The sequence below is a fragment of the Pseudomonas sp. CFBP13528 genome (genome assembly GCF_005233615.1).
In the GTDB taxonomy this organism is placed as follows: domain Bacteria; phylum Pseudomonadota; class Gammaproteobacteria; order Pseudomonadales; family Pseudomonadaceae; genus Aquipseudomonas; species Aquipseudomonas fluorescens_AM.
Genome location: NZ_QGAJ01000004.1, coordinates 55,889 through 112,294, shown reverse-complemented (window position 1 = coordinate 112,294; position 56,406 = coordinate 55,889). Strand labels below are relative to the sequence as shown.

The following is a 56,406-nucleotide window of genomic DNA, read 5'->3' as shown; positions in this document are numbered from 1 at the left end:
CTGAGGGTCCTTGCCCAGCAGCTTGTCGTCAAATGCAGTGCCGGGGGCCTTCATCGAGCGCAGTGCAGTGCCTTTTATCTTTTTGGTAAACAACCCTTTGCCGATCAACCAATCGGCGTCCTCGGCCTTTTGTTTTAACGCGTACTGCTTGATCAGCGACCCGAACACATCCGACAGCGATTCGTTCAGCGCACCGGATTGATTGAAGTACATCAACTTGGCTTCATCCTCGGTGACCCCGTGGGCCAATTCATGCCCAATCACGTCGAGGGCCACGGTGAAGCGGTTGAACAGTTGCTGGTCGCCATCACCAAAGACCATCTGGGTCGAGTTCCAGAACGCATTGTTGTAGTCCTGGCCGAAGTGCACGGTGGCATCCAGCGCCATACCGGCATCGTCGATGGAATTGCGATCGAACACCTGGTCGAAAAAGTCGAAGGTCGCCCCCAGACCGTCGTAGGCCTCGTCCACCGCGGCATCACCGCTGGCGGGTTGCCCTTCGCCACGGATCAGCTTGCCGGGCAGGCTGTCGGTGTTGTCGGCGCTGTAGATCGAACGCTGTTTCTCGGCGCCCGCCGCCAGCGCCATGCGGGCCGGGCCTTTGGCGGGCACGGCGACCATGCGCAACGAGCGGAACGTGCTGTCCTTGGCACGCGTGCGCAGCGCAACCTCCCGTTGGGCTTTGTCACCGTGGCGCGCGATCTGGTCGAGCATGTACGGCGGGATCAGGCAGAAAATCGGATTTCGCGGTTGGCGAACACACATAAGCTGGCTCCTTTTTGGCGTGTGGTGAACGGCCGGTCAACGACTTCAGGATAGACGCGGGTCTGCCGCCTGGGCCAAATTGTCATGAAATCATGTTGCAGTCGTGTTTATCCAAGGCCCATCAGGAATACCCCATGCCCGCACGTCACGTCAAAATCGACCTGTCCTATCGCCCAAGGCTTGCCGACCTTCGCCCACTGATCACGCCCAGCCCATCCTTGCTGGAGGCCAGGGCTGCGACGCCGCGGGTTACCGCAGCCAAGGACCTGCAGGACCGGCGCGGCTACGCCGAGGATTTTCTCGGCAGCTTCGGTGTGCCCTGGCCCACCCTTGACTCGACCCTGGCAGGCGATGCCCAGCCCGGGCGCCTGGACTACACGCACTTTTCCATCAGCATGTCGCGCTCCCGACGCCTGGCACTGTATGTCGGCGTCAACATCGACGGCGACAAGCACGTGGATATCGTGCGCAGCAACGACACCTGGGCCTACGACGGCCGCCTGCCGCTCGACGCCCAGGTGGGCGAGGACCTCTATGCCGGCAATGGCCTGGACCGTGGTCATCTGGTGCGGCGCCAGGACCCCAACTGGGGAAACGAGGCGAACACCGCCAACCTCGACACCTTCCACTTCACCAACTGCTCGCCGCAGATGAGCGGCTTCAACCAGAAGACCTGGCTGGAACTGGAAGACTACATCCTCGACAACACCCAGCGCTGGAAAGCCCGCGCCAGCGTATTCAGCGGCCCGGTGTTTGGCGACGACGACCGCCTGTACCGTGGCGTGAAAATCCCCCAGGCGTTCTGGAAAGTCGTGGCCTACCTCAGCGACGACGGCAAACCCTCGGCCAGCGCGTACATGATCGACCAGCGCCGCGAGCTGGACCAACTGGACCTGGTATTCGGCCCGCTCAAAACCTACCGGCGCAGCGTGCTGCAGATCGAACAATTGACCGGTATCCGCTTCGGCAACCTGGCCGACTACGACGGTTTCAGCAACGAAGAGCGCGCCACGGGGACGCGGATCGAAGCGCTGATCCGGGGACCGCAGGATATCCGACTCTGACCACGGCCCACTGTAGGAGCGAGCTTGCTCGCGAAGCACCTTAGAGCACCGCGGCGCATCAGGCCGCTCGCGTTATCGTTGACGACCTTTACGAGCAAGCTCGCTCCTACAGGCCGTGATCGACTACCATAGCGCCGCCGGTTCCCACACGGGACTAACAGGGAATTCGAAACGCCGCCCGCGACGTCAATCGAAACTGCCCCCGCAACTGTAGGTGCTGAGCCTGCTCCCCACTGCCACTGGACGTTGTCCGGGAAGGCCGGAGCGTGGCGACGACGCATCAGTCAGGAGACCTGCCGGCCAAGTGACTCACTAACCGGCGGGGTGTCCGGGAAGGACATCCGCGCCCTGCCAGACCTGCAGCGTTCGAAGGTGTGTTTCCGAGCCGTACCGCCCCTGCTTCACGTACGGTTCACCGGAGATTGCCCCATGCTGCTACGCGTTTCGGCCCTGATCACTGGCCTGGGCTTGTGTGCCCTGGCCCACGCCGCGCCTACTCACTACCCGCTGACGGTCGAGAACTGCGGCAACAGCGTCACCTTCCAGCAAGCCCCCGCGCGCAGCGTGACGATCGGCCAGGCCGCCACCGAGATGCTGTATGCGCTGGGCGTGGGCAATAAAGTGGTCGGTACTTCGCTGTGGTTCAACGATGTGCTGGGGCAGTACAAGGCGCAGAACGACAGCATCGAGCGCCTGGCCAATAACGAGCCGAGCTTCGAGGCGGTCATCGCCAAGCGCCCGCAACTGGTGGTCGCCGAGCTGGAATGGGTGGTCGGCCCTCAAGGCGTGGTGGGTACCCGCGAACAGTTTCACGAACTGAATATTCCCACCTACCTGCTGCCCTCCGACTGCGAAGGCAAGGACAATCTGGTCGGCGCCGACGGCACGCGCCTGGAGCCGTTTCGCATCGAGACGATCTACAAGAGCCTCAGCCAACTGGCCGAGATCTTCGACGTGCAAGCGCGCGGCCAGCAACTGACCGATGAACTCAAGGCGCGCCTGGCCAAGTCGATCGCCACCGCGCAGAGCAAAGGCTTGAAACAGGCCAGCGCGCTGGTGTGGTTCTCCAGCGCCGAAATGGCCAGCGACCCGTACGTGGCCGGCCACAAAGGGGTTCCGCAATTCATGCTGCAAACCCTCGGCCTGCGCAACGTGGTGCAATCGGATGAAGAATGGCCCGCCGTCGGCTGGGAAACCATCGCCAAGGCCAACCCTACCTTCCTGGTGATCGCGCGCATGGACCGCCGCCGCTACCCCGCCGACGACCATGAAAAGAAGCTGGCCTTCCTGCGTAGCGACCCGGTGACGCGCAACATGGACGCGGTGAAACACAACCGCATCATCATCCTCGACGCCCTGGCGCTGCAGGCCAGCCTGCGCACCTTCGACGGCCTGGAACAGCTGGCCGCCGCCATCGACGGCTACAACCTGCCGCAATGATACGGACCCTGCTCGCCCTCACGCTGCTGCTGATCGCCCTGCTTGCCGGTGTGGCCATCGGCGAAACCGCTATCTCGCCGCAGGTGGTGCTCCAGGTGCTCGCCAACAAACTGTGGGCGGCTGGCTATGTGCTCGATCCCATCGATGAAGGCGTGGTATGGAACTACCGCCTGACCCGCGCCCTGGTCGCCGGTGCCTGTGGTGCGGGCCTGGCGACTTGTGGGGTGATCCTGCAATCGTTGCTGCGCAACCCGTTGGCCGACCCGTATTTGCTGGGCATCAGCGCCGGCGCCTCGACCGGTGCGGTGCTGATTGCCTTGCTCGGGGTGGGCGGCGGTTTGATTTCGTTGTCGGCGGGCGCCTTTGTCGGCGCCATGGCCGCGTTTGCACTGGTGATCCTGCTGGCGCGGGCCAGCGGTTCCGCCAGCGGCACCGGCCAGATCATCCTCGCCGGCATCGCCGGTTCGCAGTTGTTCAATGCGCTCACCGCGTTCCTGATTACCAAATCCGCCAGCTCCGAACAGGCCCGCGGCATCATGTTCTGGCTGCTGGGCAACCTCAGCGGCGTGCGCTGGCCATCGGTGTGGCTGGCGGTGCCGGTGGCGGTCGCAGGGCTGGTGGTGTGCCTGTGGCACCGACGTGCATTGGATGCGTTTACCTTCGGCACCGATTCGGCGGCCTCGCTGGGCATCCCGGTGCGTCGCGTGCAGGTTGTGCTGGTGGGCTGCGCGGCAGTGGTCACGGCGGTGATGGTGTCGATTGTCGGTTCCATCGGGTTTGTCGGGCTGGTGATCCCCCATGCCGTGCGCTTGATGCTCGGCACCGGGCACTCGCGACTGCTGCCGGCCAGCGCCCTGGGCGGCGCCTTGTTCCTGATCGCGGCGGATGTGCTGTCGCGTACCTTGATCAAGGGCCAGGTGATTCCGGTGGGCGTGGTCACCGCGCTGGTCGGCGCGCCGGTGTTTGCGCTGATCCTGATCGGCCGGAGGAACGCGCGATGACGGTACTGAGCTGCACCGCCCTGGGCTTCAAGGTGCGTGACGCCGAGTTGCTGCGCGATATTCATCTTGACGTGCAGTTGGGGGAAACCCTCGGCATCGTCGGGCCGAACGGTTCGGGCAAATCCACCCTGCTCAAGTTGCTCGCCGGCCTGCGCGCCCCGGCCAGCGGTGAAGTGCGCCTGGGCGGCAAGCGCCTGGGTGAATTGTCCCGCCGCGCCATCGCGCAGCAATTGGCCGTGGTGGAACAACAGGCCGACACCGACGACGCCATCCGCGTGTTCGACGCCGTGGCCCTGGGCCGCACGCCGTGGCTGTCGGCCCTGAGCCCGTGGTCCCATGAAGACGACAGCATCGTGCGCCAAGCCCTGCACGATGTGGACGCCACCCACCTGAGCCACCGCGTCTGGCGCAGCCTCTCGGGTGGCGAACGCCAGCGCGTGCACATCGCCCGCGCGCTGGCGCAACGGCCCCGGATCCTGTTGCTGGATGAACCGACCAATCACCTGGATATCCAGCATCAACTGACGATCCTCAAAGGTGTGCAGGGTTTGCCGGTCACCACCTTGATCGCCCTGCATGACCTGAACCAGGCACTGACCTGTGATCGCCTGGCCGTACTGGATCGTGGGCGCCTGGTGGCGCTGGGCACGCCGCTGCAGGTGCTGACGCCAGAGCGGTTAAACGAGACATTCGGGGTGCAGGGGCATTACCTGACGGACCCGTTCGACGGCGCGCAAATCCTGCGCCTGCGCTCCAGCTGAACCCTGTGACGGCGGCACAGCTGACAGTGATCCAAAGGTGGGAGGGGGCTTGCCCCCGATGGCGGTGTATCAGTAAAAGTCTCTGTAACTGACCCACCGCTATCGGGGGCAAGCCCCCTCCCACCTTTGATCACCACAGGCCGGTGCATAGGTGTCGCCTGCCCCACCGGGTTGGGCCCGCAGAAGCATTACCTGACGGGCCCGTTCAACAGAGCGCGACGATCCAAAGGTGGGAGGGGGCTTGCCCCCGATGGCGGAGTATCAGTAAAAGTCTCTGTAACTGACCCACCGCTATCGGGGGCAAGCCCCCTCCCACCCTTGATCACCACAGGCCGGCGCATAGGTGTCGCCTGCCCCACGGGGTTGGGGCCGCAGAAGCATTACCTGACGGACCTGCTGACAGCGCGCGACGATCCAAAGGTGGGAGGGGGCTTGCCCCCGATGGCGGAGTATCAGTAAAAGTCTCTGTAACTGACCCACCGCTATCGGGGGCAAGCCCCCTCCCACCCTTGATCACCACAGGCCGGTGCATAGGTGTCGTCTGCCCCAGCGGGTTGGACAGCTCATACCACCTTGATATGGGTAATTCCCACCACCTGCGCTTGTTCCAGGATTTCCTCCGGCGTCGCGTCCGCAGCAGGCAGGATCAAGCCGTTTTCCGCGTCGCCGAAGTGCAATTGCAGCAAATGCACTGCCGCTTCATGCACAGGCAACTCAGGCTGCTTGAGGTCGAATGTGTGAGTGCGCGGCTCATCATTGAACCGGTAGTTCAGGGTATAAGCATGCATGCGGGAATCCTTGTAATGGGAACACCTGATTAACCTGACTCATCGATCAACTTTTTAGTTCCCACTCGATGCAGGTGCTGCGTTATCCAGGTGCGACTGTACGCCAGCACGCTGTCTGCCATCGCCAGCGGAAAATGAATGAAGCCATGGGCCGACTCCGGCAGCAGATGCGCCTCTGCCCCGCTCCAGCGTTCGGCGATCAGCAGCGTGTCGTCCTTGAGCGGGTCCAACTCGCCCACAAACATCAACGCCGGCGGCAGGCCGGATAAGTCGCCATACAAGGGTGACAGTGGCGGTTGTCGACGTGCTTCGTCGGTGATGCCCGGCGTGAGCAAGCGCAGCGCCGCGACCATTCCCGGCCCATCCAGCAACAGCGTCTGCGGCCCGGCCGCGCGCACGCTTGGCGTGCCGGTCAAGTCGTACACCCCGTAGTACAACACCGCGCCCCTGACGCGTTCGAGCAACGCCGGCCATTGCTTCAACGCCAGCAACGTCGTCGCCGCCAAGTGCCCGCCGGCCGACTCGCCGACAAAAAACACCGGCAGGCCGGCAAACTCCATGCAGTCCGCCAACAGCCAGCGCGCAGCGGTCAGGCAGTCCTCCAGCAGGCCCTCGACCGGCGTGTTGACCGCCAGCCGGTAGTCCACCGACACCACCGCCACGTCACAGGCGCGCACCATGCCCAGGTTGAGGTCGTCATTCATCTGCGCATTGCCGATCACCCAACCGCCGCCATGGATATCCAGCACCACGCCTTTGGGCGCACCGTCGGGCCGCATGATGCGCACCGGCACGCCGCCGACCAGCCTGCGCTCCACCACCGGGGCCTTCTTGAAACGCTGGCTGGTTTGCAGCAGCGCCTGGATCACACGCGGGGTGACGCGGTTGCGAATTTTAAAGCGCGGCATCCACGACAGCTTCTGATTGAAGCGACGCATCTGCGCCAGTTCGGCCTCGCTGGCGGGCCAGGATTGGTAAGCCATTAACGGTTATTCCGCAAAATCGAGAAGTTCAACGCCGCGGCCACACACAGCCAGGCGAGGTAAGGGAACAGGATCAAGCCGGTAATCAGGTCCAGGCGCACCGCCAGCACCACCATCGCCGCCACGGTCAGCCACAGCAGCACAATGATCACCATCCCGGCGAGCAGGCGATGCGCGCCGAAGAACACCGGCGTCCACAGCGTGTTCAACGCAATCTGCGCCGCCCACAGGGCCAGCACTATTTCGCTGCCTGGGATCAGACTCAAGCGGTAACCGGCCCAGGCCAGCAGCAGGTAGATGATGGTCCACGCCACCGGGAACAGCCAATTGGGCGGGGTGAAGCTGGGCTTGACCAGGGATTCGTACCAGGCGCCGGGTTTGAAGATCACACCGGTACTGGCGGCGGCGGCGCAGGCGAGCAGGAAGATGAAAAAGGTCATGGTCGGTCCTTGAGGGGCAATGGTGGAAAGCAACGCTGTGTTTTTCAGTGACTCGAACGGGCGCGCATAAATTCCCTATACGCGGCAAAAATGACAGGCAGGCCATCTCTTCTACACGTCATGAAAAATGAGTAAGGTGGCCAAACCACCAAGAATTTGCATAGTTTCGACCACCTCATCAGAGCGCCCCTTCTTGGCTTCCAACCACCGCAGCACGCCCTGGTCAGTGTTTCTGATCTTCCTGCGCCTGGGCCTCACCTCCTTTGGCGGGCCGATTGCGCACCTGGGCTATTTTCGCGAAGAGTTCGTCACCCGCAGGCGTTGGCTCAGCGAGCGCAGCTATGCCGAACTGGTCGGCTTGTGCCAGTTCCTGCCCGGTCCGGCCAGCAGCCAGGTCGGCATCGCCTTGGGCCTGTCACGCGCGGGGTACGCTGGCGCCGCTGCGGCCTGGGCCGGGTTCACCTTGCCGTCGGCCATCGCCCTGATCCTGTTTGCCTCGGGCTTGTCTCGTTACGGCGCCGCCCTTCCCGATGGCGTGCTGCATGGTCTTAAAGTCGTCGCCGTGGCGGTGGTGGCCCAGGCCGTGTGGGGCATGGCGCGCAACCTGTGTCGCGGCTGGGCGCGGATCACACTGATGCTGGGCGCCGCCTGCCTGGTACTGCTGGAACCTTCCGCCTGGGGCCAGGTCGGGGTGATCGCCACAGCGGGCGTGGCTGGCCTGCTGTTGTTCAAGCCCCAGACCCACGCCGAGCCCGACGCGCTGCCCATCACCATCAGCCGCCGCGCCGCAGTGGTATGGCTGGCGTTGTTCCTGCTGTTGCTGGTGGGCTTGCCGATCCTCGCCGATTGCGTAAGCAACCCCACGCTTACCCTGGTGGACGCCTTCTACCGCACCGGCTCACTGGTCTTCGGCGGCGGTCACGTGGTGTTGCCGTTGCTGCAAGCCCAGGTGGTGCCGACGCAATGGGTCAGCAACGATCTGTTTCTCGCCGGCTACGGCGCCACCCAAGCCGTGCCCGGCCCGCTGTTCACCTTCGCAGCTTTTCTCGGCGCCTCGATGAGCCACGCCCCGAGCGGCTGGCTGGGCGGCCTGATCGCCCTGCTGGCGATCTTCGCGCCGTCGTTTCTGCTGATCTTTGGCGCACTGCCTTTCTGGGCCGGCCTGCGTAGAAGCCCGCGCACGCAAGCCGCACTGGCCGGTGTGAATGCGGCGGTGGTCGGCCTGTTACTGGCAGCGCTGTATCAACCGGTGTGGACCAGCGCGATTTTCAGCCTCTACGACCTGGCCTTCGCCTTGCTCGCCCTGGCGGCGTTGATGGTCTGGAAGCTGCCACCGTGGCTGGTAGTCGCAGCAAGTGCCGCCATCGGATACCTGCTCAGCCTGGCCGGCGGCTGAGATCAAAGGTGGGAGCTGTCGAGCCCCGGCGAGGCTGCGATGGGATCACCTCGGTCGACCGTCAAACCGCAGCCCGCGCATCGCACAGGTCTCAGTCCGGCTCCACAATCCTGAGCCAGGGCCAGCGCGCCTGATAACTCCTGGCCTTTTCAGCAAACAATTGCGGCTCCGGATGCAGCGGGTTGATCCGCAGTAGCCCCTGCTCCACATCCGCCAACCCATAAGGCGCATACACCTCACCCGTGGCAACGTCCAAAGCGATGCACGTGCCCGCCACCAGATACCGGTCCACCCCCTGCCTGGCCGAGTGCAATTGCGGGTATGGCCGGCCGAACCGCTGCCCATACCAGAGGTGAACGCGCGCCTGGTTCTTGACCTCCACGTTGACGCCCAAGTCCTGGAACAACGCCTCGGCCCTTCGAATCACCGCATCCTCCGCTTCGTAGGACAGGTTCTCATCGAAGTAAAACACGTCATAGTCCTTCACCCCCGCATCCGCCGGCCGCTGCGCCTGATGATTCCACACCGCCTGGAACAGACAGCCCGCCGTGAGCATGCACTGCGGCACGTCCAACGCCGGCAAGCGCGCGGTGATTTCGACGTTGATGGGGTTGGCCATGGCCAGGTCGAGGAAGGTGTTGACGGTCAATGTCATGGAAAGTCCTGGGTAATCAGTTCCGTGGGCTCGACTCTACAACAGCGCATTGAACGGTGACACCGCTCGCAACGCGACTCCCCGTATGATGCACGCCTGCACCCACGCACAACCGGAGCCCCGATGCCGCTGACCAAACGCGACTGCGCCCGCCTGGAACGGCAACTGATCGCCACCCTCACCGACGCCTGCGAAACCGCCAAAGCCGAAATCCCCGGCTTCGCCTGGCTGACCCACACCGTCGACGACAGCGCCTTTCCCCAAAGCCTGCGCGTGACCTGGGTATTCGATACGCGCGCCAACAAGGCACTCACCCTCAGCGGCGGTGCAGACCAACGCATGCGCGAACTGACCGCCACGGCGCTGCACGAAGCTGGCATCCCACCCTTGCCGATGGAGCGCTGCGTGCACTTTGATTGCGAAGAAGACTGCCGCCTGCAACACGCGGGCGACTGGCGTGCGCGGCTGGCGCGTCGCTAACCTGACCTGATGCCGAAGCCCGCAGGAAAAATCCCAACCCCCTGCAACGCCTTGCTCCCTTGCCTACGCATGGGTCAGAATTCGCCGGCTTGTGTGCTGGGGTGGCCGTTATTAAGGTGGCTCGGTCGCTGAATGTCTCGGCGATCGGGTTTAGTAGCCTGAAGGTTTATCCAAACAAAAGTGCATGAGCTGCATCAATCAGACATTCCTGTCTGTACTTGATGGCGGCTGTGCGCAGGGCACCTTCGGGTGCGCCGGCTTTCGTTTGGATTCCCCGGTCTACTAACCTGCGCACAGCTGCCACCCTTCTGTTTAGTAGCTAAAGGGCGGTAGCCACACTCAGGAATTCAAACATGCTATTCACCGTCGCCTCCAACGCCACCCACGAAACCCTCATCACCAACAGCTACGAAACCTTCACCAGCGTCAGCACCCTGCTGCTCGACCTGTCCGAAGACCTCAACGGCAAACACCGCGACATCGCCCTGGCGATCCATCAACTGAGCGAACTGGGCGTACTGCTCACCGCCCGGCTGCTCGACCGCGAAGTGCCGTGTTCTGGGTGATTTTCAAGCACCCAACTCGAAAGACACTTTACTCGCCGAGTCGCTGTACACACGTACGACGACGCGGCGATTTGCTTTTGGTGGCTGGGTCGCATGACACAAAATGCGGCAGCTTTCGGCCAGAAGCGGCCAGTCATCAAAGCCCCAAAAATGTCCCGAGGCGAGTATCTAGTCACGCCAATCGGGCCGTCATTGTGAGCAAGGCTAGAGGTTTCAGGCACTTGCTAGTTGGAGGTAATCTCAAATAAATTTTTGCACAAATAGGCATCCTCTCTTTGAATGAAATCTTCGGGGCTCTCATTGCAAGAATAAGCTTCGAAAACGTGATTGATAATCTTCTTCGCTTGGTCCGTAGTAAGGACAGGAATGTCTATCAGGTCAAGAAGAGCATCGGCTATCTCGTTTAAACTAATGCAGTACTCTTCAGCGGCAACCCTAAGCAGTGCTCGCATATCGCCATGTTTACTATCTGAATTTACATCATTTTTGAGAAATTCAAGTGGCTGTTCCAAGATTTCAAAAGGGTAAATCTTTTGATACCTGTCGCAGTACTCTATAAGGATCCGCCTAACCTTCACGCCATCAGGTTTTGGAGAGCTAGCCCCTAACAGCGCATTAATTTTCGTATTAGCTATCCAGCTTTTCATCGCGAAATTTACCCTGCTTAGCGCTTATTTAAGGGACGTCGACTGGCGGCTCTAGGCCGACAGACGTCTATCATGACAGGCAGAAACCGCTAGTTAGGAGCCATTTGGTGTGGCGTGTAAGAATTTACCGCCTTTAGCTTCAACTGCCGAGCGAACTGCCGCGGCATCTGATGTCGAGCCGATAAATGCAAGTTGCAACTTAGGGAGCATGCTTGATGTGTGACTTAAGGCTGCAATAGCTGAGTTGGCTGCAAAAGAACTATTGGCTCCTGAGATGGCGACACGAACATCAGCTTTGCTTGCAGGGGCGATTATTTGGTGGATGCTTGAAACAATTGGAGAGTCTAAACCTGCACTTCCGATAAGCGCGGATGCCATAGCTCCGGAAATGCCGTTATTCGCTGCGGGAACCCAAACTAAATTGAATTTTTGTTGCTCAAATAAAATTGCCGCAGATTGTGCGGCTTGCTGTGGCGATTGGCTCCCAGTTGTAGCGCATCCTACTAATGCAAATAACAAAATTGTGAATGCCGCGAAAAGTTTCATAATTGCTCCTGGATATTTATTAGGCGACGGCTCTGTCGAGAATCACTGAGTGTATGTTGTATAACTTTCCATCGCCATACATAACCTCTTGATCATCATAAAAGGTGATTTTGTAAGCGCGACAGTGATGGGTACATCATTGCTGATGCATTAGCAGACTGCCCACCGTCTGCTTTGGGCCCAGCCCAGACGTCGCGCCAAGCCTTAGCTGTCGCCTTACTCCTGAGTTATGCGACGACTCATTCAGGCCTGATGGCAAAGGTATTTCGATGTAGCGTTAGTGCGGATTCGCTGGGCCGTTGCTTTCCGTCGTGAGAGGCAGGAATCGGCCAAAAGCAGACATTCGCCCGCATATTTTACGATGCCCTACCGTTCTAATTGGCGTTGCCTCAGAATATCGGTCCACTAGCGGCTGGATGGAACCACCATGCGCATCGTCACAGACTCCCGGCCAAACGAAATCCTCAGGCTTGAGGATCTCCTGGAGGGCTACAACTATACTGTCTGGATAAATACCTACGGGCCTTTTGAGTTGGACCGGACACTTGAAGAGCAACTGGCCCACTCCGTAAGCAAAAACGCCATCGTGAGTAACCAGACTAGCGTGTCTCCAAGCAAAGCACGTCGCGAAGCATTAGAACTACTTTTGCACCCGGGTGATGACGCCTACGGCCCGATAGACCTGGCTGCAAAACGCTCAGAAATCCTAGAGCTGGCCAAGTCCCTGTTTACTTCTGTGAATCTCGACCAAGCCAAAGCCATCACTTCATTCTTGCTTGTTAAGGGCCATCCGGCTAATCCGGTGTACTCGGGTTTTTCCTTCGATATCCAAGCCCATGGAAAGAGATGGATTCTGATGGGCAGCAGCAGTGACTGAGGTGGAGGCCTGGCTTTCAAAGTCCGCTTTGGGTCGATAGCAGCGCTTCATTACAGGCTACTACCGCCCAAAGCGGCCGGTCGGAGAAGGCAGCAGCCCGCCAAAGCCAGACGTTTAGTCTCACGTCTCAATCATTCATAATGCTGCTCCGGAAAGTGCGAAAGTTAATGAATTCATGTTTGATCAATACTTGAAACGATGGGAACTGACCATCGACGGTGATGCTTTCGCCTCGCTGAATGGACATCTACTGCCCGTTCGCCACCACGGCCTACCAGCCATGCTCAAAATTTCGCAAGCGCTGGAAGAGCGGGCAGGCAATCTGCTCATGGCTTGGTGGGACGGTGAAGGAGCAGCTCCAGTGCTGGCACATGACGGTGAGGCCTTACTCATGGAGCGTGCGAACGGCTCGGTCTCCCTGGCGCACATGGTGAGCTGCGGCCAGGACGACGAGGCTACTCGTATTATCTGTGCGGTGGTCCGCCGCCTCCACATACCAAGTACAAAACCGCTGCCTGCTTTGGTCCCCCTGGTTAACCGGTTCGAAGCCTTATGGAGCGCAGCGGCAACGCACAGAGGAGTCTTTGAACAGTGTGCAGAAACCGCCCGCCAACTTTTAGGTGCACCTCGCGAAGTTACGGTACTGCATGGCGACATCCATCACGGAAATGTCTTGGACTTTGGCGCCAAGGGATGGCTCGCTATCGATCCTAAGGGACTGTACGGTGAGCGCGGCTTCGATTACGCGAATATTTTCTGCAATCCGGATAGCAAAAGCGCTTTGGCTCCAGGGTGTTTCGAGCGCCGTATAGGAGTCGTGGCACACGCCTCCGAAATTGATCGCCACAGGTTGTTGCAGTGGGTGCTCGCATGGGCGGGGTTGTCAGCAGCCTAAATGCTCGAGGACGACATTGAGCCGGATGCCCCCCTTGAGGTGGCGAAGCTTGCAGCGTTGGCGCTCGGTTTGTGAGTTTTACGGTAGGGCGAGGCCAGAATACTTTTCTGTCAACCTTGGGTTGCGATAGCTAATGGTCTCGATAGACTACTTTTGGCCGTTTTCTGCCCATCGCTAGAGGCAGAAAACGACCCATAGCGGCCGTTCAGCACTTACTGAAATCAAGGGGCTATTGCCTGTCGCTGTTATGCAATCTGCTGGTAAACGAATTTGCCGACCGTCGTCAGACTGGCCTAGGTGCACGCCCGTTCACGTCGCGAGCGCACTGCCAGCAAGCGCCGTGGTTCACAAAGTCGTAAACCCCGTACTCCATTTTAATTTACCATTCACAGGCGTTCCGTTCTGGCGCCGCTCAGCCCACGCCTGCACTCCGAATTTCCAATGGAAGGATCCCGCTTCATGTCCAATACTTTGTTCCGCACACTCGCCTTGTCCAGCCTGTTAGTGCTCGCCAGCTGTACCACTGCAACGCCAAGCGTATCGATCCCTGTCACGTCCAAGGCCATCGAAGCCTTCGTAGACATCTGTCTGAAGACCGCCCCCTCATTCGCCGGCTCTGCTGAAGCGGCCAAGCGGTTCGGCATCAACGACCTCCAGGACATGGGCTTCACGCGCATCGGCTTCACCGCAGACAAAAACCTCGCCGTGCAACTTTCCGAAAAGGAATGCGTCGTTACCACTCCGAAGCAACCCGACGACAGTCTGACCCGCCAACTGCTGAGCGCCGCGCAGACTTACTCGCAAACGCCGGTTGCAGATCGTGTGCCATCGAAGGTGCGTATCCAGGACAACAACTTTATTCTTCAGCATGATCGCAACGGCGGTGAAGCATATGTGCTACTGCGGAACAAGTAATTAGCACTTTTACCCCGCGTACGAAAAGGCCCGAAAAGTGGGCTTTTCTTGTGTCGGCCATTTAACATGAGTGCCGATCTATCTACCTGCCGCACGAGGCCGCAATCGACCTAAAACTGGCATCAGACGATGGATGCTCTTGGCCTTCTCGCAAAATTGAGGCAAGCAACAGATGACGGAATCGCTTTGCGTTGTATTCATTCCGACGCTTTCGGTGGCTTTGCAACGCGCCGAAACGAACAAAGGAAAACAGGGGGCTGACCACTATTATTAATCGTGGTCTGACCCCGTTTTTTCTGGGTGATTTTCCAGCGTTTAATTCAAAAGATTGAATACTCGCTGGGCCGTTGTAGGCTACAGACAACGACTCGGCGATTTGCTTTTTTTGATCGGTTTGATGGATTTTCCAGGCCCACCCCACCCTCTAGGTTTTCGCCGCTTGGGGAGCCTGATATGGCTTTCCCCTTTAATATTAAAATCAATAAAGGTGTATGTATGGAAGCTAATAATCAGCCAGCTGATGACTCAGAAAATAATCAGCAATCGCTGGATGGTGCATATGGACCGTGGGGGATATTGATTGCAATTGTAGTTCTGCTTTTTTTAGCCATTCAGGATGTGCTATTTTTCCAGATTTATTCATTATCTAAAAATGGCAGTGCAATTTTCTTTTCAGCAGTTATGATGAACTGTTTAGGCGGCGTTCTTTTACTATTCCCCTATCTGTCAAATAAAATTGGTTTCAGCGAGGAAAGCTGGCTTGTTAGTTTCTTGGCTTTGCCAGCTGCTGATGCAAAAATTAATTTTCCGGCCATTTCAAATTTCTTGGGAGAACAGGCACTTGGCGGGTTTCTAGGAACCGTTTTGTTTTTATCCACAAAACAAATAGCAAGCAGTCTTGGACCAGTGGCTGCTGGCTTTTTTTGCTTCGCGATAGCTCTACCGTCAATACTTATTGCCACTATCTCATATTTCAGGTTTGTATTGCTGTTCGCTAGATTTAGCTGGAAGTCCTATGGGATTGCTTCCTTTATATCGTTCGCCATTATGTCCGGCTTTTATTGGGCTGGAGTTAAATCAGTATCGTAAGGGAAATCAGGGTCAGACCACATTAAACCATCTTCGCCGAATCGTTGTACATCACGTACAACGGCTCGGCGATTTGCTTTTAATGATGGGATCGAATGACACAAGTGCGGCAGCTTTCGGCCGAATGCGGTCAATCGACAGACCAGAACAACTCCAGCCTTGAAGAGAAAAACAGAAAACAGGGGTCAGACCACTATTATTAATCGTGGTCTGACCCCGTTTTCACGCGTCGAGACTGGGGAATGGGCGTTTTATTATGATTTTTACTGAGACTAGGGGAAGCGCAAGCACCTGTCTGCGAGCCCGCATGAAGGAGAGCCAATGTCTACAAATGCGGCTGCGTTCTTCCAAAAACAGACTTAAACAATTTGTCTGTAAACCATGAGCGCCTTAGCATCCATGCAAATAACGGATCGTTGAAAGGCCCCTCATGCACCTTCATGGACTGAAAGCTCTATTACCGTGGTCACTGCTCGTCATGATGTGTTGCGCCGACGCCGCCACAGTGGCTGCGAGCGACAAAGCGGTAAGCCTCTTCGAAGCGCAACAATACCAGGCGACGATTGAGGAAGCGGACCGCGTGCTTCAAACCGACCCGGCCAACCCCGAGGTCTTGAATATCAAGGCGCTGGCAGTCTCCGCGCTGGGCGATGACCGCACCGCGATCCGCCTGGTTACCCAGGCACTGGAGGCGGCTCAACAGAATGGCCAGGTATCCATCGCACAACAGGCGACCTATTGGAACAACCTCGGTTATTTGCACGAACGACAACGCAATCTGGACATTGCCCTTGGCTACTATGAAAAAGCCTTGAAAATGCGCCTCGCGGTCCTGGGCGCAGATGACCTGCTGATTGCCGATACCTATAACAACATCGGTACCGCGCAGAGCAAACTGGGCCGATATGAAGAGGCCTTCGAAAACCTGCGCAAAAATCTCGCGCTGAGAAAGCGGATAGTGGGAGACCACGACGCTTCGGTCGCCGTGTCACTGAACAACCTGGGCAATGCCTATAACCTCCAGGGCAACCACCAGGCCGCGTTGCCGTTTTTTCAGCAGGCACTGGACATCGACATGGCCCTGCACGGCCCCCGGCATCCGACGGTCGCCATCCGCTGGAACAACCTCGGCGACGCCTATCGCGGCCTGGGTCAGTACGACAAAGCTCTGGACTTCCTGACCAAGGCGCTGAACAGTGACCGCGCGACGTTCGGGGAGAACCACCCCAAAGTAATTTTGCGCTACTTCAACCTTGCACGGGTCTACGAGGCTGAAGGCGCCACCGCCAAGGCGCGCGAGGCCTATACAAAAGCGCTCCAGATACTCAGGCAGGTCGACCCCGAAGACGTTGCGCAAATCCGCTACTTCGAGGAAAAACTGCGAACGCTGGAAGGCTAGTGAAAATCGAGTCGACCCGATTTGATTAATGCCGGTCTGACCCTGATTTTCAGAAATGTGATCGCTTATCTCCGAGCAGGCACGAAGGAAAACCAATGTCCGCCGAAATCGAAAAATACCTGCAGATCAACGCCGAGATCGAACGATCCTACAAACAAGCGCTGCGCAACAAACGCCAGCAAACTCGAGCAGGCAAGGATGCTCGGCTCGACACAGCCTACTTCAGGTTCGCCCTGGTCGGGCCGTCGGTTCTGGCCATACCGCTGACCATTATTGGCAAATGGGCTCAAGCCTACTGGCTGTACAACGTGAGTGCGGGACTGATCGCAGTATCTTACCTGGCGATGTTTTTCTACCCTCTGCTGGGGGTGTTGCTCTACCGCCACTCGCTGAAAAAAGCGATCACTGCGCCCTTCGCCAATTTGCTGGAATTGAACGTCAAAACCCTGATGCAGGTAGAGGCTCGCTATTTACCGGACCTGGCAGCCCTCTCGCGCGAGACGTTGAAGCTGGGTGCGCTGGAACTTAAAAGCGAGCGCGACAGCCTGGAAAAACGCACGCATATGGTGACGGGCGCGCTGGAGAAGGTCGGCATTCTCCCGGGCTTATTGGCGCTCATCGTCGCCCTTTCAAGTCTGGACGATATGCTGGTCAGGGTCGGCATTGCCGAGCGTACGGAGTGGTTATTGGCGATAGCGGCGACCAATACCTTTTTCTTCGTAATGTGCTGCTACGTGCAATTCATGATTGTGCGCTACGAGCGCATGATCGCCCTCACCGAGCTGGCCGTGGACTGCAAGGACCGGCAGACAACGTGAGCGTTGCCTTGAGTGGGGGCCCTGATGGCGGAAAAAACCGGCATCAGGACCGGCGTACCTTCAGCCCTTCAACTCGCCGGCACGATTGCTCGCCGCATCATCGTAGGCCACGTACAACGCCTCGGCGATCTGGCTTTTGATGGCCTTGGTGGATTCCAGGCCCAGCACGAACCCTTCGGCCTTGCCGCCTGCGCGGTTGAGTTCTTCGTGGGTGGCAGCGCCAGTGATGGCGTCAAGGAGTTTGGCCGCGTGCGGGCCTACGCCTTTGGGCAGGGAGATTTGGTCGATGGACATGGCGGTACCTTTAAGAATGAGGTCGGTAGCGCGTGTAACCACTGCCGGGGCGAGCATGGTAAACCGGCTGGCGAAGAAAGGGGCCGCTTTCGGCCCTTCAAATGCGCCAGCGCAGCGTCACGGCTGGCAATCGCTTCGCAGCTGCTCAAGCATTATCCCTGCCGCGGGACTTCCATTTGGAGCATCAACTTCTTTTTCAAGCAGGTACATGTTGATGCCTTCCCTGACCAACTTATCGACAACCCCGGAGTATTGCATGGCATTAGCCATAGGGCTGTTCAGATAAAGCGCATGGTATTTGAACTGATCTCGTATAGTTTCACACCACCCACGCTGTGCCCTTAAGTCGTCAACCTCAAGAACCTCCTCCGCCGAAAAAATCAGATAAGCGACATAGTTTTCGTACTGCTCAAGGTCTGCGCCGGCCTTGAAGCTATTGAATTGAGGGTCATTGAACGGATAAGAGGCGGCCGAAAACTTCGGATGGGATAACGCCGTACTTAAGTACTCCCTGTATATGGACTTGGCAGCAGCGACCCTTGATTCATTCAGTTGATTATAGGCAACGCCTGCGGCCGCCACCGCAACCAGAAAAGTTAACAGCGATGAAATGTCTGATACATCGGTGTATTTACCCAAGCGCAGTTTACGCACCACAAAAACACCGAAAACCACAGCCGCTATGCAAATTGCAATTACCATGACACGCCTTAAATGAGGTTTGGAAAGTGTAAAAACCTGGTACCGCAATCGTGACGATCTCAGTCCTGAAGACTCCCCCCACGCCGCGCAAACATCGCCCTCTCCGTCTCCTCCGTCGCCCGCTCGCCCTTGTACGCCAACTGAGTGATAAGAAACCGATCCTTGGCGCCCTTAATGTCCGAAGGGTCATGGGTTCTGAGCAACGGCGCCAGGTCGATGGATGTGGCGAAGTTTTCGTTGGTCACGCTGTAGTAGCCCATGATACTGCCGGACCAGGGCGAGCTGGCGTCCGTCATGTCGATGGTGGCGTTGCGGTAGGCCACGGCGGCCGTTTTCAGCTCGGCGGCGCCGTTGAGCAGATCGGTGAGGCGCTGGATATTCGCTTCGCTTAGCTGACCGGCCTTGTCGAGTACTTTCAGGCGGCCATCGGCTTCGACGGTAAAGCCATAATCGGTTGCGGCCAGGTCGGGCGCGGTGCTGGCCAAGGCTGATTCGAACGTGGTGAAGGCGCTTTTCAGCACCGCTTGTGCACCATTGAAACGCTCGGCATAGCGAGGAAACTCAGGTGATTCGGAGCGGCCGACCCAGGTGTCGATGACCTGCACGGGTCCGCGCAGGGCCAGGGCGGCTTCGCTGGGATGGTAGACGGCCGCCGGGCCGGCGTTTGCCAAGGCCTGGCTCGCAGCCCCGGACGGCGCCTGGGGCGTGAGTGTCTGCTCGGAAGGCGCAAGGCGCGTGTTGGCTGGGGCTATAGGGGCAGCGCTGACGGAGAGTGACATTTCAATCGGTCCATGATTGGCGGGTTCATGGAGGTTATCGACGCAGAGGGCTCGATCTTTAGCCCGCTCGGGCGCGCAAGCCTTACTCCTGCACGCTGCGCATCAGCGTGCCGAACAGGTCCCCGCGCGGCATCTTGTCCAGGGGGATGTCGGCCTCCTCGAACCACGTCTGCCCGGCTTCCGGATGGGGACCGCTGAGCACCACCACGCCCTTTTTGTAGGTGTAACGTGCGGCCGCCACATCGCCGTTGTGGTAAGTCGCCAGGGTGGTATACGCGGAGGTCGCGGTGGCTTTGGGGAAGTACGGGCCATCCTGGTAGAACACCGTATCCGGCTTGCCGTCCCAGGTGACGCGCACGGCGGCGTCTTCGATGCCGCTCACTTCAAAGCCTGGCCGGCCTGCTTCGCTGTCGAGGTCCTGGGTAATCAAGCCGAGGTTGTTGTCATCGGCCAGGTAGGCGCCCATGCACAACCCCAGGTAGCGCCCGCCCCCGGCGACGTAATCGCGGATGGCATCGGCGCGTGCGTCGCCCAGGCTGTCCAGCGCAGCCGGGATGTCCTGGCCGCCTCCCGGTTGAACGTAGAGGTCGTAGCGCGCGAGGGTTTGCGGGGTGATGTCGACCGGTTCACCGGCGCCGACAAAATCGATCTGGTAATGCGGGTCCAGGCGCAGCAGCGCCGCTTTGACGTTTTGCGAACAATCGGCACAGCCTGCCGGGCCCCGGTAGATTGCCACATGGGTGATCGGTGTGGCGGCGTGCGCCTGGGCGGCAGCGAGAACGAGAAGCGTGGCAGCGATAGCGTGCAGGTTCATGCGGGTGCGCTCTGTAGCAGATGGGATTCGCGTACCACAGCCTAAATCGAATAGCCCGCGAAAACCGTTAACAGTTGTAAGCAACCGTCGCTTGAATGCCTCTCACTCAGCCGCCTGCGACAATGGCCGCGCCACCTGTTCCAGGGCCTTGCGTTCAGCCGCCACGCCCCAAATTGCCTGCACCACCGCGGCGATGAGCATCAGCGCCGCACCAATCAGGTAGCCAATCAACAGACTGCCGCGCTGTTGCGTCTGGATCAGCTCGCCAAACAGCGTCGGCCCGATGATCCCGCCCAGCCCCGTGCCGAATGCGTAGAACACCGCAATCGCCAGCGCGCGTATCTCCAGGGGAAAGGTCTCTGCCACGGTCAGGTACGCCGAACTCGCCGCTGCCGAGGCGAAGAAGAAAATCACCATCCACGCGATGGCTTGCTGGGTCACGTCGAACCAGCCTTGCTGGAAGGCATAGCCACTGAGCGCCAGCAACACCCCGGAGGTGGCGTAGGTAAAGCTGATCATCACGCGTCGACCGATCACGTCGAACAGCCGCCCGAGCAGCAGCGGCCCGCAGAAGTTGCCAAGGGCGAGGGGCAGCACGTACCAGCCGACGCGCTCGGCGGGTACCTGGTAGAAGTCGGTGAGCACCAGCGCGTAGGTGAAAAAGATCGCGTTGTAGAAGAATGCCTGGGCGGTGAGCAGGGTCATGCCGACCAGGGCGCGACGACGATAGCTGACGAACAGGGTGTGGAAGATTTCCGCCAAGGGCGTGTGGTCGCGGGCGTGCAGACGCAGCGGCGGGCTGGTGGCGGGGGCAAGCGCATGGCCCTGTTCGCGCAGGCGCGCCTCGATGCCGTCGACGATGCGTTGTGCTTCGGCGTGGCGGCCGTGGATCAGCAACCAGCGCGGGCTTTCCGGCAGCCACAGGCGCATCACCAGAATAACCAGGCCCAACGCGGCACCGATGCCGAAGCACAGGCGCCAGCCGAGGTCGCCGCCGACGATCTGCGGGTCAAGGAGCACAATGGCACCGCCGGCACCGAGGGCGGCGCCCAGCCAGAAGGTGCCATTGATGGTCAGGTCGACCCAGCCGCGATAACGCGCCGGGGTGAATTCCTGGATGGTCGAGTTGATGGCCGTGTATTCCCCGCCGATGCCCATGCCGGTGAGGAAACGAAACAGCAGAAAGCTTTCCAGGTTGAAGGAAAACGCCGTGGCCGCGGTGGCGCCCACATAGAGCCACAGCGTGATAAAGAACAGTCTGCGTCGCCCCAGACGGTCGGTCAGCCAACCGAACAGCAGCGCGCCCAGCACCGCGCCGGCGATGTAGACGCCCCCGGCAAGGCCGATGTCGACGTTGCTGAAATTCAGGCCGGTGCTGCTTTTCAGCGCGCCGGACACCGAACCGGCCAGGGTCACTTCCAGGCCGTCGAGCAGCCAGGTAATGCCCAGGGCGAACACCAGCAAGCTGTGGAAGCGGCCCCAGGGCAGCCGATCCAGGCGTGCGGGCAGGTCGGTTTCGAACAGCGCGCCAGGGGTATTTGAGTGGGGTGGGGTCATTGTCACATCCGTTATGTGAACTGCCTTGTCAGTTATGAGTGAGTCTTTTGAGAGGGAGTTCAACGTGGTTGCGCTGAACGAAGGGGCGGATGGCGCAGTCGCACTATCAAGCCCCGGCAAGGAACCCACTGATGCCTCTGAACCCTGCTGCTTTCACGATGCTGTTGAGCCTGGCCGCCGGTACGGCGCTCGCTTCCCAGGAACCCCTGCGCCTGGAACAGCTGAAACGCTGCGGTGACCTGCTGGAGAACGCACAGCAGGACTGGTGCCTGCGCGTGCGTGGCCTGGGCGCCGCCCCTGCGCAATTGAAACTGGGCGGCCAGGTTTTGCCGCAAGACGCCGTGCAGCGCGACGGCGACCAACTGCGCCTGCGCCTCGATAGCCGCCGCTACCAGAGCGGCCCACTGTGGCTTGAAGACGGCCCGCGCACCAGCAACGCCGCCTGGCTGAGCCTGCGCAACAGCCAGGTGGTGGCCGCCGGGCCCAGCGAAGTGGCGAAGAACATGGACGGCCTGACCACCTATGTCGATCTGGTCAGCGTGCTGATCGAAGAAGACCAGGAGGGACGCCAGGAAGCCGAGCGCCTGGCGCGCAAATACGGCGCGACGGTGGTCGGCAGTATCGCGCCGCTGAACATTTTTCAGCTGCGTCTGCCGGCCACCGACCTGATACAGCGCGACGCCCTGGTGCTGCGCCTGGGCAGCGAGACCAGCGTCGATGCGGTGGTCATCGAAGAGTCGGCCGCCGAAGAGGCCGAGCAAGCCGCCCCTCGTCGTGAAGCGCCGAAGAAGCCGTCGCCCGACTCCGACGAATGGGCCGCCAACCGCTTTCTCGATGCCGTGGCGTATTACCAGCGGCGCATTCCGGGCCAGCATACGCCCATCGTCGCGCAACCGGTGCGCATTGGGGTGATCGAGCGCGGCGTGGATTTCGACACAGCCGATTTCGCAGACTACCTGGGCGCCTGCGCGCCCCGGCGCACCTGCGTCTACGCCGGCGATACGGGTACAGCGGACAGCCATGGCACCACCGTCGCCGGCATCCTTGCGGCAGGCTGGAACAACGGTGGCAACACCGGCTTTTTGCGTGGCCTGGACAAGGCCGGTGGGGGCTTCGATGTGATTGTCGAGCGCAACTCCGATGCCGGAATTACCGCAAACATCGCCGCGTCGGTCAACCTCGTGGAGGACGGCGTACGCGTGCTCAACTGGAGCTGGGGCATTCATCGCGTCGGCACCAAGGACGTCAACGGCCATGACGTCGACTCGCTGGTGCGCTCGGGGATAGCCATGAGCGGCTACGAAGAACTGCTCGAAGAGTTTTTCCTGTGGCTGCGCAAGGAACACCCCGACGTGATCGTGGTGAACTCCGCCGGTAACGGTTCGGCCTTCTCGGGCAGCGACGAGTACCGCCTGCCCTCCTCGTTCATCACCGAGCAATTGCTGGTGGTGGGTGGGCATCAGCGTAACGAGCGCGATGGCGTCGCCGTCGATGATCCGGCCTACGCCGTCACGCGCAGCTCCTCGAACGTGGACATGCGCGTCGACATCACCGCCGCCGCCTGTGCCCACGCGTCCACGCCGGGCGCCGACCAGGAAGGCGCCGTGCATTGCGGCACCTCCTACGCCACGCCGATGGTCGCGGGCCTGCTGGCGGCGATGCTGTCGATCAACCCGCAACTGCAGCCCGAACAACTGCGCACGCTGTTACGCCGCAGCGCCCTGGCGATCGGCGATAATCACGACTTCGAACGCAGCGACGCCCAGGACCTCACGGCACCGATCCTGCCGTCGGAGCGCAATTACCAGCTCAATGACAAGGATGTCGGACGCTCGGCGCGGCTGGATATGCAAAAGGCGCTGGACCTGGCGGTGCAGAGTCGTACGCGGGTGCGGTAATGGCGGGCCGAGGGCGGCGGCAACGTCATAGTTTCGCCGCCTGGACCAAGGCTAGCGCAGCCGGCACCGCACACGTCAACGCCGCTGAATCTTCACACTGGCGAAGGTGGATTCTTCCCGAGCCTGCTCCAGTATGTTCTTCGGCTTCGCCGGCGCCCCCGGCCTGGCCACCGGGCGCGGCGTAATCGGCAGGCGCAGGCGCATGTCCGAGCGTTCGTCACTGGGTGCCACGCCGAAGAAGTCCCGATAGCACTTGGAGAAGTGCGGCGTGGACACGAAGCCGCAGATCGCCGCAAGCTCGACCATCGATAGAGGCGTCTGCATGAGCAACTGGCGAGCCCGCGTCAGGCGAAGCTTGAGGTAGTAGCGCGACGGCGTGCAGTACAGGTAGCGCTGGAACATGCGCTCCAGCTGGCGCCGCGACACCTGAACGTAGGCGGCGAGTTCATCGAGGTCGATGGGTTCTTCCAGGTTGGCTTCCATCAAGGCCACTACTTCCTGCAGCTTGGGCTGTTGCGTGCCCAGCAGATGCTTGAGCGGCACGCGCTGGGTGTCGCGCTCATTGCGGATGCGCTCATACACGAACATCTGGGAAATCGCCGCCGACAGTTCATGCCCGTGATCGCGGCCGATCAGGTGCAGCATCATGTCCAACGGGGCGGTGCCGCCCGAACTGGTGAAGCGGTTGCCATCGAGGGAGAAGACGCTGGCGCTGACCGTGACACGGGGAAAAGCTTCCTGCATGGAGGCCATCAGTTCCCAATGCACACTGCACTGGAAGCCATCGAGCAGGCCCGCCTTGGCCAGCGCCCAACTGCCGGTGCACACCGCGCCAAGGCGGTTGCAGTACAGACGCGCCTGGCTGCGCAACCAGGTGATGTGGGCGGGTGTGGCGGCCTGTTGGATGCCCACGCCGCCACAGACGATCACGGCATCCAGTTCGCGCTGTTCATGCGCCACCGCATCCGGTGTGACCGACACCCCGTCGCTCGCCCATACCGGCTCACCGTTGAGGCTAAGGGTGCGCCAGCGATAGAGCTCTTCACCGGCCAGTTGATTGGCCATGCGCAAGGGCTCGACCGCACAGGACAGCGATATCAGGGTGAATTGGTCCAGCAGCAAAAAGCCGAGGGTCTTGCAGGCAGGCGCGTCAGCTTCCATCACCGATACTCAGCACTGGTATTCAAGAGGGCTCAACCACAACGGTCTTGGTCGACTGCCCGTGCTGGCGCGCCGTGACCACGCCAATCAAGGAGATCAGCAAGGCCAGGCCAATCGTCGAGGACACTTCCGTGCGGTGCTCCGGCGTCACCATCATCACGGCCAACGCCGCGCAGATGAACACGATCACCAGGTAAGTCAGCCAGGGAAACAGCCACATACGGAACGCCAGCTCGACGTTCTGCCTGAGCAGCAAGCGCCGCATTCTCAGTTGCGAGATGGCGATGACCAGGTACACCAGCAACGCGATGGCGCCTGAACTGGCGAGCAGAAACTGGAACAGGCCGGCGGGCATGAAGTAGCTCAGCAGCGTCACCCCCGCGCCGATGATGGTGCTGGCAATCACCGCCGCCCTGGGCACGCCCGCCACGGAGGTGCGTTTAAGGGCGCGGGGCGCGTCGCCGCGTTTACCCAGGGAGAACAGCATGCGCGAGGAAATGTAGATCGAGGAGTTCATGCAACTGGCAACGGCGATCAACACCACCACGTCGACCATGAATTTGGCGTTGGGGATGTTCATCAGCTCCAGCGCGCGCTGATAGGAACCCACGGACGCCAGCAGCGGATCGTTCCAGGGCACCACGGAAATGACGACCGAGATCGACAACAGGTAGAACACGCCGATGCGCCAGATTACCGAACGCGTGGCCCTGGCGATGTTCTGCGCAGGATTGCTCGATTCGGCCGCGGCGATGGTCACCGCTTCCGTACCGATAAAACTGAACATGATGGTAATGAACGCCCCGACCACCGCCGACAACCCGTTAGGCGCAAAACCGCCGTGCTCCTCCATCAACCGGCTCAAGCCACTGGCTTGGTGATCAGGCACCCAGCCCATCAGCACGCTGAAACCCAGGCCGATAAACCCGATAATGGCGATGACCTTGGCCATCGCGAACCAGAACTCGAACTCACCATACTTGGCCACGCTGAACAGGTTGGTGATCACCAGCAGGATGATCGACAACAAGGCGAACAGCCACGCATCGACCTGAGGAAGCCACTGATTGAGCACGTGACCTGCAGCCAGCGCCTCGATCGGAATCACCAACACCCAGAACCACCAATACAACCAGCCGATGGTGAAGCCCGCCCAACGGCCAATGGCCTGGTCGGCGTAGGTTGAAAAGGAACCGGTGTCGGGACGTGCCACCGCCATTTCCCCAAGCATGCGCATCACCAGCACCACCAGCAGGCCGGAGAACAGATACGCCAGCAACACCGCCGGCCCCGCCGCTGCGATGGCATGGCCGGAACCGACAAATAACCCCGCGCCGATGATGCCTGCGATGGACAACATGGTGACGTGGCGCGGTTTGAAACCCTGCGCCAGCTGACCGTTGGAATCGTTGGAATTGAGGCTATTCATTGTTTTTGTTGTTCTCAGGCGACCAATGCCCCTCACCTTAAGGGCGCTGCGCCGGGCCAAAGTAGCCTGAGCACGCCATCATCGTGTCTGATCTCGACATTTGCCGATCGGCTGCGGCGACTGGCGAACCGGCGTCTGCACCCGCGACCGCTCCTCAGGCTGCGGTACCGGCCTTGAATAGTTCGCTCATGAGTTCGGTGGCCGCACCGTGCCCGAAGACATGCGCGGAGTCGCGCTGGGAGGGGTCCAGCGTGCCTTCGCCTCTGATGCTCTGCCCGGTATAAACCAACGTTCCCTCAAGCACTTCGACCGCGCTGTGATAGCCCAAGCCGACCAAAAACGCGCCGGCCCCAGCCGCACGCGCATAACGCTGGTCCTGCTCGGCCGGTGTCAAATCCGACATAGGCGTGAGCCTGCTACTATCCTGACCAGGCAGCGCGCCCACGTATTGATCGCTCGCGCTCACTCCGCGCAGCATGTCCCAGGCCTGTAGAATCTCGACCGGAGACGCTGACATATGCCCGACAAGCGGCTCGGTGGTTTCCTTGATGCGGGCCGTGCCGATATCGAAAACCGCCCAGCGATTATCAGGAATACGCTCGGATGCCGGCACATTGAGCGCCTTATCCGCCTCCAGCCCGCTGTTATGCACGCCCGCTCGAAAAGGTATGTCGGCAGGCGAATTGAACGAACGAACTTTTCGTTCAGCGCGCTTATCCGGGCCTACCGCCGCAGACCCGCCCTGCTCCCGCATGCGCTGGACGGCGGCGGCATCGGGCACTTCCAGCCCCTGTGCCTGAAGCTGACGGTTGAGCGCCGTCATCAGCCCCTGGTCTGCGTTGCCGGGGGTGGTGTAAAACCCGCCGATATCGCCCATCAGTGCGATGGCCGCCGCTCTATCAGTGGCGCTTGCCGCCCCGCTACCGGCGCGCGCCAATGCAGCCAGCAAGTCGTCCGTTGTTTTCCCCGCCAACAGCCGGCCTTCCCCCAGTAAATGAGCACCCAGCATGCCCTGATGCTGCGGGCTCAGGTTCGACACCACACGGTGCAAGACGCTGGCGGCACCGGCCAGCTCTTGGGTCAGGACGTCGCCGGGCTTGTAGAGCACGTTTCTCGCCGCGACGGTCTGTGCCTACGCCAACGCATGGGTGGTTGTCTGAGCGGCCTGGCCCGCCGGGTTGCCATGGGTGATGTGTTGATGCACGGCGTCCTTGGCCTTGAGCGCATCATTGAAGACCGCAGCGTCCTTGGCGGCATTTTCCAGGGCGCCGTGATTCAGGAAAAGCCTGTCGCCGATGTGCTCGAAGCCGGGCTTTTCGGAAAAGGTCTGGCGCAGTTTGTCCTGCACGGTCGGATGGGTCAGCGCGTATGAGATTTCATCCATCGAATGCCCGCCATCCACGTAGATGAACAGCAAGGCTTGAATGGCCAAATAGGTTTCAAGGTCGTCCGGGCGGGTATTGGCATGCACATCCTTGCAAGCACGCACCGCCCCCTGTTCGATCACAATCGAACCCGACGGACCGTTGACGTAGGTCCCTGTGCCTTTTTCAAAAAACGTCTTCAGATAAGAACCCGGTTTGGATGCATCCGGGTGCTCGGGATCCTGCATCTCAAGCCTGTCGGGGCAACGGGTGCTGGCGCTGGCCAGCAACTGGCTCTGGTAATCGTTTTCATACTGGATATTGAAAGGGTCATTCAGGCGCAGGTCTGCGGGTGTCGCATCAATATTTCGCAAGATACCGACGTTGTGACTGTCTGCCTGCCTGAACAAATTACCTTCTCGAGCGTTGAGTTCAATACGGCCTTTTCCGGGTGCCTTGATGGGATCAAACACGCCGTCCCAATGGTCCACCGGGAGTTTTGCCTCGACGTCCGGTTCATTCTTCAGTGCGTAACTCAAATACCGGTGTTTGTAGATATCAAACAAGGCCGTCCTGGCCTCGGGCGAGATATTCAAGGTTTCCAAGGTTTTCTCGGCACGCGTGTAGAAGCCCTGGAGTTGATCCAAACCGACGATGCTTGTGTCGAAACTCTGGTTTTTCCAAGCCGCCTCGTATTTCTCGAACAACTGCGCAGACACGTAGTTGTTCTTGATGTAATCGACCTGGTTGTTTGAGATATCGACAAACGTTTTATAGGTAGCCGGCGAGCGGAAATAATCTTGCAGGGCATGCTTGGCATAGTAGCTTTCGAACGCGCGCCGTACCGGGTCGTTGACCATTTTCAGCCTCATCGAACCTTCGGCACCTTGCGTCGAGCCGTTGGTGACCAGCTTGGTCAGCTCAGCTCTACGCTGCTCTGGATCGGGGATGCCACGCAATCGGGTAAGGGTCTTCTGGGTTTCGGTTTCAGCTGGCCCCGCGATCCTGAACCTGTTCAAACCCAGGCTCAGCGCACCGTCCTTGATTGACGCCTTGCCCGGCGCGATACGGTCCTGTGAGTGTTTTTCCACGATATCACTGTCAATCACGGCGTTATAAATAGCGCCGTTTCTGATTTGCGCGACCTGCGTGCCGCCGTAAAGAAAACTGACCGGGCGCTCCTGCCCGTCGGCTTTGAGCGTCACGGTGGGCAGGGCGTTGGAAGTGACTTCAATAGGTTTGTTTTTTATATAGTCGAAGTTCTTCACAAACTCGACATTCTTCAACACCTGGTTAACAGCGTTAGCCTGTAACTCGGCCGCCGCGCTGGGGACGCTATCATTCGTGATCAGCATAGTGGTTGCCTGTAGTCTTGAGTAAGGTGGCGAGTGTCGTCGCGACGGTTTATTCAACAATGCTGTGCAGTGATGTCATCAGATTGAAAAACCCGTCCAATGCGACTTGCAATGTTTTGGCTGAGCCCATGCACGCATCGTCCAGCAGGGCCTTGACTTCGTAACCGCGCAGACCTTTGCCCAACACGGGCTGGCCGGTCACCACCGATGGCAACGCGTGCTGCAGTAAAAGCAGCAGTTTTTCCGCATGGATATTCAGCGTGGCGCTGTTCAGATTTTTCAACTCACTCCACATCCATACGCCATGATGGTCGGCAGTGAGCATGATCGGGCTGATCATTTTAAAGTTGAGCGCGATTGACGAGTGGCGATCAAAGTAGCCGATTTGTTCTGGGCGTACGCCAAGGTCCAATAAGGTTTCGCGTAGTGTTTTCGCAATATCAGAACTCACAGCCCATGCCCTCAAGCGTAAGCAGCCTTGCTTCTGGAGTTATAACTGGCGTCCCTGAGTTATCCCTTGGCGCCGCGCTCGGAGAATGTGAGAGAGGCGAAACATGAGTGGCGGCCGTCCACCAACAGTTCCATCGGGCAATGGGAGCGCGATTCGCGTATCAACCCGCCTGCGCCATCATTTGCCACAAGGAAGCCCCCACGCCAGTGATGCTCTCGCCTGCAATGAGCCCGGCCGCCGCAGTAATTGCAAAACGCTCGGTAAGGTTTGGCCAACGACAGCTGACCAACCAGGTCAGCACCGCTCCCAAAGCCATCATCAGCGAAATGGACGCCGGTAATACAAACGCCAACCCCAGGGCGGCAGCGCTTGGCAGGTAGCGGCTGCGATGCGCAGGCAAGGTGCTGTCAAGCACACCCAGCAATACGCCGATCAAACCCGCGATGCCGATGGCCCAGCGAATGCTCGGCGATAACGAGTCCAGCCCGTGGGTCAGGGTTTGCGCCACGGCTTTCCAGGTGGCGACGGCCGGGGCCGGCCATTGCTCGGTGAGGAGCATGGTCTGTGGGTCGGGAATCAGCGCCAGGTAGGCGAATACGCCGACGATACTGCCGACAAAAATCCCCAGGATCTGCGCGATCACCTGCTTGTGAGGGGTGGCGCCAATTGCCTTGCCGACCTTGAAGTCATTCATCAAGTCGGTGCACTGCCCGGCCGAACCGCCGGCGGTGTTGGCGCTCATCAAGTTGATCGGCACCTGTCCCGGCGCGACGATGCCAAAACTCAGCTGGGACAATTGCCCAATCGCGCCAATCGGCGGGATGCCGGTGGCCCCCACCACGCGCGCGGCCACGGCGGCCAGGCAGATGGCCAGGGGGATGGTGAGCAGTGCCATCCACGGGTTGATGCCGAACAGCAACGCCTGCAGGCTCACGACCAGGATGATCGCCAGCGCAGACCCGGCAGCCGGGCCCGGCTTCGGCAGGGTCCAGGGTGTGCCGCCGTCCGCGCGGGTGGTTCGGTGCAATGCCCACAAGCGAATGGCCAGGGACGCCAGGGTAGAACAGACCATCAGGCTCACGCCCGGCCACAGCAGCCACTCCACCAGTGCGGCGAATTGCGGGCCGCTGCTGCCCGGCGCAACGTCCACCAGCCCGTGCGCCAACAGCCAGGGCCCCAGCCCGCCCCAGGCCAGCAAGGCGCCGAGCAGCAAGGTCAGGCCTACGCGGATGCCGATGATGCCGCCAAAACCGAGCAACAACAGCGACGGGTCAGTGGTAAACGTCAGGCGTTCGAGCTGGGCCGTCGGCGACCAGCGCGGGAACGCCCACAGGAAGGTATCCACCCATTTGACCAACCCCGACAGCAACGCGGCGCCGAGCAGCACTTTCAAGCGCGTCGCCGCTTCGCGACCGTGGTTGTAGATATGCAGCAGGGTCTCCAGGGTGGCCATGCCTTCGGGAAACTTCAGTGCCTTGTCGTTGAGCAACGAGGGCCGCAGGTACCATGCGATCCAGATACCCAGGAAGCTCACGGAAAACACCCAGGCGATCATCGCGATCGCCTCCAGTTGGTTGCCCGTGAGCAAGGTGTAGGCCGGGATGGGCGCGACCAGCCCGCCGGAAATGATCGACGCGGCGGCCGAGGCGACGGTCTGGTTGATGTTGCTTTCGTGCAGCGTCCACGGCAATGGTGCAGCAGAACGCTTGGCCAGGCCCTGCCAGATCGCGTAGCCGATCAGCAACGCGATGATCGACATGTTGAACGACCAGCCGATCTTGAGGCCGGCGTACACATTGGACGGTGTGAGCAGGATACCGAGCAGGATGCCGGTGATGACCGCGCGCAGGCTGAGTTCACGTTCTACGGGGGTGGTTGCCGCGATGGGATGCATGCAGATTCCTTTCGACGAAAAACAGTGCCACCTCATAAGTGAGCGCTGAAAGACACGAAGGTTCATCGATTCGGCTTGCCCCGATTAGCCATAGGTATCTACACAACGCTGTAGCGCCCAACGCTAACCACGATGCGAAGCGAGCCGCTCTTGATCTTGATCTTGATCTGCTTTTGATCTTGATCTGCTTTTGATCTCAGGCGCCCCGTTAAACCACGCTGGCCGAACGCAGGCTTGAATCCGTGGGCAACCCGGCAGGACGCCGGGTTAGCCGCACTGGGCCATGGATGGCCCATTGCGGCGGCCCACGGATTCAAGCCGGAGTGAGGGCACACCGAGCCTAGGCGAGGTGCCGAGTGGTGGGGCAAGAGCCTTTTTGGTTACTTTTGGGGCTCTTTTCCAAAAGTGACCCGCTGTAAAAGCGGAACCGCCAGCCGCCGTTACCGCAGAAACGGATATGTACTCGGTCTGATCCAGCATCCTGGTCGGCCCGGAGGCCGCCATCGGGGGCAAGCCCCCTCCCACATTGAACCGAGGCGTGTCAGTGAGTAGCTGTCGGCTGGGAGGCCGCCACTGGGAGCAAGCCCCCTCCCACATTGGTCACACGCTGCGCTCACCCCCCAGTGGTAGATGCCGGTCCGGCATTTCACAGCTACAATGCGCGCCTCGACCGTGACAAGCCTGACTAAAAAAACTATGTCCTTGCCCAAGCATCACCTGGAATTGCTCAGCCCTGCCCGCGATGTGGCCATCGCGCGCGAGGCTATCCTGCATGGCGCCGACGCCATTTATATCGGCGGGCCAAGCTTCGGCGCCCGTCACAATGCCTGTAACGAGGTGAGCGATATCGCTCAACTGGTGGAATTCGCCCGTCGTTACCACGCCCGCGTGTTCACCACCATCAACACCATCTTGCATGACAACGAGCTGGAGCCGGCCCGCAAGCTGATCCACCAGCTCTATGACGCTGGTGTGGATGCGCTGATCGTGCAAGACCTGGGCGTGATGGAGCTGGATATTCCACCCATCGAACTGCACGCCAGTACCCAGACCGATATCCGCACCCTGGGCCGGGCAAAGTTTCTCGACCAGGCCGGTTTCTCCCAACTGGTGCTGGCCCGCGAGCTGAACCTGCAAGAGATCCGCGCCATTGCCGATGAGACCGATGCAGCTATCGAATTCTTCATTCATGGCGCCTTGTGCGTGGCGTTCTCCGGGCAGTGCAATATCTCCCACGCGCAGAACGGCCGCAGCGCCAACCGTGGCGACTGCTCCCAGGCGTGCCGCCTGCCGTATACCTTGAAAGATGATCAGGGCCGCGTGGTCGCCTTTGAAAAACACCTGCTGTCGATGAAGGACAACAACCAGAGCGCCAACCTGCGCGCGCTGGTCGAAGCCGGCGTGCGTTCGTTCAAGATCGAAGGCCGCTACAAGGACATGGGCTACGTGAAGAACATCACGGCCTACTACCGCCAGCGCCTTGACGAGATCCTCGAAGACCGCCCGGACCTGGCTCGCGCCTCCAGCGGGCGTACCGCGCATTTCTTCCTGCCCGACCCGGAAAAAACCTTCCACCGTGGCAGTACCGACTACTTTGTCAGCGACCGCAAGATCGACATCGGTGCCTTCGATACCCCGACCTTCACCGGCCTGCCGGTGGGCGTGGTGGAAAAGGCCGGCAAGCGCGACTTGCAGGTCATCACCCATGAGCCGCTGTCCAACGGCGACGGTCTCAATGTGTTGGTCAAGCGTGAAGTGGTAGGTTTCCGCGCCAACATCGCCGAACCCAAGGGCGAATTCGAGGAAGACGGCGAGAAGCGCTACCGCTACCGCGTCGAACCCAACGAAATGCCGGCCGGCCTGCATCAGTTGCGCCCCAATCACCCGTTGAACCGCAACCTGGACCACAACTGGCAACAGGCGCTGCTCAAGACCTCGGCCGAGCGCCGTATAGGCCTGTCATGGGTGGCGCGCCTGCGTGAAGCGCAGTTGGACGTCACCGCCACCAGCGAAGAAGGCATCAGCGCCAGCGTCACCCTGCCCGGCCCGTTCGGCGTGGCCAACAAGCCGGAACAGGCCCTGGACACGCTGCGCGACCTGCTGGGCCAGCTCGGCACCACCGAGTACCACGCCACCCGGATCGAGCTGGATGCGCCGCAGGCATTCTTCATCCCCAACTCGCAGCTCAAGGCGTTGCGCCGTGAAGTGATCGAGGCACTGACCGCCGCTCGCGTGGCCTTGCACCCGCGTGGCGGGCGCAAGGCCGAGACCTCGCCGCCGCCGGTGTACCCGGACGCGCACTTGTCGTTCCTGGCCAACGTCTACAACCAGAAGGCCCGCGACTTCTACCACCGTCACGGGGTGAAGCTGATCGATGCAGCCTTCGAAGCCCACGAAGAAACCGGCGAAGTACCGGTGATGATCACCAAGCACTGCCTGCGGTTCTCGTTCAACCTGTGCCCCAAACAGGCCAAGGGCGTCACGGGCGTGAAGACCAAAGTGGCGCCGATGCAGTTGATCCATGGCGACGAGGTACTGACGCTGAAGTTCGACTGCAAACCGTGCGAGATGCACGTGGTCGGCAAGATCAAGGGGCATATCCTCGGATTGCCGCAGCCGGGCAGCGCCGTCGAGCATTTCAACCCGGAAAACATCATCTTTCAGGGCACGCACTGACCCTCTGCAGAAGCGAGCTTGCTCGCGAAAAACGTAAGGACGCCGCGTGTCGACCCGATGCGCTGCGTTATCGTTAACGTTCTTCGCGAGCAAGAACTAGGCGTTCCCCTCGCTCCTGACGAGGTTACGCGGCCACCACCAGCCCCGCTGCAACCCCGCCGCCGCCAACAGAATCGCCGCCACACCCAGCCATTGGAGCCATCCCAGGCGATGGCCGAACGCGATCCAGTCGACGAAAATCGCCGCAATCGGGTAGATGAACGACAACGCGCCGGTCATGGCGGTCGGTAGCTTCTGTATCGCCCCGTACAACAACACATACATCAAACCCGTGTGCACCAGGCCCAGGGTCGCGAGCGCCGCCCAGGCATCGGTCGATGCGGGCAAACGATCCCAGGGCACCAGCGGCGCGAGCAACACGGCACCGGTGCTCACCTGGATCAACGCCATCAAATGCGGCGGCACCGCCTTGAGCCGCTTGATGATCAGCGCGGCAACCGCATACAGAAAAGCCGCGCCCAGGGCCAGTGCGATGCCTGCCAGATAGTCGCCGCCGCCCGGCTGCTCACCATGGGCAGTGACAATGGCCAGCATGCCCAGGAACGCCACGCTCAGCCACGTCATTTTGCGCAGGGTGATCGGCTCACCGAGAAACACCGCCGCCAGCATCACCAAGATGAACGGTTGCACGTTATACACCGCCGTACTGATGGCGATGGAAGCGCGCGAGTAGGATTCGAACAGCAGCAGCCAGTTGCCGACAATGGCCACGCCACTGAGTACCGCCAGCCCGAACCTGGCCCAACTGAGCAGGTCCAGCCGCAGGTAACCGAGCAAGGCGCACACCAGCAACAGCGCCAGCGCGCCGATCACGCAGCGCCAGAACACCACCTCGATCACCGACACGCCGGACACCAGCACAAACCAGCCAATGGTGCCGGAGATCAGCATGGCGGCGATCATTTCCCACATTCCGCGACGGATAGCGGTATCCATAATTGATGCTCCTCAAGTGAGGCTCGATTATGGCAATCTGGCACGCAGCCGCTCCAGCGACTAAAAAAGGCCGCAGCCACGAATGACCTTTATTAATTAGGCAGATTCCATGATCGACACCATCGACCAGCAACTCATCGCCGCCTTGATGGATGACTCGCGCCTGTCCCTCAAGGCCCTGGCCGGCATCACCGGGCTGTCTTCGCCGAGTGTCGGCGAACGCTTGCGCCGCCTGGAGGAACGCGGTGTGCTGACCCACTACACCGTCGATATCGACCCCAGGCACTTCGGCTACCTGCTGCAAGCCATCGTGCGTATCCGTCCCCTGCCCGGCAAGTTGCAGGAAGTGGAACGACAGATCCAGGCGATTCCCGAATTCACCGAGTGCGACAAGGTCACCGGTGAAGACTGCTTCATCGCCCGCCTGCATGTGCGCACCATGGATCATCTGGACACGCTGCTCGACCGGCTCAACGCCTACGCCGAGACCAACACAGCAATTGTCAAGAAAACTCCGGTGAAGCGGCGTTTGCCGCCGTTGACCGAATGACTGACAGTACACCGCACAAACCTGTGGGAGGGGGCTTGCCCCCGATAGCGCAGGGTCAGTCAGCATCTCGGAGACTGACACACTGCTATCGAGGGCGAGCCCCCTCCCACATAGTTGCGCTACAGCCGTCGATTTAAGCCTCGATGGCGTGCGCGGCAACTGAATGCAATCACATTGAACCTGCGCCCTGCAGCCGCCCTCAAAACCTGCACAAACCACGGCCCCGGTACTCGTTCGATGACATTTATTCTATGGCTGGCCGTATTGGGCGCAGTGCTGCTCACCCTCGCCCTCACGTCTTCCTACCTGCGCTGGATGCCGGTGACCACCTCGGCGGTGTGCCTGCTGTTGGGCATCGCCATCGGCCCGTTGGGCGTGGACCTGTTGCACCTGGACGTCAAGGGTTCCGCTCGCTGGATGGAGCACCTGACGGAAGTCGCGGTGCTGTTTTCGCTGTTCGTCAGCGGTCTGAAACTGCGCCTGCCGCTCAGGCATCGCACCTGGCGTATCGCGTTTGGCATGGCCGGGCCGGTGATGCTGCTGACCATCCTCGGCACCTGCCTGGCGCTGCATTACCTGTTCCAGTTGTCGTGGGGGGCGTCGCTGTTGGTGGGCGCGATGCTGGCGCCCACCGACCCGGTACTGGCCGGCCTGGTTCAGGTCAACAATGCCCAGGACTACGACCCGCTGCGGTTCGGCCTGTCCGGGGAAGCCGGTCTGAACGACGGCACCGCCTTTCCCTTTGTGATCTTCGGCCTGCTGTTCATGCAGCATGGCGGTTTCGATGGCGACTGGCTCGGCGGCTGGGTGCTGAAAAACCTGGTATGGGCGGTGCCGGCCGGGCTGTTGACGGGTTACTGGATGGGGCGTGGCATCGGTCGTGTGACCTTGCGCATGCGCCTGATCAATGCCGACAGCACCTTGTCACCCAATGACTACCTCACGCTGGCGCTGATCGCCCTGGCCTATGTGAGCGCCGAAGCCATCGGCGGCTATGGCTTCCTGTCGGTGTTCGCGGCGGGCCTGGGGCTGCGCCAGGCCGAGTTCAAATCCACCGGTTACGCCCAGACACCCGCCGAGCATCTGGCGCAGCCGGTGGTGGGCCACCTGGAGATCGAGCCTGAACAAGCCCTGCACGGTGATGTCAGCCAGTTGCAGGACACGCAGATCGCGGCCGGCGTAATGATGGGCGATATGCTCGCCTTCGGCAGCCTGGTGGAGCGCTCCATGGAGGTGTTCCTGGTGACGGTGCTGGGCATCGTGCTGGTCAGCCATTGGGACTGGCGCGCGCTGGGGCTGGCCGCGTTACTGTTTTGCGTGATTCGCCCGCTTAGCGTGTTCGCCATGCCTTGGGGCAGGCTGATGGACCGTCGCCAACGCAGTTTGGTCAGTTGGTTCGGCATTCGCGGAATCGGCAGCATCTACTACCTGTTCTATGCCCTCAACCACGGGCTGATCGGCACCAGCAGTGCTGTGGCGGTGAACCTCACCCTGTCAGTGATTGCGTTGAGCGTGATGGTGCATGGCTTGAGCACCCAACCCATGCTGGTGTGGTACGAACGGCGCGCCGCGCAAAAAAATTGAATCCTGGGCTGCGCCAGGGGATTAAATTGCTATCCCCCGGGCCCGTCGCCGGATCAGTCCTGCTTTTCTGTGTTGCCGAGGTCCGCCGCTTCATCCAGATCGTTGAGCGGCACCTCGGCATCGTCCATCAATGAGCCCGGGTCTTCATTGCCCGGATCGTTGAGTTCTTCGTCCACTTCTTTTGACATGACTCTCTCCTCTAACCGCCTTGGGTATCGATATCGGCGTCGGTTTCAGGCTTGTGCTCAGGTTCAGACTTGAAGTCTGGACTGTAGTCGTTTTCTTCGGCATCCGGGTCGCTTGCCGGCGCCGGGTCCTTGGGCGCATCGGCAGCAGTGCCGGGGCCCGGCTTGCCAGCGTCGATCGCCGGGTCGTTGCGGTTAGTGGTCTGGGGATCGTTATCTGTGGTCATGGCGCACCTCATTGCAGGCTTGTGGGGAATCTGTACCCCGTACAGCTAAGGCGCTGGGTTAACGGGGGAAGTTCCGTCCAATTGCTCATCGCAGTGGGTTGTCGACCTGGATGTAAAAAGCATAGATGCCCAACACCAGCCAGAACACCATGAACAACCACGGCGCCCGCATGGAAAACAGCAGTGACTTGCGATAGCCCTTGTGGGTTGACTCCATTTCGGAAAACAACGGCGATTCATCGTAGGCCATGCCCATCACCGGCTCACTGCGCAGCAGCTCGCTCTGCTTGTAGTGCCAGTGATCGATGATCTCGTAGGCCGCGCGGATGCCGGGCCAGGCGTTGAGTGAGCTGAGAATACCCAGGGCGGCGAGAATCACCGGCACCACCAGGGTGAACAACTTGCCCCACTCCGGGTTCAGGTTGCCCATTCCGGAGACGAAGGCAATCACCAGGAATGACTGGGCGGTGAGGTAGGCGTCGGTGCGGTTGGCCAGGATACTGGTTTCGTACTGGATCTCGCGACGATAGAAGTCGAGACGGTCCTTGGGCGAACCGAAGATCTTGGCGTTGTGCTCGCTGTGGTCGGTCAACGCCGCTTCCGGGGTGTTGGGCGAAATGATTCTGGGCACGATGGCGCTCCATACGGTTTCAAGGCTCATTAGAAGAGGCGGGCCAGGGTGAAGTTCAAGTTCGTCGCGCACCAAATCAGAGCACCCTGCGCCCCCCGTAGGAGCGAGCTTGCTCGCGAAGATCGTCAACGATGACGCGCCAATCTGGTTAAACCCATTGCTCTTGAGTTCTTCGCGAGCAAGCTCGCTCCTACAGAGGATTTACCGGTATTGACGGCCGTTACGGCACACGCCTTGCTTAATCCATTCATCCGCCGGTAAACAGGAGCATTCGTTACCCCCCGACCCAGAGCCGACCCCATAAGAAAGTAAGGACCAGGCCTGTTGGCACCCTTAGCCACAGGCTCATAAGAAAAGCGTTTTTTAGCGGCAGTGCCACCCAAGCAAGCTGCCAACCAAGCAAGGCTGGGCACTGACAAGGTACTGGAATGGCTCGATCTTTCTTCGATGAAATGAATGACGCAGACGGCGCCTGCCGTGCGCATTATCAGGATTTCTCCCGCTGGCTGGCCAATACGCCGCCGGAACTGCTGGCCCAGCGTCGCCGTGAAGCGGATTTGTTGTTCCACCGCGCCGGGATCACCTTCACCCTGTACGGCGACGAGCAGGACACCGAGCGCCTGATTCCCTTCGACATCATCCCGCGCAGCATTCCCGCCAGCGAATGGAGCGTGATCGAGCGCGGCTGTATCCAGCGGGTCACCGCGTTGAACATGTTTCTCGCCGATATCTACCACGACCAGCGCATCATCAAGGCCGGGATCATCCCGGCAGACCAGGTGCTGGGCAATGAGGGCTATCAAAAGGCAATGGTTGGCCTGGACCTGCACCGCGACATTTACTCGCACATCTCCGGCGTCGACCTGGTGCGTGACGGCGACGGCACCTACTACGTACTCGAAGACAACCTGCGCACCCCCAGCGGCGTCAGCTACATGCTCGAAGACCGCAAGATGATGATGCGCCTGTTCCCGGAAGTGTTCGCCAGGCAGCGCATCGCGCCGGTGGACCACTACCCCAACCTGCTGCTCAAGACCCTGAAAAGCGCCAGCCGCCTGGACAACCCCAACGTGGTGGTCCTCACCCCCGGGCGCTTCAACAGTGCCTTCTTCGAGCATGCCTTCCTGGCCCGGGAAATGGGCGTAGAGCTGGTGGAAGGCGCCGACCTGTTCGTGCACGAGCTCAAGGTATTCATGCGCACCACCGACGGCCCCAAGGCGGTGGACGTCATCTACCGGCGCATCGATGACGCCTTCCTCGACCCGCAGGCGTTCAACCCCGACTCGATGCTCGGCGTGCCCGGCCTGGTTGCCGCCTATTGCGCAGGCAACGTGGTACTGGCCAACGCCATCGGCACCGGCGTGGCCGACGACAAGTCGATCTACCCCTATGTACCGGCAATGATCCGCTTTTACCTGGATGAAGAACCCATTCTGCAAAACGTACCGACCTTCCAGTGCCGCAAGCCGGATGAACTGTCCCACGTGCTGGCCAACCTTGCACACCTGGTGGTCAAGGAAACCCAGGGCTCGGGCGGCTACGGCATGCTGGTGGGCCCGGCTTCCAGCGCTGCCGAGATCGAGGACTTCCGCCAGCGCATCAAGGCGCGTCCCCATGCCTATATCGCCCAGCCGACCCTGAGCCTGTCCACCTGCCCGACCTTCGTCGAAAACGGCATCGCGCCGCGGCATATCGACCTGCGCCCGTTCGTGCTTTCGGGCAAGGAAACCCGCCTGGTGCCCGGCGGCCTGACCCGTGTAGCGCTCAAGGAAGGCTCACTGATCGTCAACTCGTCGCAAGGCGGCGGAACCAAGGACACCTGGGTGGTGGAGGGCTGAGTATGTTGAGTAGAACCGCCGCAGATCTGTATTGGATGTCCCGCTATCTTGAGCGCGCCGAGAACCTGGCGCGCATGCTGGAAGTCAGTTATTCGCTGTCGTTGATGCCCCAGGCCGGGCGCAGCGATGGGCTCGATGAACTGGCGATGTCGTTGCTCTGCAGCGGCACCCTGGACAGCTACCTTGAGCGCCATCAGCAACTGGACGCCGAACGCATGCTGCACTTCTTCGCCCTGGATGAAGAAAACCCGGCCAGTATCTACAACTGCCTGCGCGCTGCCAGGGGCAATGCCCATGCAGTGCGCGGACGCATCACCGCCGACATGTGGGAAAACCTCAACGCCACCTGGCTGGAAATGCGCAGCATCGCCGCCGGCGGCCTGGCGCGGCATGGCATCAGCCATTTCTGTGACTGGGTCAAGCAACGCTCGCACCTGTTTCGCGGCGCAACCTCCGGCACCATCATGCGCAATGACGCCTATCGATTCATTCGCCTGGGCACCTTTGTCGAACGTGCGGACAACACCCTGCGCCTGCTGGATGCGCGTTATGAGATGTTTGGTGAAGAGTCCGAAGAAGTCAGCGACTTGTCGGCACGCGGCTATTACCAGTGGAGTGCCCTGCTGCGGGCGCTGTCTTCGTTCGAAGCCTACACCGAGCTGTACCCGAATGCCCTGAACGCGCGTTCGGTGTCCGAGCTGCTGCTGTTGCGCAGCGACGTGCCGCGCTCGCTGCATGCGTGCATCGAGGAACTGAGCCACATCCTCGCCGACCTGCCCGGCAGTTACGGCCGCACGGCGCAGCGCCTGGCGGCCGAGTTCGAGGCACGCCTGCGGTACACCGGCATCGATGAGATTCTGGAAGATGGGCTGCACACTCGGCTGACCGACTTCATCGACACCGTGCGCGAACTGGCGCGGGCGATACAAAGCTCCTACCTGGAAGTGGTCTAAGCCCCAACACAGTGCCAATGTGGGAGGGGGCAAGCCCCCTCCCACATTTGAATGGCTGTGTATCCCTCAGGTCGTTGGTGCCCACCAACGCGGCAATAATTGCCTCACCCGCGCCTCACCAAAGCGATCATCGATCAACATCACCACGCCCCGGTCGTGTTGACTGCGGATCACCCTCCCCGCCGCCTGCACCACTTTCTGGATACCGGGATACAGATAGGTGTAGTCATAGCCCGCGCCGAAGATTGCGCCCATGCGCGCTTTCATCTGTTCATTCACCGGATTGAGCTGCGGCAGGCCCAGGGTGGCGATAAACGCGCCGATCAGGCGCGCGCCGGGCAAGTCGATGCCTTCGCCAAAGGCGCCGCCCAGTACCGCAAAACCCACGCCCTGGCTGTGCGGGGTGAACTGGTCCAGAAAGGCCTGGCGTTCAGCCTCGGCCATACCCCGCGACTGCAGCCACAGAGCAATCTGCGGGTGCCGCTCGGCCAGCAGCTGTGCGACTTGTTGCAGGTAATCGAAGCTGGAGAAAAATGCCAGGTAGTTGCCCGGCTGCGTGGCGAATTGCCGGGCGATCAATTCCACAATGGGTTCCAGCGACGCCTGGCGGTGCACGAACCGCGTGGAGATGCGCTCGACAATGCTCACTTTCAATTGCTCGGCCTTGAACGGCGATTCGACGTCGACCCAGGCGGTGTCCGTCGGCAGCCCGAGCAAGTCGGCGTAGTAGTGGCGTGGGCTGAGGGTCGCGGAGAACAGCACGCTGCTGCGCGCAGCCGTCAACCTGGGCCGGATGAACTCGGCCGGCACCACGTTGCGCAGGCACAGGGTCGAGCTGCTGCGCTTGGCGCTGAAGGCGCGCTTGCTGATATCGAAGATGAAGTGTTCATTGAACAGCTCGGCCACCTTGTTAAATTGCAGCGCCTCAAAGTAAAAAGCCTGCAAGTCGCCGCTGAGGGCTTCGGGGTGGTCGTTGAAATAGTCGCCCATGGCGCTGGCACACAGGCTCAGGGCCTGGAGCAGCTTGTCGGGTTTGGCCGCGTACGCCTGATACGGCGCAAGCTGGTCCTTGTGCAGCGCATTCCACTCACGGTTCAAGCGCTGCAAAGGCTTTTTCAGCGGCTCGGGGGCGCTGTCGCGCAGCGTCTTGAGGCTGTACTGGTCGAGGCTGGCGCTGTACATCGAACGTGCGCGCTCGACCAGGTTATGCGCCTCGTCGACGAGCACGGCGACGCGCCACTGATTGAGCTGCGCAAGCCCGAAGAGCATGGCGCCGAAGTCGAAATAGTAGTTGTAGTCGGCAACCACCACGTCGGTCCAGCGCGCCATTTCCTGGCTCAGGTAATAGGGGCAGACGTCGTGGGCCAGCGCGACCTCCCGCAGGTGACGCTGATCGAGCAGACGAACCCTGGCTGCCGCCTGGCGGGCGGCGGGCAAGCGATCGTAAAAGCCCTTGGCCAGCGGACACGAGTCGCCGTGGCAGGCTTTGTCCAGGTGCTCGCAGGCCTTGTCCCGGGCCACCAGTTCCAGCACCCGCAGGGACAGTTCGGGGCTGCTGTCGTACAGCACTTGGGCGGCATCCAGCGCCAGCTTGCGGCCCGGGGTCTTGGCGGTCAGGAAAAACACCTTGTCCAACTGCTGCGGTGCCAGGGCCTTGAGCATCGGAAACAGGGTGCCGACGGTCTTGCCGATGCCGGTCGGCGCCTGGGCCATCAGGCAACGGCCGGTACTCACCGCCTTGTAGACCGATTCGGCCAGCGAACGCTGGCCGCTGCGAAACTCGGCATGGGGAAACGCCAGGCCTTGCGCGTCGCGGTTGCGCGCTTCACGGTGTTGCATCTGCTGGTGGGCCCAGTCCAGGAACAGCGCACATTGCTGGTTGAAGAAGCGCTCAAGGTCGAGCGCGGCAAAGCGCTGTTTGAGCAGGGTCTCGCCCTCGCCGACGATATCGAAATACACCAGCGCCAGCTCGATCTCATCGAGCCCCAGCTTCTGGCACATCAACCAGCCATAGACCTTGACCTGGGCCCAATGCAATTGCCGATGGTTGGCGGGCTGGGCCTTAAGGTCGCCGCGATAGGTTTTTACCTCCTCGAGGCGGTTGCTGTCCGGGTCATAGCCGTCCGCCCTGCCCCGCACCTTGAGTTGCTCGTACTCACCCTCGAGCGCGACTTCGTTCTGGTAATGCGCGCTGCGCCGCGACGCCACCGTGCGATGGCCGACGATGCCTTCCTGGGCACTGGGCGAGGGAGTAAAGCGCAAGTCCAGGTCACCGACCTTGGCCGTGAACTCGCACAACGCCCGCACCGCGACGCTATAGCTCAAGCGGGCTCTGCCCAGCGCACATAGCAGACCGTGACCGGCATCTGGTACTCGCCGCAGAACTCCAGCCAGCGCAGTTGATTGTCCTGCAGGCGGTCGCCAGGGCCCTTGACCTCGATCATGCGGTAGGTTTTCTGCGCCGGCCAGAACTGGATCAAGTCAGGCATCCCGGTGCGGTTGGCGCGGATATCCAGCAGCAGCCGCTCGAACCAGTAACGCAGGTGTTCGGCTGGCAGGCAGGTCAGGGCTTGCTCCAGCAGCTCTTCGCTGAGCAGGTTCCAGAATACAAAGGGCGATTGAATGCCCCACTTGTCCACGTAGCGTTGGCGAATGGTGATCTTGTAGCGCTCGTCCCGCAGTTGCTCAAAGCAGGTGCTGAACAACTCGGTTCGGCGCTGATGAAAGTCCTCACTGTGCAGGTCGGCAGGCCCGCGCTGGAACGGGTGGAAAAACGCGCCGGGCAGCGGCGCGAAGATCACGTCCCAGCACAGCAGGCCGAACAGCGAATTGATCAGGCCGTTTTCCACGTAATGCACCGGCGCGCCCGGCTCGCTCAGGTGGGCCTGCACGCAATATTCCACCGACATCAGCGGTTGCGGCGGTGTCAGTGCCAGGTCCAGGCGCGTGACGGCTCGCGGCTTGGCCTTGGGCACCTTGGGCTCACCCAGCTTGCGCCGCAGACGCGGCACTACGCGCAGCAGGTGTTGCTGCTCGGCGGCGCTTTGCGGCGCCTGTTGCGCCGCCACGGCCAATGCCAGGGCTTGTGCATAGGCCTCCTGGCGCTCCAGCACGCGGATCAACCGCGCACGCGCGCCGGGATAGGCGCAGCCACGATAGATCTGCTCGGCCACGCTCAACTCAGCGCTGCGCTCGCAGTATTGGCCGATCTGGAAGAGCAATTTGGCGCGGCGTTTTTCCAGCCAGGGGTTGTCGGTGTGCAGCGTGGCGATGTGCGCCAACACCGTTTCCAGCGCCTGGCCCGCATCAAAAGCCTGTTGACACTGGTGCAGGAACAAAAAGCCCTCCACGTCGGCGCGGCTGCGCAACCCTCGGGACTCGGCGCAGAACGCAACCTTCTCATAGGTGTAGATACCCAGGTCCGCCAGCACGAACTCCGACCAGTCCTGGTACAGGTTGCCGAAAAACATCAGGCGCAGGCGGTCGCACAATTGCATCACCGTCAGGCTGTAGAGCACATCCTGCAGGTCGGGGCACCAAACGGCGAAGCTGCGGCTTTCATTGAACTGCGCAGCCAATGGCTCCAGCCAGTCGGTTTTGCGGCCCTTGGGTTGCTCGATCCAGGGCTTGAAGGCCGCGAGCAGCTCGCTTTTTTGCAGCAAACCGAACAGTTCTTCAAAGCCCAACAGGCAGTGGTCCTCGACCCAACCGAGCGCCAGCAATGGCTGCATGGCCGCATGCGGGCAGCCGATTTCCAGGTAATTGAGCTTGCCTCCACGAAAATGCACGCCCTTGCGCATGACCATGCGCACCAATAACGCTTGCGACGCCTGCGGCAACCTGTCGAATTGCTGAATGAACTGCAATTCGTCCGGGTCGAGCAGATCGGCATAGCGCTGCTCCAACCACATCAGCACTTGGCGGAAGTTGTGCAGGTAATACAAGGGGTCTTCGAGGGGGTTGGCCATGGCACAAAGCGATCAACTACTGGTTATGCATACAGAGTGACGCTGCAAACGCTTTGTTGCAATCAGTAATAGATAAATGGCGCCTGCAACTTTTTGAAAAAAAGCGATCAGATGAGGGAGCTGATCGCGTAACATTTATGCCCCGTAGCCAGACGCTGCGGGACTTTTCAGGGTTAAAGGTAAGGGTAATGAACATGAAGAATTTGGGTCTGCCGCTGGTTGCACTCACTTTTCTGGTATTGGCCGGTTGCTCCACGCAAACGGTGGTCACGTTGCAAAACGGCACACAGTATCTGACCAAGGACACACCCAACGCCAAGACCGCCGACGGTTTCTATGAATTCACCGACATCGCCGGCAAGCGTATTCGTATCAAGGCCGATGACGTGGCAACGGTGCGCAAGGAACAATAAACCTGGCGTCAACGCCGATCACATGTGGGAGGGGGCTTGCCCCCGATAGCGCCAGGTCAGCTACATATAAGCAGGCTGATACACCGCAATCGGGGGCAAGCCCCCTCCCACAGTTTTGACGGTGTTCCCACTCAGCCGATCATTATCCCCTCCCCTGACACACTGCTCACCCCCACCAGTGTCACCGAGTCGGCGCCGAAGCTGATCACGGTGTCCCCGCCTACCAGCTTGGCATGATCGCGATAATCCGTGCTGCCCTGCACGTCCGTGAAGACCAGCTTGTCCGTTGCCTGGTAGCCCAGCACACGATCATTGCCAAAGTGCCCTCTGAACAGGAAGGTGTTATGCCCGCTGCTGTCGCGGATCGTGTCATTGCCTTTGCCGCCCTCGATAAAGTCCGCGCCCTTGCCGCCCTGGATCAGGTCGTCGCCGTGACTGCCGATGATGAACGTATTGCCCTTGTGCGCTTCGGCATTACGGTTGAGGTCTTGCACCCAGGTGGTGGCCCGCGCGGGGTCGGACAGGTTGGCGACGATCACCGTGGAGTCGCGGGTAATCTGTTCATAGAAGCCGGAGTCGAGAATGCGCGTCATGCCATCGCCGTAGCCGGTGGGCAAGTGCGACACCCAGGTCGGCAGGTTGAGGATGGAAAACGGCAGCACGTTCCACAGCGATGACGCGTAGTGGTCGTTGAAGCTGACGATATTGTCGGTGGTGGACTCATGGGGTTTGTCGTGCACGCCCAGCGACGACGGGTTGAACGATGCGCCATCCAGCGCGCGGAACACCGGGTCATTCTCGTAGCCCACGTTCAGCACCTTGTCACCGCCACTCTGGGTTGGCGAGGCGTAGGCCACGTAGTTGGCGTCCTTGTAGAAACCCGCCCATTTACTGTCGCTCAAGTCGGCCATGCTGTTGACCGCCAGCCCACCGAGGCTGTGACCGCTGACCAGCACATCCTGGCCGCTCAGGCCGTGGGCACCGGCAAACTCGGCGACGTTTTTGAGCAAGCCGCCGAAGGCTTCGCCGGCGTAGTTTTTCGCGTAGTCCTTGGGACCGAACGCGGCGAGCAGGTCGCTGATCACATCACCGATGGCGTCACTGATCAGGTTCTCCCGCGGCCCCGAGGTGCCGCGAAAACCGATGCCGATTTCCTGCAGCGTGCCGGCATCATCGTATTTGCCCAGCACTTCGACCTGGGCCGAGGCGTAGCCGGGTTTTTCGCCAAAGAATGTGCCCCGCGCGTCCACCTTGCCGGTGTAACCCAGGGCGCCCGCGCTGATCGGCGTCCAACCGGCCGCATGCACAGCGTCGAGGGCGGCTTTTTCCGAGTCGGGGTTCCAGGGGATCCCGCCAATCACCCCCTGGGCATCGGTGCCGCCGATCAAGGCGCTCACCAGCGTGGCCGGCAAGCCCAGGCCCAGGCCGTTGTTCTGATAACCCACGGCAAAACCGTGATCCAGGTTGTGGTACGCATACAGCGTGATCGCCAGCGCATCGGCGAACAGCGCTTTGGAGCCCTCGGTCCCGAGGTTTTTGTAGTCAAAGATACCCATGGCACTGCCTCTCTGTTGTTGGATTTGTCGAGAAAGCCAAAACACCTTTTTATCCATCACCCGCTGTAGGAGCGAGCTTGCTCGCGAAGCTCGTCAACGATGACGCGCTCTACCTGAACAAACGTGCCGCACTTGAGTTATTCGCAAGCAAGCTCGCTCCTACCGTGGTTTTTAACGCGTCAGAACGCCCAGTCCAGGCTCAAACCGACGCCATGCACCTTCTCCTTGCTGGCCAGCAAACCGTTGTAGTCGAAGTTCACTCGCGCATCCTTGCTCAGGGCCAGGCTCACCCGTGCCCCGACCAGGGCGGCATCGCGCACCATCGGCGCGCTTTCCACCGCGAACGAAGGGCCACCGGAGGCAAACGCCAGGTGCTGCTCGGAGTCGGTGCTGCTCAGGTTGTGCTGCCAGCCCAGGGTGCCGGAGACTTCCAGTTGCTGGTGATCATTGACGTTGAAGGTTTTCAAGGCGCGCACCCCCAAGGTGCTCAGCACCAGGTCGCGGCTGTCGTCGCCACTTTTCAGCGCGGCGGCATCGCCCTTCTCTTTGAAGCTGTCCGTGTCCAGGTGCACGTAGGCCAGGTTGGCGAATGGCTCAAGCGCCAGGGGTTGCAGGTTGATGCGGTACGCCGCCTCGGTGAACACCTGGGTGCTGTGGGCATCGACCTTGGCTTTTTGCTTGCCGCTGACGTCGCCGTATTGCAGGTCGCGCTTCACATCGGCGCGGTGCCAGCTGTAGGTGGCTCCGCCGCTCAGGCGCCAGGCGCCGATTTCATGCCCGGCATAGGCGCCGAAGTGGTAGCTGTCGACCGAGGCACGGCTATGGGTGTCGCTGCCCATATTCAGCGACGTATCGCTGTAGCCCGCCACCAGGCCGATGCGCGTTGCGTCGTCGAGGGCACCGTCCACGCCGGCCAGCATGCCGCCGATGGACGTGGTGTAGCCGGCCGTGTCGCTGCGGCTGTCGGTCTTGCCCCAGGCCCCGAGCGCCTTGACCCACACGTTGCCACGGCTGTCGATAGCCTGGCTGGTCGCGCCCATTTCACCGTTGCGCAGCCGCTCGCCAACCGCTTCGCGCACGTAGCGGCTGTCATTGACCAGCGCAGTCTCCAGGGCTGGATAGACTTCGCCGCTCAGTTGCTGGAACGCGCCCTGTGCCGAGGCCGCGGTCGGGGCCAGCAGCAAGCTTTCATACACCCCATTGCCTGCGCCCAATTGCTCGGCGGCGGCGGCGACGGCGCGCTGGTTCGGCGTAGCGGCCACACTGGCGAAGCTGTTGGTGCGTGCCACATCCAGTTGCACACCGCCCGCTGCGTAGTTCAACGTGCCGCCGATGAACAGGTAGTCCGGCAGTACCGCACCGAAGCGGCCGGTGACACCGCCTGCGGCTTGCAGGATGTTGTACTGGCGGCCGATCAGGCTTTGCGCCTGGGACACGCTCAACAAGGTCGGGCTGTTTTCCAGGGCCAGGGTCACGGTGCCGCCATTGAGCGTGGCAGTGCCGCCGGCGACAATCCGGTCGCTGCTGGTGGGCGACAGTTCCACCGCGTAAGTCGAGCCCGCATCAAAGGTGACATTGCCCGCCACGTTCAGCGTGCCGATGGAGTTGCCCGGCGCCACGGTGCCGCCGCTTTTTGCGCTCAGCGAGCCGATACGCCCCGAGCCACCGACCACGCCGCTCTGGCTGACAGTGACGTCGGACGTAACCGAGCCATTGATCGCCAGCAAGCCCTGGTTGACCAGGGTCGGGCCGCTGTAGGTGTTGGCGCCGGTCAGCACCAGCGTGCCAATGCCCTGCTTGGTCAGGCCGCCATGCCCGGCGATGTCATTGCTCCACACGTCCAGCCCGCAATGGATGTCGTTGCACACACGCTGGGTCGGTTTGCCGGCATCCACCACCGCGCCAATGCCCGGCAGGTCCGCGACGAACTGGCCACTGCCGTAGGCGCCGTCGATGCGAAACTCGGCCGGAATATCCTCGGCGGTAACGAACATCCCCGGACCGTTGATCGCCTTGCCCAGGTTGATCATGCCCCAGCCATACAGCGAATCGATGCCCGGCGCGCCGAGGTCGGTGGCGGTGGTCTTGAGCAGCGTGGAGATCTGGTCGCCACTCATGTACGGGAAACGCTCCATCAGCACCGCCGCACTGCCGGCCACATGAGGCGCGGCCATCGAGGTGCCGTTGAAGTTGGCGTAGTCGTTGGTGAGGTTGTCCAGGTTGGTGCCGTTGATGATCGAACTGAAAATCTTCGTACCCGGCGCCGCCACGCAGAAACTCGCCGCATAGCCACAGCGCGACGAGAAGGTGCTGATCACGTAAGGGTTGGCGCTCGCGGTGTCCGGGTTCTGTTGCAGGGCCGCCACCGACAGCCAGTTCGGCGCAATTTCCGGCACGAAATACGCCAGGCCCGAGATGGCATCGGGGTTATTGCGGTTGTAGTCGTTACCGGCGGCGAAAATGGTCAGCACACCGCTGCGGGCCGCGTCGATCGCGCCTTGATAAGCGCCCCCGGCGATCGTGCCGAGGATCGGCCGGATGTTGTTGAACTGCGCCTGGGCTTCATTGACCGTGAAGTTGGGGAACGCCGGATCGCGCCCGCCCTTGGCATACTGATCACCGATGCCGATGCCCCAGCTGTTGTTGATGATGCGCGCGCCGCTGGCAACCAGCGCATCCCAACCGGCTTTGTACACCGCGCCATCGTTGCCCAGGATGATCCCGTCTTCCGGGCCTGGGTCACCGTTTTCAGCGCTGATGATTTGCGCGTTGAACGCCACGCCATGCATCGGCCCGCCGTCGCGGTTACCCGCCGCAATGCCGCCGACATGGGTGCCGTGGTTGCCCAGCTTGCCGTTGGAGCCCAGGGACGGCGTGCCGTCATAGCGAAACGCATCACCGGCCTTCACCGGGATATACGGGTCGGTGTACTGGCGAATGCCCTCGGTGACGATTGTCACCACTTTGTCGGGGCTGGCGAATTCCGGATGCGGGGCGTACACCGGCTGGTCGAAGATGCCCAGCTTGACGCCCTTGCCGGTGTAGCCGGCGGCATACGCGGTGTCGGCGTGCACGGCGCCCAGGCCCCAGTCGGCCTTGAATTCGTTGCTGCGCCAACTGGCGGCATCGCCCGGCTTGCCGGTTTCCACATAGGGTGCGGCCTGGGCTGTCCCCAGGCTGGCCAGGCAGCACAGCAGCGCGCCGTATGGCACGCGGCTCAACGCCTTGAGCGGATAGCCCGGGCCTGTGTGGAGGGCGATGGTGAACCCTGACTTGCATTTTTTCACGGTGACCTTCCTTAGTTTTCTTATTGCATTTGGAAAAATCTCGACCAGGCGCCACTGTCCTCCTGTGGGAGGGGGCTTGCCCCCGATAGCGGAGTGTCAGTCGCCGGAAGTGCTGGCTGACCCACCCTCATCGGGGGCAAGCCCCCTCCCACATTTGGACTGTGGTGTGCCTTTAGAACTGCCAGTTCAGGCTCAGCCCCACGCCCTGGGTTTTCTCGCGCCCGCCCAATTGGCCGTTGTAATCCAGGTTGACCCGTGTCGCCGGGCTCAGCGCCAGGCTCGCCTGCAGCCCTACCAACGCGGCGTCGCGCAGCAACGGTGCGCTGCGCACGGCAAATGACGGCCCGCCGGCGACAAACGCCAGGTGTTCCTCGGACTCCACCGCCGTCAGGCTGTGTTGCCAGCCCAGCGAGCCGGACAGTTCCAGTTGCTGGTGGTCATTGAGGGCCAGGGTTTTCAGGGCACGCACGCCCAGCGTGCCGAGCACCGCATCACGTCGGTCACTGCCGCGCTCCAGGGCCGCCGCCGCGCCTTTTTCGTGGAACGAGTCACTGTCCAGGTGCACGTAGGCCAGGTTGGCGAAGGGCTCCAATGCCAGCGGTTGCAGGTGAATGCGGTACGCGGCTTCGGTGAACAGCTGCGCCGTGCGCGCCTCCAGCTTGGTCTTTTGCTTGCCGCTGACCTCGCCGTATTGCAGGTCGCGCTTCACATCGCCGCGATGCCAGCTGTAGGCACCGCCGACACTCAGGCGCCAGTCGCCCAGCGCCCGCCCGGCATAGGCGCCGAAGTGATAGCTGTCGATGGACGCCGAGGAATGCGTGCCGCCGCCCATGCTCAATGAGCTGTCGCTGTAGCCGGCGACCACACCGACGCGGGTCTGTTCGTCCAGTGCGCCATCGACCCCCGCCAGCAAGCCGCCGAGGGAGGTGGTGGAACCTGCCGTTTCACCGCGCGTGTCGGACTTGCCCCAGGCACCCAGTGCCTTGAACCACAGGTTGCTTTCACCGGCCATCGGCACATGGCGCAAGCGCTCGCCCACCGCATCGCGCAGTTGGCGGCTGTCGTTGATCAACATCGCGCCCACGGCCGGGTAGATTTCACCGGACAGTTGCTGCAAGCCCTGTTGCGCCGTGGTCACCGAGTCCGACTGCAGCAGGCTTTCGTACACCGGGTTACCCGCACCCAACTGCTCGGCGGCCGTGGCGACGGCGCGCTGGTTGCGGGTGGCGGCGACGCTGGCGAAGCTGGCGTCATTGCGCCCGACATTCAGTTGCACCCCAGTGGCGGCGTAATCCAGGGTGCCGCCGAGGAACAGATAGTTCGGCAGCACCTGGCCGAACTGGCCCTGGACACCGCCTGCCGCCTCGAGAATCGAATACTGCCGGCCGATCAGGCTTTGGGCCTGACCCTGGCTCAATAATGTCGGGCTGTTTTCCAGGGCCAGGGTGACCGTACCGCCCCCCAGCACGGCCTTGCCGCCGGCGACGATGCGGTCGCTGCTGGTGGGGGTGAGTTCCACCGCATAGGTGGAGCCGGCGCCCAGGTTCACATCCCCGGCTACCTGCAAAGTGCCCACCGAGTTGCCCGGCGCCACACGCCCGCCGTTGTTGACCGACAGCGCGCCGATCCGTCCGGAGCCGCCGAGGGTGCCGCTGTCGTTGACCGTCACGGCCGAGGTCAACGAGCCGTTCACCGCCAGCAGGCCGCCGTTGACGATGGTTGCGCCGCGATAGGTGCTGTCGCCGCTGAGCACCAGGCTGCCCGCGCCGGATTTGATCAGGCTGCCTTCGTACACGCGGTTCGCCGCCGCCTGATCGCGCGCACTGCCCACGGCGTAGTCGGTCTGGTCCTGCTGGCTGGCGCTGGTGCTCACGCCGTTCTGCCAGCCTTTGTCGAGCAGGGTTTGCTGCCAGGCGCTGTGCTCGGCGCGGTCTTCGGCCTGACGCTGGAGCAGCGCCTGGTCAGACAGGCCATTGCTCCACACATCGCCCTGCCCGGCTGCGAGGTTCACGTCCATCGCGCCCAGCAACTGCCCCGGCCCATGCATTGCCCGGCCCAGGTCAGGCACGCCCCAGCCGACGATGGCGTTGGGGGCCTGGGTGATTGAGCCGTCAAGTTGCGTGGCGGTGGTCAACAGTACCTGCAGCGCCTGCTCGTTGGTCATGTAGGGATAGCGCTCCATCACCAGCGCCAACGCGCCGGTGGCATGGGGCGCCGACATCGAGGTGCCGGACTTCACGCCATAACCGCCGTCCGGGATGGTGCTGTTGATCAGCGCACCCGGGGTGGAGATACACCAGTACTTGGCGATGCCGCACTGGTTGTACTTCTGGTTGTTGGCCCTATCCAGCCCCGACACCGCCAGCCAGTGACCTTCCAGTTCCGGCTGGAAATACGGCAGCGCCGAGCGCACGCTGGCATTCGCATAGCCGCTGTTGCCGGCGCTGAACACGTTGATCACGCCAGCCTTGGCCACATCCGCCGCCGCGTCCAGCCAGGTGCCGCGGTTGTAGTGCTGGGCGTAGGCCGCGTGCAGATCGCCCAGGGTCTGGTAGCTGACGTCCTTGGGCTGGCTGCCCCAGCTGTTGTTGATGGCGCGCACGCCGGAATCGACCAGGGCGTTGTACACCGTTTTGAAGTACTGAGGGTCCGGAGTCGGGCCGAACAGAAAGCTGTCGTTGGCGTTGGTGTTGCCGACATAGACCTGGGCGTTGTACGCCACGCCATGCATGCCCACGCCGTCGCGCGCCGCGCCCATGGTGCCGGTGACATGGGTGCCGTGGGAGTCGTTGTTCGGGTTGAGTGCGCCGGTGGTGCTGAAGGGCCTGCCATCGACGTAAGTGCCGCTGGCGGTGACCGGATGGAAGCGATCTTTGGACGCTTCGGGGTGATTGGCATCGAACCCCGAGTCCAGCGCACCGATTTTCACGCCCTTGCCGCTGATTCCGGCGGCATAGGCTTCATCGGCCTTCATGCGCCCCAGGCCCCAATCGCTCTGGTACTCGGCGGAACGCCAACTGGCCGGGTTACCCGGCTGGCCGGTTTCGGCGTATTGCGCCTGCGCCGCAACGGACAACAGCAGCAATGAGCCTGCGGTGAAGGGTTTGAACCGTGGTGAATCCGTGATCATCCGTACACTCCTGTTTTATTGTTATGTGTTGCCCCTACCGCGTTCTCTCCGGACCGAAGGCCTCGTCCACCTTGGCCAGGTCGGTGTCGCGCAAGTTGCCCGCGTAGTAATGCAATTTGGTCCAGGCCATCAGGTAGTCGTACCGCGCCTGGGCCAGGTCGCGGCGGGTGCTGTAGAGCTGCTGCTCGGCATTCAACGCATCGAGGTTGACCCGCTCGCCGCCGAGGATGCTTTGTTTGGTCGACACCACCAGTGCCTCGGCCGAGGTCAGGGCCTTCTGATAGGCGCGCAACTTGCTCACCCCGGACAGGCAGGCACTGAACTGGCGGCGCAGTTCGATCAGGGTTTCGCGGGTCTTGCCTTCCAGTTCGTACTCGGCCTGCTCCATGGCGCGGCTGGCCTGGCGCGTGGAGGCCGAGATAGCGCCACCGGCATACAGCGGCAGGCTGACTTCGACGCCGATGGTGTTGGTGTCGTAGCGCTGGTTGTAGGTGTTGCCGCTGTCCGATTCCTGCTTGCGTGAACTCGCGTAGGCGGTAATTTTCGGCAAATGCCCGGCGCGGTTGCGCTCCACTTCATAGCGCGCCACTTCCAGGGATTGGCGCTGCGAGGCCAGCACCGGGTTGTTGGTCAGCGCCAGTTCGTGCCAGGTGGCGTAGTTGGCCGGGCTCAGGCTGAACGCGGCGAAGCTGTGGTTCAGCGGCGCCAGGTCGTCGATATTCACGCTTTGCACGCCAATCAACGCGCCCAGCTCGCGCAGGGAGGCATCCTGCTCATCCAGGGCCTGGATCTCTTCGGCGGTGGCCAGCTCATAGCGCGATTCAGCTTCCAGGATGTCCGTGCGCGTGCCCTCGCCTGCCTTGAACAAGTGTTCGTTCTGCTGGAACTGCTGCTCGAACGCTTTCTTCTTGGCGCGGGCGATGTCGATCTGGTCCTGGGCGAACAGCGCCTGGGTGTAATAGCTCAACACCCGCACCAGCAGGGCCTGGCTCTTGTCACGAAAGCTCTCGTCGGCAAACAGCGCCTGGGCCACGCCCTTGCGGTAGTTGGCGTAGGCTTCGTAGTCGAACAGCGGTTGTTGCAGGCTGAAGGTGGAGCCGTAGCTGTTGTAGTTGCGGTCGTCGCGATAGCTGCCGCCACGGCCGTCGGGCAGGTGCGCTTCGGAATTGTTGCGGCCCTTGTTGTAGTTGTACGACAGCCTTGGCAACAAGCCGGCGCGGCCGATGGTGCGGTTTTCCAGGCCGGCGTCGCGCTCCTTGATCGCGCCAAGGAACACCGGGTCATTGCGCAGGGCCTGCTCATACACATCGAACGGGCCCATGGCGGCGTGCGCACTGGCACAGCTCAACAGCAAGGCGATGAACACAGGCTTCATGTTCATTCCTCGGTCAACGCAGAGCCGGCGCGATCGAGCAGCGGCTTGAACAGGTAATTGAGCAACGAGCGTTCGCCGGTGCGCACGAACATCTCGGCGGGCATGCCCGGCTTGATCACCAGGCCGTGGAGTTTTTCCAGCGCCGCTTCGCTGACGGTGGTGCGCAGCACGTAATACGGCGCACCGGTCTTTTCATCGAGCATCTGGTCGGCGGAAATCAGGCTCACCTCCCCCGGCACGCGCGGGGTGCGGCTCTGGTTGAAGGCGGTGAAGAGGATGTCCACCGGCAAGTGCGTACCGACCTTGTCCACCAGGTGCACCGGCAAATGCCCTTCCACTTCCAGGCGCGTGCCTTGGGGCACAATCTCCAGCAGGGTTTCCCCCGCGCGCACCACGGCACCGATGGTGTGTACGCCAAGGTTGACCGCGATGCCATCGGCCGGCGCGTTGATTTCGCTGTGTTGCAGGTCGAACCCGGCGGAGGTGAGTTGCTGCTCCAGGGTCAGGCTGCGCAGTTGCGCGTCGGCCAATTGGCTGCGCACTTCCTTCTGGTATTCCTCGCTGTGCTGCTGCAATTTGAGGCGCGACTCGACAATGCCCTGCTCGACGCGGCCACTCTCGCCGGCGTTTTGCGCCAGGTCCTGCTGCACCTGGGACAACTGGCGCTGGTAGTCCATCAGGCGGTTACGCGGGATGTAGCCGTTGTCGGCCAGCGGTTGCAGGTTGCTCAACTGGTCGCGCAGGGATTGCGCCTGGGCGGTCAAGTCGCTGCGGGCACGGCGCATGCCGCCCAACTGCGACATGGCGCCGTCGATGCTCGCCCGAATGCCGGCCTGCTCGCGGGCAAAGGCCTCGCGGCGACTGCTGAACAGTTGGCGTTGGCCCTCCAATACCAGCGCCAGTGCCGGGTCGGGATCAGTGCTCAGCTCGGCGGGAAACGTCACGCCGGGCAGGTTGTCACGCTCACTCTGCCAGCGTGCGGCGCTGGCCCAGGCCATACGGTACTGGGCTTGCAGCGATTGCACGTCGGCCTGGTGCTGGGTCTGGTCGAGGCGAAACAGCGGCTGACCTTGTTTCACGGCCTCGCCGTCGCGCACCAGAATTCGGCTGACCACGCCGGGACTGAGGGTTTGCACGGCCTTGCGCTTGCCCGACACCACCACCGTGCCCTGTACCGGAATGCCTTGATCAAGCGGCGCGAGGCTGGCCCAGAGGAAAAACCCGCCGGCGCCGACCACGGTCAGCAGCCAACCCATGCGCACGAAGGTGCGCGCGTCGTGTTGTTCGTAAATCATGCAAGTATCCTTACTGCTTGACGCAAAACGTGTAGGAGCGAGCTTGCTCGCGAAAAACCCACAGGCACTGTGTGTAGCCAATCGGAGCGCGTCATCGTTGACGACTTTCGCGAGCAAGCTCGCTCCTACCGCCGGGTCTTTCCTTCGGTGCTTCGTGCTGGCCGGACAACGCGCGCAGCACTTCCTGGCTCGGTCCGAACGCTTGCAACTGGCCTTCGCTGAGCACCAGCAACTTGTCGGCCTGGGCCAAGGCGGAGGAACGGTGAGTCACCAGCACCACGCTGCTGCCCTGGGCCTTCATCTGCACGATGGCGCTGGCCAGTGCCGCTTCGCCGACGGTGTCGAGGTTGGAGTTGGGCTCATCCAGCACGATCAGGCGCGGCCCGCCGTACAAGGCGCGAGCCAGGGCTACGCGTTGCTTCTGCCCGCCGGACAGGCCGCCGCCGTTGTCGCCCAGTACGGTGTCGTAGCCTTGGGGCAGGCGCAGGATCAATTCATGCACCCCGGCTTGTTGCGCCG

The 56,406-nt window shown here is 61.3% G+C and carries 49 protein-coding genes, 2 pseudogenes and 1 riboswitch (2 of these 52 only partly in view); of the genes and pseudogenes, 20 read left to right on the top strand and 31 right to left on the bottom strand.

Annotation, left to right across the window (positions count from 1 at the left end; genetic code table 11):
- A protein-coding gene (locus PspCFBP13528_RS10045) for a M4 family metallopeptidase (protein ID WP_065952897.1) crosses the window boundary here: on the bottom strand, positions 1-765 show its 5' portion. Its footprint begins 297 nt before the window's first position; only the first 765 of its 1,062 coding nucleotides appear in the window; it begins with the start codon at positions 763-765; its stop codon lies beyond the left edge, outside the window.
- Positions 766-899: 134 nt separating this feature from the next.
- Between PspCFBP13528_RS10045 and PspCFBP13528_RS10040 the strand changes: the two genes are divergently transcribed.
- Positions 900-1,829, top strand: coding sequence for a DNA/RNA non-specific endonuclease (locus tag PspCFBP13528_RS10040; RefSeq protein ID WP_065952896.1), 930 nt, complete (start codon positions 900-902; stop codon positions 1,827-1,829).
- Between the two features lie 8 nt (positions 1,830-1,837).
- Here the strand turns inward: PspCFBP13528_RS10040 and PspCFBP13528_RS27780 are convergent.
- A pseudogene (locus PspCFBP13528_RS27780) lies at positions 1,838-1,927 on the bottom strand (outer membrane lipoprotein carrier protein LolA); the annotation flags it as partial.
- A 23-nt stretch (positions 1,928-1,950) separates the two neighbouring features.
- A riboswitch (cobalamin riboswitch) is annotated at positions 1,951-2,145 on the top strand.
- A 113-nt stretch (positions 2,146-2,258) separates the two neighbouring features.
- On the opposite strand from PspCFBP13528_RS27780, the gene PspCFBP13528_RS10030 reads away from it, so the two are divergent.
- From PspCFBP13528_RS10030 to PspCFBP13528_RS10020, 3 genes are read left to right on the top strand one after another with little or no spacing between them, the layout of a single operon-like run.
- Positions 2,259-3,269 (top strand): ABC transporter substrate-binding protein, encoded by a 1,011-nt coding sequence (locus PspCFBP13528_RS10030; protein WP_137200122.1) that lies wholly within the window; start codon positions 2,259-2,261, stop codon positions 3,267-3,269.
- Entirely contained in the window at positions 3,266-4,270 is a 1,005-nt protein-coding gene (locus PspCFBP13528_RS10025) for an iron ABC transporter permease (protein ID WP_065952894.1), read from the top strand. The genes PspCFBP13528_RS10030 and PspCFBP13528_RS10025 overlap by 4 nt, the downstream gene beginning before the upstream one ends.
- On the top strand, positions 4,267-5,031 hold the full coding sequence (locus tag PspCFBP13528_RS10020) for an ABC transporter ATP-binding protein (protein WP_137200121.1): 765 nt from the start codon (positions 4,267-4,269) through the stop codon (positions 5,029-5,031). The genes PspCFBP13528_RS10025 and PspCFBP13528_RS10020 overlap by 4 nt, the downstream gene beginning before the upstream one ends.
- 563 nt (positions 5,032-5,594) lie before the next feature.
- Here PspCFBP13528_RS10020 and PspCFBP13528_RS10015 read toward each other — a convergent pair.
- Genes PspCFBP13528_RS10015 through PspCFBP13528_RS10005 form a run of 3 tightly spaced genes read right to left on the bottom strand, consistent with a single transcriptional unit; the run spans position 5,595 to position 7,242 of the window.
- Positions 5,595-5,819, bottom strand: a complete 225-nt coding sequence (locus tag PspCFBP13528_RS10015; RefSeq protein ID WP_065952892.1) for a hypothetical protein — start codon at positions 5,817-5,819, stop codon at positions 5,595-5,597.
- Positions 5,820-5,848: 29 nt separating this feature from the next.
- A complete protein-coding gene (locus tag PspCFBP13528_RS10010) occupies positions 5,849-6,802 on the bottom strand; it encodes an alpha/beta hydrolase (protein WP_137200120.1) in 954 nt (317 codons plus the stop codon).
- Positions 6,802-7,242: a TspO/MBR family protein gene (locus PspCFBP13528_RS10005; RefSeq protein ID WP_137200119.1), complete on the bottom strand. Its 441-nt coding sequence runs from the start codon at positions 7,240-7,242 to the stop codon at positions 6,802-6,804. Before PspCFBP13528_RS10005 ends, PspCFBP13528_RS10010 begins: the two co-directional genes overlap by 1 nt.
- Before the next feature lie 193 nt (positions 7,243-7,435).
- On the opposite strand from PspCFBP13528_RS10005, the gene chrA reads away from it, so the two are divergent.
- The gene (chrA, locus tag PspCFBP13528_RS10000; RefSeq protein WP_241669077.1) at positions 7,436-8,638 is read left to right on the top strand and encodes a chromate efflux transporter; all 1,203 of its coding nucleotides are present in this window, start codon (positions 7,436-7,438) and stop codon (positions 8,636-8,638) included.
- A gap of 91 nt (positions 8,639-8,729) precedes the next feature.
- Here the strand turns inward: chrA and PspCFBP13528_RS09995 are convergent, their stop codons facing one another.
- Complete coding sequence (locus tag PspCFBP13528_RS09995) at positions 8,730-9,293, bottom strand: nucleotidyltransferase family protein (RefSeq protein ID WP_137200117.1); 564 nt, start codon at positions 9,291-9,293, stop codon at positions 8,730-8,732.
- Between the two features lie 123 nt (positions 9,294-9,416).
- Between PspCFBP13528_RS09995 and PspCFBP13528_RS09990 the strand changes: the two genes are divergently transcribed.
- Together PspCFBP13528_RS09990 and PspCFBP13528_RS09985 are read left to right on the top strand one after the other, a co-directional pair.
- Positions 9,417-9,773: a hypothetical protein gene (locus PspCFBP13528_RS09990; RefSeq protein ID WP_137200116.1), complete on the top strand. Its 357-nt coding sequence runs from the start codon at positions 9,417-9,419 to the stop codon at positions 9,771-9,773.
- Between the two features lie 353 nt (positions 9,774-10,126).
- A complete protein-coding gene (locus PspCFBP13528_RS09985; protein WP_101220293.1) occupies positions 10,127-10,339 on the top strand; it encodes a DUF6124 family protein in 213 nt (70 codons plus the stop codon).
- Between the two features lie 224 nt (positions 10,340-10,563).
- Here the strand turns inward: PspCFBP13528_RS09985 and PspCFBP13528_RS09980 are convergent, their stop codons facing one another.
- Both PspCFBP13528_RS09980 and PspCFBP13528_RS09975 read right to left on the bottom strand, forming a co-directional pair.
- Positions 10,564-10,986 carry a hypothetical protein gene (locus tag PspCFBP13528_RS09980; protein ID WP_137200115.1) on the bottom strand — a complete coding sequence of 141 codons (423 nt, stop codon included), beginning with the start codon at positions 10,984-10,986 and terminating at the stop codon, positions 10,564-10,566.
- A gap of 93 nt (positions 10,987-11,079) precedes the next feature.
- Positions 11,080-11,532 (bottom strand): hypothetical protein, encoded by a 453-nt coding sequence (locus PspCFBP13528_RS09975; RefSeq protein WP_137200114.1) that lies wholly within the window; start codon positions 11,530-11,532, stop codon positions 11,080-11,082.
- Positions 11,533-11,959: 427 nt separating this feature from the next.
- On the opposite strand from PspCFBP13528_RS09975, the gene PspCFBP13528_RS09970 reads away from it, so the two are divergent.
- The 6 genes and pseudogenes from PspCFBP13528_RS09970 (at position 11,960) to PspCFBP13528_RS09945 (ending at position 17,525) form a co-directional block, all read left to right on the top strand.
- Positions 11,960-12,409 (top strand): hypothetical protein, encoded by a 450-nt coding sequence (locus tag PspCFBP13528_RS09970; protein ID WP_101220300.1) that lies wholly within the window; start codon positions 11,960-11,962, stop codon positions 12,407-12,409.
- Positions 12,410-12,584: 175 nt separating this feature from the next.
- A pseudogene (locus tag PspCFBP13528_RS09965) lies at positions 12,585-13,379 on the top strand (aminoglycoside phosphotransferase family protein).
- A 384-nt stretch (positions 13,380-13,763) separates the two neighbouring features.
- Complete coding sequence (locus PspCFBP13528_RS09960) at positions 13,764-14,219, top strand: hypothetical protein (protein ID WP_101220302.1); 456 nt, start codon at positions 13,764-13,766, stop codon at positions 14,217-14,219.
- Positions 14,220-14,672: 453 nt separating this feature from the next.
- The gene (locus PspCFBP13528_RS09955) at positions 14,673-15,308 is read left to right on the top strand and encodes a hypothetical protein (protein WP_137200113.1); all 636 of its coding nucleotides are present in this window, start codon (positions 14,673-14,675) and stop codon (positions 15,306-15,308) included.
- Between the two features lie 580 nt (positions 15,309-15,888).
- Positions 15,889-16,707 (top strand): tetratricopeptide repeat protein, encoded by an 819-nt coding sequence (locus tag PspCFBP13528_RS09950; protein WP_241669076.1) that lies wholly within the window; start codon positions 15,889-15,891, stop codon positions 16,705-16,707.
- A 95-nt stretch (positions 16,708-16,802) separates the two neighbouring features.
- The gene (locus tag PspCFBP13528_RS09945) at positions 16,803-17,525 is read left to right on the top strand and encodes a hypothetical protein (protein WP_137200111.1); all 723 of its coding nucleotides are present in this window, start codon (positions 16,803-16,805) and stop codon (positions 17,523-17,525) included.
- A gap of 60 nt (positions 17,526-17,585) precedes the next feature.
- Here the strand turns inward: PspCFBP13528_RS09945 and PspCFBP13528_RS09940 are convergent, their stop codons facing one another.
- The 5 genes from PspCFBP13528_RS09940 to PspCFBP13528_RS09920 all read right to left on the bottom strand — a co-directional run bounded on the left by PspCFBP13528_RS09940 (position 17,586) and on the right by PspCFBP13528_RS09920 (position 21,671).
- Positions 17,586-17,819 (bottom strand): hypothetical protein, encoded by a 234-nt coding sequence (locus tag PspCFBP13528_RS09940; RefSeq protein ID WP_065952879.1) that lies wholly within the window; start codon positions 17,817-17,819, stop codon positions 17,586-17,588.
- Between the two features lie 117 nt (positions 17,820-17,936).
- Positions 17,937-18,521, bottom strand: coding sequence for a hypothetical protein (locus tag PspCFBP13528_RS09935; protein WP_137200110.1), 585 nt, complete (start codon positions 18,519-18,521; stop codon positions 17,937-17,939).
- A gap of 59 nt (positions 18,522-18,580) precedes the next feature.
- Positions 18,581-19,300 (bottom strand): hypothetical protein, encoded by a 720-nt coding sequence (locus PspCFBP13528_RS09930; RefSeq protein WP_137200109.1) that lies wholly within the window; start codon positions 19,298-19,300, stop codon positions 18,581-18,583.
- 82 nt (positions 19,301-19,382) lie between these two features.
- Positions 19,383-20,114, bottom strand: a complete 732-nt coding sequence (locus PspCFBP13528_RS09925) for a BPL-N domain-containing protein (protein ID WP_137200108.1) — start codon at positions 20,112-20,114, stop codon at positions 19,383-19,385.
- Positions 20,115-20,216: 102 nt separating this feature from the next.
- Positions 20,217-21,671 (bottom strand): MFS transporter, encoded by a 1,455-nt coding sequence (locus PspCFBP13528_RS09920; RefSeq protein ID WP_137200107.1) that lies wholly within the window; start codon positions 21,669-21,671, stop codon positions 20,217-20,219.
- Between the two features lie 131 nt (positions 21,672-21,802).
- Between PspCFBP13528_RS09920 and PspCFBP13528_RS09915 the strand changes: the two genes are divergently transcribed.
- Positions 21,803-23,569, top strand: coding sequence for a S8/S53 family peptidase (locus PspCFBP13528_RS09915; RefSeq protein ID WP_137200106.1), 1,767 nt, complete (start codon positions 21,803-21,805; stop codon positions 23,567-23,569).
- 75 nt (positions 23,570-23,644) lie between these two features.
- On the opposite strand, the gene PspCFBP13528_RS09910 is transcribed toward PspCFBP13528_RS09915, so the two are convergent.
- The 6 genes from PspCFBP13528_RS09910 to PspCFBP13528_RS09885 all read right to left on the bottom strand — a co-directional run bounded on the left by PspCFBP13528_RS09910 (position 23,645) and on the right by PspCFBP13528_RS09885 (position 31,223).
- Positions 23,645-24,730, bottom strand: a complete 1,086-nt coding sequence (locus PspCFBP13528_RS09910) for a GlxA family transcriptional regulator (protein WP_101220310.1) — start codon at positions 24,728-24,730, stop codon at positions 23,645-23,647.
- Between the two features lie 22 nt (positions 24,731-24,752).
- A complete protein-coding gene (locus PspCFBP13528_RS09905) occupies positions 24,753-26,159 on the bottom strand; it encodes an amino acid permease (RefSeq protein ID WP_137200105.1) in 1,407 nt (468 codons plus the stop codon).
- Positions 26,160-26,313: 154 nt separating this feature from the next.
- The gene (locus PspCFBP13528_RS09900; protein ID WP_137200104.1) at positions 26,314-27,267 is read right to left on the bottom strand and encodes a hypothetical protein; all 954 of its coding nucleotides are present in this window, start codon (positions 27,265-27,267) and stop codon (positions 26,314-26,316) included.
- Between the two features lie 24 nt (positions 27,268-27,291).
- Positions 27,292-28,878: a hypothetical protein gene (locus PspCFBP13528_RS09895; protein WP_137200103.1), complete on the bottom strand. Its 1,587-nt coding sequence runs from the start codon at positions 28,876-28,878 to the stop codon at positions 27,292-27,294.
- Between the two features lie 49 nt (positions 28,879-28,927).
- Complete coding sequence (locus PspCFBP13528_RS09890; protein ID WP_065952871.1) at positions 28,928-29,329, bottom strand: hypothetical protein; 402 nt, start codon at positions 29,327-29,329, stop codon at positions 28,928-28,930.
- A 160-nt stretch (positions 29,330-29,489) separates the two neighbouring features.
- A complete protein-coding gene (locus PspCFBP13528_RS09885; protein WP_137200102.1) occupies positions 29,490-31,223 on the bottom strand; it encodes an OPT family oligopeptide transporter in 1,734 nt (577 codons plus the stop codon).
- Positions 31,224-31,919: 696 nt separating this feature from the next.
- Between PspCFBP13528_RS09885 and PspCFBP13528_RS09875 the strand changes: the two genes are divergently transcribed.
- Positions 31,920-33,899, top strand: coding sequence for a U32 family peptidase (locus tag PspCFBP13528_RS09875; RefSeq protein WP_101220599.1), 1,980 nt, complete (start codon positions 31,920-31,922; stop codon positions 33,897-33,899).
- Positions 33,900-33,995: 96 nt separating this feature from the next.
- Here PspCFBP13528_RS09875 and PspCFBP13528_RS09870 read toward each other — a convergent pair whose 3' ends face one another.
- On the bottom strand, positions 33,996-34,895 hold the full coding sequence (locus tag PspCFBP13528_RS09870) for a DMT family transporter (protein WP_065953488.1): 900 nt from the start codon (positions 34,893-34,895) through the stop codon (positions 33,996-33,998).
- Between the two features lie 109 nt (positions 34,896-35,004).
- Between PspCFBP13528_RS09870 and PspCFBP13528_RS09865 the strand changes: the two genes are divergently transcribed.
- Both PspCFBP13528_RS09865 and PspCFBP13528_RS09860 read left to right on the top strand, forming a co-directional pair.
- Positions 35,005-35,445 (top strand): Lrp/AsnC family transcriptional regulator, encoded by a 441-nt coding sequence (locus tag PspCFBP13528_RS09865; protein ID WP_065953487.1) that lies wholly within the window; start codon positions 35,005-35,007, stop codon positions 35,443-35,445.
- A gap of 237 nt (positions 35,446-35,682) precedes the next feature.
- Entirely contained in the window at positions 35,683-37,029 is a 1,347-nt protein-coding gene (locus PspCFBP13528_RS09860) for a sodium:proton antiporter (protein WP_065953486.1), read from the top strand.
- Between the two features lie 53 nt (positions 37,030-37,082).
- Here PspCFBP13528_RS09860 and PspCFBP13528_RS28040 read toward each other — a convergent pair whose 3' ends face one another.
- The 3 genes from PspCFBP13528_RS28040 to PspCFBP13528_RS09850 all read right to left on the bottom strand — a co-directional run bounded on the left by PspCFBP13528_RS28040 (position 37,083) and on the right by PspCFBP13528_RS09850 (position 38,072).
- The gene (locus tag PspCFBP13528_RS28040; RefSeq protein WP_275113128.1) at positions 37,083-37,217 is read right to left on the bottom strand and encodes a hypothetical protein; all 135 of its coding nucleotides are present in this window, start codon (positions 37,215-37,217) and stop codon (positions 37,083-37,085) included.
- A gap of 11 nt (positions 37,218-37,228) precedes the next feature.
- Positions 37,229-37,441, bottom strand: coding sequence for a hypothetical protein (locus PspCFBP13528_RS09855; RefSeq protein ID WP_137200101.1), 213 nt, complete (start codon positions 37,439-37,441; stop codon positions 37,229-37,231).
- 85 nt (positions 37,442-37,526) lie between these two features.
- A complete protein-coding gene (locus PspCFBP13528_RS09850; RefSeq protein ID WP_043050489.1) occupies positions 37,527-38,072 on the bottom strand; it encodes a hypothetical protein in 546 nt (181 codons plus the stop codon).
- Positions 38,073-38,500: 428 nt separating this feature from the next.
- Here PspCFBP13528_RS09850 and PspCFBP13528_RS09845 point away from each other — a divergent pair, with 428 nt between their 5' ends.
- Together PspCFBP13528_RS09845 and PspCFBP13528_RS09840 are read left to right on the top strand one after the other, a co-directional pair.
- The gene (locus PspCFBP13528_RS09845; RefSeq protein WP_065953484.1) at positions 38,501-39,910 is read left to right on the top strand and encodes a circularly permuted type 2 ATP-grasp protein; all 1,410 of its coding nucleotides are present in this window, start codon (positions 38,501-38,503) and stop codon (positions 39,908-39,910) included.
- Positions 39,911-39,912: 2 nt separating this feature from the next.
- Positions 39,913-40,863, top strand: coding sequence for an alpha-E domain-containing protein (locus PspCFBP13528_RS09840; RefSeq protein ID WP_101220594.1), 951 nt, complete (start codon positions 39,913-39,915; stop codon positions 40,861-40,863).
- A gap of 66 nt (positions 40,864-40,929) precedes the next feature.
- On the opposite strand, the gene PspCFBP13528_RS09835 is transcribed toward PspCFBP13528_RS09840, so the two are convergent.
- Together PspCFBP13528_RS09835 and PspCFBP13528_RS09830 are read right to left on the bottom strand one after the other, a co-directional pair.
- Positions 40,930-43,188, bottom strand: a complete 2,259-nt coding sequence (locus PspCFBP13528_RS09835; RefSeq protein WP_137200100.1) for an ATP-dependent DNA helicase — start codon at positions 43,186-43,188, stop codon at positions 40,930-40,932.
- On the bottom strand, positions 43,185-44,831 hold the full coding sequence (locus tag PspCFBP13528_RS09830) for a VRR-NUC domain-containing protein (protein ID WP_137200099.1): 1,647 nt from the start codon (positions 44,829-44,831) through the stop codon (positions 43,185-43,187). Before PspCFBP13528_RS09830 ends, PspCFBP13528_RS09835 begins: the two co-directional genes overlap by 4 nt.
- A gap of 188 nt (positions 44,832-45,019) precedes the next feature.
- On the opposite strand from PspCFBP13528_RS09830, the gene PspCFBP13528_RS09825 reads away from it, so the two are divergent.
- Positions 45,020-45,244, top strand: a complete 225-nt coding sequence (locus PspCFBP13528_RS09825; RefSeq protein WP_057722473.1) for a YgdI/YgdR family lipoprotein — start codon at positions 45,020-45,022, stop codon at positions 45,242-45,244.
- A 131-nt stretch (positions 45,245-45,375) separates the two neighbouring features.
- Here PspCFBP13528_RS09825 and PspCFBP13528_RS09820 read toward each other — a convergent pair whose 3' ends face one another.
- From PspCFBP13528_RS09820 to PspCFBP13528_RS09795, 6 genes are all read right to left on the bottom strand, one after another.
- A complete protein-coding gene (locus PspCFBP13528_RS09820) occupies positions 45,376-46,800 on the bottom strand; it encodes a lipase (protein WP_137200098.1) in 1,425 nt (474 codons plus the stop codon).
- A gap of 179 nt (positions 46,801-46,979) precedes the next feature.
- Positions 46,980-50,087: an autotransporter serine protease gene (locus tag PspCFBP13528_RS09815; RefSeq protein ID WP_137200097.1), complete on the bottom strand. Its 3,108-nt coding sequence runs from the start codon at positions 50,085-50,087 to the stop codon at positions 46,980-46,982.
- A 172-nt stretch (positions 50,088-50,259) separates the two neighbouring features.
- Positions 50,260-53,217, bottom strand: a complete 2,958-nt coding sequence (locus tag PspCFBP13528_RS09810; protein WP_137200096.1) for an autotransporter serine protease — start codon at positions 53,215-53,217, stop codon at positions 50,260-50,262.
- A 34-nt stretch (positions 53,218-53,251) separates the two neighbouring features.
- Entirely contained in the window at positions 53,252-54,592 is a 1,341-nt protein-coding gene (locus PspCFBP13528_RS09805) for a TolC family outer membrane protein (RefSeq protein ID WP_065953477.1), read from the bottom strand.
- A 2-nt stretch (positions 54,593-54,594) separates the two neighbouring features.
- Positions 54,595-55,887 (bottom strand): HlyD family type I secretion periplasmic adaptor subunit, encoded by a 1,293-nt coding sequence (locus PspCFBP13528_RS09800; RefSeq protein WP_065953476.1) that lies wholly within the window; start codon positions 55,885-55,887, stop codon positions 54,595-54,597.
- A gap of 91 nt (positions 55,888-55,978) precedes the next feature.
- Positions 55,979-56,406, bottom strand: the 3' end of a protein-coding gene (locus PspCFBP13528_RS09795) for a type I secretion system permease/ATPase (RefSeq protein ID WP_101220587.1). It continues 1,315 nt past the right edge of the window; 428 of the gene's 1,743 nt are visible here — the last part of the coding sequence; its start codon lies off the right edge, out of view — the gene reads right to left on this strand; it ends in the stop codon at positions 55,979-55,981.

Coding starts and splice junctions, on each gene's coding strand:
- PspCFBP13528_RS10040 (WP_065952896.1), top strand. CDS start 900: ATGCCCGCACGTCACGTCAAAATCGACCTGTCCTATCGCCCAAGGCTT.
- PspCFBP13528_RS10030 (WP_137200122.1), top strand. CDS start 2,259: ATGCTGCTACGCGTTTCGGCCCTGATCACTGGCCTGGGCTTGTGTGCC.
- PspCFBP13528_RS10025 (WP_065952894.1), top strand. CDS start 3,266: ATGATACGGACCCTGCTCGCCCTCACGCTGCTGCTGATCGCCCTGCTT.
- PspCFBP13528_RS10020 (WP_137200121.1), top strand. CDS start 4,267: ATGACGGTACTGAGCTGCACCGCCCTGGGCTTCAAGGTGCGTGACGCC.
- PspCFBP13528_RS10015 (WP_065952892.1), bottom strand. CDS start 5,819: ATGCATGCTTATACCCTGAACTACCGGTTCAATGATGAGCCGCGCACT.
- PspCFBP13528_RS10010 (WP_137200120.1), bottom strand. CDS start 6,802: ATGGCTTACCAATCCTGGCCCGCCAGCGAGGCCGAACTGGCGCAGATG.
- PspCFBP13528_RS10005 (WP_137200119.1), bottom strand. CDS start 7,242: ATGACCTTTTTCATCTTCCTGCTCGCCTGCGCCGCCGCCGCCAGTACC.
- PspCFBP13528_RS09995 (WP_137200117.1), bottom strand. CDS start 9,293: ATGACATTGACCGTCAACACCTTCCTCGACCTGGCCATGGCCAACCCC.
- PspCFBP13528_RS09990 (WP_137200116.1), top strand. CDS start 9,417: ATGCCGCTGACCAAACGCGACTGCGCCCGCCTGGAACGGCAACTGATC.
- PspCFBP13528_RS09985 (WP_101220293.1), top strand. CDS start 10,127: ATGCTATTCACCGTCGCCTCCAACGCCACCCACGAAACCCTCATCACC.
- PspCFBP13528_RS09980 (WP_137200115.1), bottom strand. CDS start 10,986: ATGAAAAGCTGGATAGCTAATACGAAAATTAATGCGCTGTTAGGGGCT.
- PspCFBP13528_RS09975 (WP_137200114.1), bottom strand. CDS start 11,532: ATGAAACTTTTCGCGGCATTCACAATTTTGTTATTTGCATTAGTAGGA.
- PspCFBP13528_RS09970 (WP_101220300.1), top strand. CDS start 11,960: ATGCGCATCGTCACAGACTCCCGGCCAAACGAAATCCTCAGGCTTGAG.
- PspCFBP13528_RS09960 (WP_101220302.1), top strand. CDS start 13,764: ATGTCCAATACTTTGTTCCGCACACTCGCCTTGTCCAGCCTGTTAGTG.
- PspCFBP13528_RS09955 (WP_137200113.1), top strand. CDS start 14,673: ATGGCTTTCCCCTTTAATATTAAAATCAATAAAGGTGTATGTATGGAA.
- PspCFBP13528_RS09945 (WP_137200111.1), top strand. CDS start 16,803: ATGTCCGCCGAAATCGAAAAATACCTGCAGATCAACGCCGAGATCGAA.
- PspCFBP13528_RS09940 (WP_065952879.1), bottom strand. CDS start 17,819: ATGTCCATCGACCAAATCTCCCTGCCCAAAGGCGTAGGCCCGCACGCG.
- PspCFBP13528_RS09935 (WP_137200110.1), bottom strand. CDS start 18,521: ATGGTAATTGCAATTTGCATAGCGGCTGTGGTTTTCGGTGTTTTTGTG.
- PspCFBP13528_RS09930 (WP_137200109.1), bottom strand. CDS start 19,300: ATGTCACTCTCCGTCAGCGCTGCCCCTATAGCCCCAGCCAACACGCGC.
- PspCFBP13528_RS09925 (WP_137200108.1), bottom strand. CDS start 20,114: ATGAACCTGCACGCTATCGCTGCCACGCTTCTCGTTCTCGCTGCCGCC.
- PspCFBP13528_RS09920 (WP_137200107.1), bottom strand. CDS start 21,671: ATGACCCCACCCCACTCAAATACCCCTGGCGCGCTGTTCGAAACCGAC.
- PspCFBP13528_RS09915 (WP_137200106.1), top strand. CDS start 21,803: ATGCCTCTGAACCCTGCTGCTTTCACGATGCTGTTGAGCCTGGCCGCC.
- PspCFBP13528_RS09910 (WP_101220310.1), bottom strand. CDS start 24,730: ATGGAAGCTGACGCGCCTGCCTGCAAGACCCTCGGCTTTTTGCTGCTG.
- PspCFBP13528_RS09905 (WP_137200105.1), bottom strand. CDS start 26,159: ATGAATAGCCTCAATTCCAACGATTCCAACGGTCAGCTGGCGCAGGGT.
- PspCFBP13528_RS09895 (WP_137200103.1), bottom strand. CDS start 28,878: ATGCTGATCACGAATGATAGCGTCCCCAGCGCGGCGGCCGAGTTACAG.
- PspCFBP13528_RS09885 (WP_137200102.1), bottom strand. CDS start 31,223: ATGCATCCCATCGCGGCAACCACCCCCGTAGAACGTGAACTCAGCCTG.
- PspCFBP13528_RS09875 (WP_101220599.1), top strand. CDS start 31,920: ATGTCCTTGCCCAAGCATCACCTGGAATTGCTCAGCCCTGCCCGCGAT.
- PspCFBP13528_RS09870 (WP_065953488.1), bottom strand. CDS start 34,895: ATGGATACCGCTATCCGTCGCGGAATGTGGGAAATGATCGCCGCCATG.
- PspCFBP13528_RS09865 (WP_065953487.1), top strand. CDS start 35,005: ATGATCGACACCATCGACCAGCAACTCATCGCCGCCTTGATGGATGAC.
- PspCFBP13528_RS09860 (WP_065953486.1), top strand. CDS start 35,683: ATGACATTTATTCTATGGCTGGCCGTATTGGGCGCAGTGCTGCTCACC.
- PspCFBP13528_RS28040 (WP_275113128.1), bottom strand. CDS start 37,217: ATGTCAAAAGAAGTGGACGAAGAACTCAACGATCCGGGCAATGAAGAC.
- PspCFBP13528_RS09855 (WP_137200101.1), bottom strand. CDS start 37,441: ATGACCACAGATAACGATCCCCAGACCACTAACCGCAACGACCCGGCG.
- PspCFBP13528_RS09845 (WP_065953484.1), top strand. CDS start 38,501: ATGGCTCGATCTTTCTTCGATGAAATGAATGACGCAGACGGCGCCTGC.
- PspCFBP13528_RS09840 (WP_101220594.1), top strand. CDS start 39,913: ATGTTGAGTAGAACCGCCGCAGATCTGTATTGGATGTCCCGCTATCTT.
- PspCFBP13528_RS09830 (WP_137200099.1), bottom strand. CDS start 44,831: ATGGCCAACCCCCTCGAAGACCCCTTGTATTACCTGCACAACTTCCGC.
- PspCFBP13528_RS09825 (WP_057722473.1), top strand. CDS start 45,020: ATGAACATGAAGAATTTGGGTCTGCCGCTGGTTGCACTCACTTTTCTG.
- PspCFBP13528_RS09820 (WP_137200098.1), bottom strand. CDS start 46,800: ATGGGTATCTTTGACTACAAAAACCTCGGGACCGAGGGCTCCAAAGCG.
- PspCFBP13528_RS09810 (WP_137200096.1), bottom strand. CDS start 53,217: ATGATCACGGATTCACCACGGTTCAAACCCTTCACCGCAGGCTCATTG.
- PspCFBP13528_RS09805 (WP_065953477.1), bottom strand. CDS start 54,592: ATGAAGCCTGTGTTCATCGCCTTGCTGTTGAGCTGTGCCAGTGCGCAC.
- PspCFBP13528_RS09800 (WP_065953476.1), bottom strand. CDS start 55,887: ATGATTTACGAACAACACGACGCGCGCACCTTCGTGCGCATGGGTTGG.